Raw genomic sequence first — 57671 nt, forward strand, 5'->3', positions numbered from 1 at the left:
AAAAAATCCGCAGACCCGGAACCATTGGCGTCCTCGATAATTTCGACCCGACGGGGGGTGTTCTAAAACGACTTCTGAAGGCGCCCGGTGTCGCACAATGATGTCCGCGGAGAGTCGCCAGTGGCGGAAAAAAATAACGAAGAATGCGCCCAGCTGCGTGCCAGCCTGATCGAAGCACTGACGAGCCTTCGCGATGGTGATTTTTCCGTTCGGCTCAAGCTCAAGTCGAGACATCCCGAAGATCGCGAGATCGCCGAACTCTTCAACGAGGTCGTGGGGCTCAGCGACAGCATCACGGGTGAGTTCGAGAACCTGTCTCGGATCGTCGGCAAGGAGGGCAAGATCGCCCACCGGGCCGGGGTCAAGGGCGCGCGGGGCGGCTGGCAGGCCAAGCTCGACGCGGTCAACGGTCTGGTCGACGACATGGTCCAGCCGACTACCGAGGTCGCGCGCGTGATCGGCGCGGTCGCCAAGGGCGACCTGTCGCAGCAGATGGCGACCGAGATCGACGGGCGCGAGCTCAAGGGCGAATTCCTGCGCATCGGCAAGGTCGTGAACACCATGGTCGACCAGCTCGGCTCGTTCGCCTCCGAAGTGACGCGCGTGGCGCGCGAGGTCGGCACCGAGGGCAAGCTCGGCGGGCAGGCGCGGGTGAAGGGCGTAGCCGGTACGTGGAAGGACCTGACCGACAACGTGAACCTGATGGCCGACAACCTCACCGGCCAAGTCCGCAACATCGCCGAGGTCACCACCGCGGTGGCGCGCGGCGACCTGTCGAAGAAGATCACCGTCGACGTGAAGGGCGAGATCCTCGAGCTCAAGGACACCATCAACACGATGGTCGACCAGCTCAACGGCTTCGCCTCCGAAGTGACGCGCGTGGCGCGCGAGGTCGGCACCGAGGGCAAGCTCGGCGGCCAGGCGGAAGTGCCCGGCGTCGCCGGCACTTGGGCCGATTTGACCGACAACGTGAACCTGATGGCCGACAATCTCACCGGCCAGGTCCGCAACATCGCCGAGGTCACCACCGCGGTGGCGCGCGGCGACCTGTCGAAGAAGATCACCGTCGAGGTCCGGGGCGAAATCCTCGAGCTCAAGAATACGATCAACGTCATGGTCGACCAGCTCTCCAGCTTCGCCTCCGAAGTGTCGCGCGTGGCGCGCGAGGTCGGCACCGAGGGGCGCCTCGGCGGGCAGGCCAAGGTCGAAGGCGTCGCCGGCATCTGGAAGGACCTCACCGACAACGTGAACGAACTCGCGGCGAACCTCACCGGCCAGGTCCGCAACATCGCCGAGGTGACGACCGCGGTGGCCTCGGGCGACCTGTCGAAGAAGATCACCGTCGACGTGAAGGGCGAGATCGCCGAGCTCAAGAACACCATCAACACGATGGTCGACCAGCTCGGTTCGTTCGCCTCCGAAGTGACGCGCGTGGCGCGCGAAGTGGGCACCGAGGGCAAGCTCGGCGGTCAGGCCAAGGTCGAAGGCGTCGCCGGGACCTGGGCCGACCTCACCGACAACGTGAACGAACTCGCGGCGAACCTCACCGGCCAGGTGCGTAACATCGCCGAGGTGACGACCGCGGTGGCCTCGGGCGACCTGTCGAAGAAGATCACCGTCGACGTGAAGGGCGAGATCGCCGAGCTCAAGAACACGATCAATACGATGGTCGACCAGCTCAACGGCTTCGCCTCCGAAGTGACGCGCGTGGCGCGCGAGGTCGGCACCGAGGGCAAGCTCGGCGGCCAGGCGCGCGTCCCCGGGGTCGCCGGGACGTGGCAGGACCTGACCGAAAACGTGAACCTGATGGCCGACAACCTCACCGGCCAGGTCCGCAACATCGCCGAGGTCACCACCGCGGTGGCGCGCGGTGACCTCTCGAAGAAGATCACCGTCGACGTGAAGGGCGAGATCGCCGAGCTCAAGAACACCGTCAACACGATGGTCGACCAGCTCAACGGCTTCGCCTCCGAAGTGACGCGCGTGGCGCGCGAGGTCGGCACCGAGGGCAAGCTCGGCGGCCAGGCCATGGTGCCCGGCGTCGGCGGGACCTGGGCCGACCTCACCGACAACGTGAACCTGATGGCGACCAATCTCACCAACCAGGTGCGCGGCATCGCCGACGTTGTGACCGCCGTGGCGCAGGGCAATCTCAACCGCAAACTGACGCTCGATGCCAAGGGCGAGATCGCGACGCTGGCCGAGACCATCAACGGCATGATCGAGACGCTGTCGACCTTCGGCGACCAGGTTACCAACATGGCGCGCGAAGTGGGGGTCGAGGGCAAGCTGGGCGGACAAGCGCGCGTGCCCGGTGCTGCGGGCCTGTGGCGCGACCTCACCGACAACGTGAACCAGCTGGCGGAGAACCTCACCAATCAGGTGCGTTCGATCGCCGACGTGGCGACCGCGGTGACCAAGGGTGACCTTACCCGCTCGATTTCGGTCGAAGCCTCGGGCGAGATGGCCTCGCTGAAGGACAACATCAACGAGATGATCCGCAACCTGAAGGATCAGACGCTCAAGAATGCCGAGCAGGACTGGCTCAAGACAAACCTCGCGCGCTTCAGCCGGATGCTGCAGGGCGAACGCGACCTGACCACCATTTCCAACCTGATCATGAGCGAACTCGCCCCGCTGGTAAACGCGCAATACGGCGTGTTCTACGTTGCCCAGGAAGGCGAAGACAAGGACCCCACGCTCGATCTCGTCGCCAGCTACGGTGCAGGCAATCCGGATGAGATGAAGCCCCGTTTCGTCCTGCGCGAAGGACTGATCGGGCAGGCCGCAGCGGACAAGGCGCCGATCCGGCTCGATAAGGTTCCCGACGGCTATTTGCGCGTCAGCTCGGGGCTCGGCGATGCCAAGCCGGCGCACCTCTTCATCCTCCCGGCCCTGTTCGAAGACGAGGTCAAGGCGGTGCTCGAACTGGGCAGCTTCGAAGGCTTCAGCGATACGCATAACGGCTTCCTGATCCAGCTGATGGAAACCATCGGGATCGTGCTCAACACGATCGCCGCGACCATGCGGACCGAGGAACTGCTCAAGGAATCGCAGTCGCTGACGCAGGAATTGCAGGCGCGGCAGACCGAGCTCACGACCAAGCAGGAGGAACTCGCCCAGACCAACGAGGAACTGCAGGAAAAGGCGCAGCTGCTCGAATACGAGAAGAAACAGGTCGAGGAGAAGAACTTCGAGATCGACATGGCGCGCCGCGCGATCGAGGAAAAGGCCGAACAGCTGGCGCTGACCTCGAAGTACAAGAGCGAATTCCTCGCCAATATGAGCCACGAATTGCGCACCCCGCTCAATTCGCTGCTGATCCTCTCCAAGGTCCTCAACGACAACGAGGAAGGCAATCTCAGCCAGAAGCAGACCGAGTTCGCCAAGACGATTCATTCGGCCGGGTCGGACCTGCTCAACCTGATCAACGATATTCTCGACCTGTCGAAGATCGAATCCGGGACGGTATCGATCGAGCTCGACGACATGCGGCTGTCCTCGTTGCGCAAGCATGTCGAACGCACCTTCCGCCCGCTTGCCGCGCAAAAGGGGCTCGGGTTCGAGGTCGAGTTCGCCGAGGACCTTCCCAAGACGCTGCGGACCGACGAACAGCGGCTCCAGCAGATCCTCCTCAACCTCCTTTCCAACGCCTTCAAGTTCACCGGAGAAGGCAAAGTCGCACTGGACGTCCGGATGGCCACGTCGGGCTGGAACCGCGAGCATCCCGAGCTGGCCGGGGTGGACCAGGCGATTGCCATCGCGGTCACCGATACCGGCATTGGTATTCCCGAGGACAAGCAGAAGCTCATTTTCGAGGCTTTCCAGCAAGCGGACGGGACCACCAGCCGCAAATATGGCGGCACCGGTCTCGGACTCTCGATCAGCCGTGAAATCGCCGGGTTGCTCGGTGGCGAACTACAGGTTTCTTCCAAGCCCGGAGAGGGCTCGACCTTCACCCTCTTCCTGCCACTGACCCCGCCGCAGGTGGACGACTCCGCGGGTTCCTCGGCTCAGCGCGAGGAACCGCGCGAGCCGCGCCTCGTTCACCTCGACGAAGAAGGCGAGCGCGCTTCGCTTTCCGACAATCCCTTCGTCCTGCTGGTGACCGGCGATTCGGCGATCGGCGACCGGCTGGTAGAGGACGCCGGGAAGCACGGCCTGGCCGCCAATATGTCCACCAGCGGTGCCGCGGCGATCACGACCGTGCGGCGGACCCCACCGGCCGCGGTGATCCTCGATCTCGACCTGCCCGACATGGATGCGGTCGTCCTGCTCGACCTGCTCGTCCATAATCCGGGCACGTCCGGGTGCCCGGTCATGGTGCTCGGCAAGGGCACGGCAACGCCCGCCGTCGAGAAGCGTATCGCCGAGGGCTCGACCGTCTTCGATCGCTCGGCGAAGGACTTCTCCGAGCTCTTCTCGGCGCTCAAGGCGCAGATCGAGATTGACGCAAACGAAGAACGGCAGGACGACGAACAGCCGGCGCCCTCCGACGACACGCTCTCCAACAGACACATCCTCATCGTCGACGACGACATCCGCAACATCTTTTCGCTCGCCAGCGTGCTCGAAACGCGCGGCGCATCGGTGGTCTACGCCGAACGCGGCGCCGACGGGATCGAGATGCTGCGCGCAAAATCCAACATCGACGCGGCGCTGATCGATATCATGATGCCCGAGATGGACGGTTACGAGACGATGCAGCGGATCCGCGAGGATGACGGCCTGGCCGGGATCCCGCTGATCGCGGTGACCGCCAAGGCGATGCGCGGCGACCGGAACAAATGCCTCGAGGCGGGCGCCGACGATTACATCTCCAAGCCGGTCGACATCGACCTGCTGCTGGCGGTGCTCAGGGTCGCATTCGACCGAGTTTCCGAACCGCGTGCCGAGACGCAAGAGGTGGAAGCAGCCAAATGAGCGATCTTGCGGACAACAAGACCGATACGGGCGCAAGGATCCTGATCGTCGACGACGACGAGCGCAACCTGCTCGCGCTTTCGGAAACGTTGCGCCCGCTCGCCGAGGTCACCTGCGTCGCCTCGGGCAAGGATGCCTTGCGCGAATTGCTGCAGCACGAGTTCGCGGTCATCCTGCTCGACGTCTACATGCCCGAGATGGACGGCTACGAGACCGCCGCCCTCATCCGCGAGCGTAGCCAGACCGCGCAGGTCCCGATCATCTTCCTGTCGGCGGTCAACAAGGAAACCTCGCACCTGATGCGCGGTTACGAGATGGGCGCGGTCGATTACGTCTTCAAACCGGTCGATCCGATCATCCTCAAGACCAAGGTCGGGGTGTTCGTCGATCTTTACGAGACGCGCCAGCAGGTAGCGGAACAGGCCCAGCTCGAGAGCAGCCTGCGCGAGGCTCACCTGCGCGAACAGCTCGACCGGATCGCGGTCGAACGCAAGCTCCAGGAAAGCGAGCGGCGCCAGGCCTCGGTGCTCGGCACGCTGCCGATGGCGGTCTACGAATGCCCCTGCGATGCGACCAAGCTCACCCGCACCTTCGTCGGCGGCGACCTGCACTATTTCGTCGGCGATACGGCGAGCGAGATCTTCGATGGCGTGCGCCGGTTCGACGAATGGGTCCACCCCGACGATCTCACCGCGTACGAAGCGGGCAGCGAGGATAACGGCGATGCGGTGACGAGCGAATACCGCTTCGTGGGCCCCGACGGACGCAAGCGCCACCTGCTGGACCAGCGGATCAAGGTCGCAGGACCCGGGGGGCAACCGCAATGGGTCGGCACCATCCTAGACCTCACCGATCGCCGCGAGCTCGAGGAGAAGCTCGTCCATGCCGGCAAGCTCGACGCGCTGGGCCAGCTGACCGGCGGCGTCGCTCACGATTTCAACAACCTGCTCGCGGCGATCCTCGGCGGGATCAACATTCTCGACCGCAGGCTCGAACTGGGCGAAGCGGAAAAGCGCGTAATCGAGCAGATGCGCCACGCGGCGCATCAGGGGACCGACCTGGTCAAGCGGATGATGGCTTTCGCGCGGCGGCAGGACCTGACCCCGACGAGCGTCAAGCCGAGCGACCTGTGCGACGCTGTCGCCGGGCTGGTCGAGCACGCGCTGGGCGACAACGTCTCGGCGTCGTGGAATTGCGGCGAATCCGATCTCAGCATCTACGCCGATCGCAGCCAGCTGGAGCTGGCATTGATGAACCTTGTCATCAATGCGAGGGACGCGATGCCCGACGGTGGCACGGTCGAGGTTTCGATCGAGGAGGTCGGCGAGGCCGATGCGCCCGCACTCGCGATCCGCGTCTGCGACAGCGGTATCGGGATGAGCAAGAAGGTGCTGAAGAAGGTCACCGAACCCTTTTTCACGACCAAGGGTGCGGGGAAGGGGACCGGGCTGGGCCTGTCTATGGTCGCCGGCTTCGTCGATCAGTCGGGTGGCGAACTGGAAATCCAGAGCACCCTTGGCAAAGGCACCGAAATTGCGATCAAGCTTCCGGCGACCGAGAGCGTGTCCGGTGAGGACGCGGCCGAGCAGGCTCGGGAGCTGTCATGGTTCGAGGACCGGAGGCTGGCGCTGGTCGATGACGATGACGGAGTCCGCATCGTCCTGTCCGAGCAGCTCCGGGACGCCGGAGCCAAGGTCGAGGAATATGCCTCGGGCGCGGAGCTGATCGCGGCGATCGGCGAGCGCAAGCGCGACTACGACGTGGTGATTTCCGACTTCGCGATGCCCGGGCTCGACGGTCTCGAAACGCTGCAACGGATCCGCAATGCTGCACCGCATATCGGCCGCGTGCTGATGACGGGCAATATCGCCGACGAAAACCTCGCCAACCTCGAGGACCTTCCGCTGGTCCACAAGCCCGTCGATCTCAAATCGCTGGCATCGGCCTGCGTCAGGGCGCTGCAGGCCGAGCCGGTCTGAGGCCGCGCCCGAACCGAACTTCCGGGTGCGAGACGAAAGCCCCCGCGGTCATCGGCGAACCGTCGGATGCAGAGTGAATGCGATAGGAAAAAATGGTGGACGCACTAGGGCTCGAACCTAGGACCCGCTGATTAAGAGTCAGCTGCTCTACCAACTGAGCTATGCGTCCACACCGGCCTCGGGCCGCGTCCGATGAGTACCTGTACTCGAATCGGGAGGCGCCCATATAGCGGGTGATTCCGCGCTGCCAAGTGGCTGCGTGCGGAAAAGTCGATTTAGTAGCGCCTGCGGCTCTGGGTCTTGCCCCAGTGATCGACCGCCATCAGCGAGCCGATGCAGATCATCACCGTCATCATCGACGAACCGCCATGGCTCATGAAGGGCAGCGGGATACCCACCACGGGGGCGAAGCCCATCACCATCAGCATGTTCACCGCGGCGTAGAAGAAGATCGTGAAGCCCATCCCGACCGCCATCAGGCGACCGAAGCGGTGCGGCGCGCGCCCCGCGACGCGGAGCGCCCAGCGCAGGATCAGCGCGTAGCACATCAGCACGAACACACCGCCCATCACGCCCCATTCCTCGGCCATGGTGGCGAAGATGAAGTCGGTATGCGCCTCGGGGAGGTAGGCGAGGTGGCTTTGCGAGCCTTCGCCGAAGCCCTTGCCGGTCAATCCGCCCGATCCGATCGCGATCTTCGACTGGGTGATCTGGTAGCCCTTGCCCAGCGGGTCGCTCGCCGGGTCGAGGAAGGTCGTGACGCGGCGTTGCTGGTAGGGCGAGAGCGCGAACTGGTAGGCGAAGGGCAGGGCGGCCAGCGCCACGCCGCCGGTCACGAGAAACCATTTGAGCGGCGCGCCCGCCATGAACACGATCACCGCCCCGCTGGCGACGATCGCGAGCGTGGTGCCGAGATCGGGCTGCATCAGCACCAGCGAGCAGGGCACGCCGAGCAGGATCGCCACCGGCGCGATTCCGCGCAGCGTTCCCACCATGCCCGGCGGCAGGGTGGCGAAGAAACGCGCCAGCACGATTACGATCGCAGGCTTCATCAGTTCGGACGGCTGCAATTGCATGAAGCCGAGGTCGATCCACCGCTGGCTGCCGCCGCCGGTAAATCCGATCGCCTCGACCACCACCAGCAGGAACACCAGCACGACATAGGCCGGGTAGGCCATGAAGCGGTACACGGTGTCGTTGAAGCGCGACATCACCAGCGCCATCACGAGGAAAACCCCGAACCGCATGAGGTGCTTGGCAGCATAGGGCTCCCAACTGCCGCCGGCCGCCGAATGGAGCACGGCCGCGCCGAAGCCGGTCAACGCCAGCAGGACGAGGCTGACCTTCCACGGCCAACGCAGCAGGCCCTCGGGGACGATGGCGGTGGCGGCCATCAGTCGGTGGTCCCGGCCGTCGGCGCGGCAGTCGGAGATGACGTCGGGGACGGGGCCGGTGTCGGGGCGGGCGTCGCCGTCGACGAGGTCGCACCGCCGCGCGGGTTCGCGCCCCCGGTGGTCGATCCGTCGTCCTGGGCCGAAGCATTGAAATAGGAATCGCTGGCGCGGGTTTCGGCCGAGCCTTGGATCGGCTCGCCGCGCCTGGCGGCGGCTACCGTCCCCGGTGCGCTCCCGCCGCCCGGCGGCAGCGTCTCGCCCGCGGCGGCAGCGGCGGCGCGATATTGGGCGGAAAGGCGCTGCTGCGCGGTACCGCCCCACTGGCGCTCGAAGGCGTGGAGCATTTCGAGTGCCTTGTCGGGATCGTAGAGGAAGGTCAGCACGTCGCGCGCCACCGGGTATGCCGCGCCCGATCCGCCGCCGTGCTGGATCGTCACCGCGCAGGCATAGCGTGGGTTGTCGAACGGGGCGAAGCACATGAAGTGGCCGTGGTCGCGATATTTCCAAGTCCCGGACTTGCCGTCGGAATAGTTGAGCCCGACGACCTGCGCGGTGCCGGTCTTGCCCGCCAGCAGCACGTCATCGATCGGCAATCTCGCGCGCCCGGCGGTGCCGGGGCCATTGACCACGTCGCTCATCGCCTGGCGGACGTAATCGATGTTTTCCTGCGGGAAGCCGAGGCTCTGGAAGTCCGGGACGTCGTCCGACTGAACGATGCGCGGCATCACTTCCCGGCCCATCGCGATCCGCGCAGCCATCACGCATTGCTGCAACGGGCTGATCAGCATGTAGCCCTGACCGATGGTCGAGTTGACCGTGTCGTAGGCCTGCCATTCGCGCCCGTATTTCTCCTTCAGCCATTCGGGGCCAGGGACGGTGCCGTAGAATTGGTCGATGAAGGGCAGCGGGTATTCCTGCCCCATGCCCAGGCGCTTGAGCATGGCGGTGATCGGTTCCATCCCCGATCGCTGCGCGAAGTAATAGAAATAGGTGTCGCAGGACTGGTAGATGCCCTTGGCCATGTCGACCTGGCCGTGCCCGCCGCGCTTCCAGCAGCGGAAATAGCGATTGCCGACCTGCAGGCCGCCGCCGCAATAGACGCTCTCGTCCGGGTCGATCCCGGCCTTCATCAGCGCCATCGCGACGCCCGGCTTCACCGTTGAGCCGGGCGGGTAGAGCGAGCGCAGGGTCTTGTCGAGCAGCGGCTTGCGCTCGTTCTCGTTAAGCATCGAATACTCGACCCGGCCGATCCCGTCGGAAAAGCTGTTGGGATCGAAGGACGGCATCGATGCCATCGCGAGCAGGTCGCCGGTGACCGTGTCCATCACGACTACCGCGCCGCTCTCCGGGCCGAGCCGACGCGCGGCGTAATCCTGCAGGGCCGCATCGATCGTGAGCCGCAATGGGGCCCCCGGCGTGTCCTCGCGCGTGTCGAGTTCGCGTACGATCCGTCCGCTGGCGGTCACTTCGGTGCGCCGCGCGCCGGGCTCGCCGCGCAGGCGCTGTTCGAACTGCTGCTCGAGCCCGTCCTTCCCGATCTTGAAACCGGGCGTAACAAGTAGCGGGTCCTTGCCCTCGGCCTCGTATTCCTCGCGATCGGCGGTGCCGACATAGCCGAGCAGGTGGCCGACCGCGGGGCCGGTGGGATAGTTGCGGGTGTAGCCGCGCTGCGCGACCACGCCCGGCATGTCGGGCAGGCGCACGCTGATCGCGGCGAAGCGATCGTAATCGAGGTTGGAGGCGACCTCGACCGTCTGGAACCCGGTCGATTGCTCGATCCGGTCGCGCAGGTCGGTCATCTCGGTGTCCGAGAGCTTCAGCACCTTCGCCAGCATGTCGAGCGAGCGCTCGCGCGCATCGCCCATGCGCTCGGGGATGAGGTCGACGCGGAAATCGGCGCGATTGGCCGCGAGCGGCGTGCCGTAGCGATCGACGATCGCCCCCCGGCGCGGAGGGATCAGCGCGAGGTTGACCCGGTTGCTTTCGGACAGCACCTCCCAGCGCTCGTTCTCCGCAACGCCGAGATAGGCCATCCGGCCGACAAGCAGCAGCCCTACGCCCGCCTGCATCGAGCCGAGGATCACCGCGCGGCGATCGAAGGCGTTCTGCAGCGAGACCCCGGTGGGCGGCGGCGACGAGGCCCTGGGCTTGCGGCGGCGAAACATCAGCGGATCCGGCTCAACCTGACCAGCCGCAACCGATCGAGGATGCCGACGATGCGGTTCACGAACGGGAAGGGGAGGAGCGAGAGCAGGATCTGGGGTCCGAGAATGGTGAGGGCGCCGAAATCGCCGGGATTTGCGAACACCGCGCCGAGCACGAGGTAGACGACCACGATCAGCGAGGCGAACAGCCATTCCTGCAGGAATCCGCGCCAAGGCAGCTGCCGTTCGACGGCCTCGAGCGCGATCATGGTCAGCGAGAACAGCAATATACCAGAGCCCAATGGCTGTCCGCTGAACAGATCGTCCCAAAAACCCAGCGGGAGCCCCGCCCAGACCGGCAGCAGGCCCGGGCGCAGCTGGCGCCAGGCGATCAGCATCATCAGCGCGAGTGGCGGAACCAGCGGTGCCGAGGTGATGATCGGCAGCATCGGCGTGAGCGAAGCCAGCATGATGCTCGCCCACGGCAGGCCGTAGACCATCAGCGGGGAAGGCGCATAGCCGATCCGCCCGACGCCGCGTCGCTTCTTGACCTTGCTCCGGACCGCGATCGCCATCACTCGATCTCGCTGGCGGCGTCCGGGTCGAAGACGGGATCGACGGTCACGAATTCGGTCGCTGCGGGGTTGCTGAGCACCTGCGCGACCGCACCGTCGGACAGCAATTCGGTGACCACCGCGACGGGGATGTTGGGAAGGTAGAACCCGCCCGACCCGCTGGTCACGAAGATGTCGCCGGGCTTCAAAGGGTTGATGGTGAGGTCGACGAGGCGAATGCGGACGGTGCCGTCGCTCTCGCCCTCGGCGAAGGCGGTCAGCCCGTCTTCGGCGCGGCGCACCGGCACCGTGCTCTGGCGGTCGGTGACGAGCAGCACGCGCGAAGTGTTGCGCCCGGTTTCGAGCACGCGTCCGATCAACCCGCGTTCGGAGCGCACCGGCATGCCGCGCGCCACGCCCTGGTTGGTCCCGGCCGACATCGTTGCGAAACGACGGGTGCTGGTCGAGGTCGAGCCGATCAGCCGCGCGCTCACGATCGGTTCGCGTTCGTCTTCGAACAGGTTGAGAAGTTCCTTGAGGCGCCGGTTCTCGGTCTCGACCGCCTGCAGTTCGGCGAGGCGCACGCGCGCGGTGGCGAGGTCCTTCTCGAGCCGCCGGTTTTTCGACCCGGCGCGGAAATAGGCGCCGATTTCCTCGAACATGCTTTGCGAGGTCGAACGCCCGCCGGCCCCGGCGACCGCGACCGGGCGCGTCACGTCGCTCGCCGCGCCGCGCGCATCCTCGAACCGGTCGCTGCGGGTCCAGGAGAGCACAAGCAGGGTGATACCGATCACCGCGCCAAGGACGGCGACGACCCAGGCGGCGAAATTCGTATATTGTTCCCTGCGCGAGAAGCCGAGGCTTCTCTTCACGGACGATGCCATCGCTTTCGGCTGCTCCTGTTGCGGCCCGCACCCGGCCGAGACGGGGTGCGGGCAATCATGGTTTCGACGCTACCCGGTTACTGGGTCATCAGCACGCCGTGGAAGATCGGTTCCTCCATCGCGCGGCCGGTGCCGATCGCGACGCAGGTCAGCGGATCTTCCGCGACGGTGACGGGCAGGCCCGTCTCTTCGCGCAGGTATTCGTCGAGCCCGCGGATCAGCGCGCCGCCGCCGGTCAGGACGATGCCCTGGTCGACGATGTCGGCCGCCAGTTCGGGGGCGGTGTTCTCGAGCGCGATGCGCACGCCTTCGACGATCGCGCCGATCGGTTCGGCCAGCGCCTCGGCGATGTTGGCCTGGTTGATCGTGATTTCCTTGGGCACGCCGTTGACGAGGTCGCGGCCCTTGAGGGTGAACTGTTCGCCCACGCCGTCATCGGGCACCACCGCGCAGCCGTAATCCTGCTTGATCCGCTCGGCAGTGGCGTCGCCGATCAGGAGGTTGTGGTGGCGACGGACGTAGGAGATGATCGCTTCGTCCATCTTGTCGCCGCCGACGCGCACCGAGGTGGTGTAGGCGAGGCCGCGCAGCGAGAGCACGGCGACTTCGGTCGTGCCGCCGCCGATATCGACCACCATCGAGCCGACCGGCTCGGTCACCGGCATGTGCGCACCGATCGCGGCGGCCATCGGTTCGAGGATCAGGTAGACCTGGCTCGCGCCGGCATTCGAAGCGGCGTCGCGGATCGCGCGGCGTTCGACCGAGGTGGAGCCCGACGGCACGCAGATCGTGATCTCGGGATAGCGGAACATCGAACGCGAACCGTTCACCTTGCGGATGAAGTGCTTGATCATCTCTTCGGCGACTTCGATGTCGGCGATCACGCCGTCGCGCAGCGGGCGGATCGCCTCGATCGAATCGGGCGTCTTGCCCATCATCATCTTGGCGTCTTCGCCGACGGCCTTCACCACCGGGGTGCCGTTGCGCATTTCCATCGCCACGACCGACGGTTCGTTGAGGACGATTCCCTGGTCCTGGACGTAGACCAGCGTATTGGCGGTGCCGAGATCAATGGCGATGTTGGGGGCGCCGAATTTGAAGAGATTGCCGAACAAGCCCATGTGAGTGTCGTATCCAATTGTAATTGCGCGCCAATCCAGCGGATCAGGACAGGCGATGCAATGGGGTTCCCGTAAGAACATGCGCTCTAGCGCAAGATTGTTCCGAATTCCAAGAAATTGGCCGATTTTGCGGGTGATTAAGCGACGGAGCGGACTGACTTCGCGGCGAGGTGCGGATATGCTCGCCCGCCCATGCCAGAAATCCGCCGCCTGCCCGAAGATCTCGTCAACCGTATCGCCGCCGGCGAGGTGGTCGAGCGACCGGCCTCGGCGCTCAAGGAACTGGTCGAAAACGCAATCGATGCGGGTGCGAAAAATATCGCGGTTCGGCTCGAGGGCGGGGGGCGCGACGCGTTCGAAGTGACCGATGACGGCTGCGGCATGGATCCCGACGAGATGGCGCTCGCGCTCGAACGCCACGCGACCTCGAAACTGCCCGAAGAACTGCTCGGCGAGGGGACCGCGCTCGAACAGGTCCGTACGCTCGGCTTCCGCGGCGAGGCGCTGCCCTCGATCGCCAGCGTCGCGCGCTTCACGCTCGAAAGCCGGGTTCGGGGCGAAGAGGGTTGGCGCATCGTCGTCGATCACGGTGCCGAGGTCGAAAGCGGCCCTGCAGCGCTGCCGCCCGGAACGCGCGTGCGGGTGGAGAACGTGTTCGCCAAGGTACCCGCGCGGCGCAAGTTCCTCCGCACCGAGCGCAGCGAATACGGGGCCTGCATGGACGTGATGCGCCGCCTCGCGATGGCGCGGCCCGAGATCGGCTTCACGGTCGAACATGCCGGACGGCGATCGCTCGCGCTGCAGCCGGGGCAGGGGCAGGCTGAGCGGGTCGCCCAGATCGTCGCCAAGGAGCTCGCGCAGGACGGCGTGCGACTCGATTTCGAGCGCGGCGAGGCGCGGCTCACCGGCGTCGCGGGCCTGCCGACCTTCAATCGCGGCGTGGCCGATCACCAGTATCTGTTCGTCAACGGGCGCCCGGTGAAGGACCGGCTGCTGTCGGGCGCGGTGCGCGGCGCCTATGCCGACATGCTCGCGCGCGATCGCCACGCGGTGCTCGCGCTGTTCCTCGACCTCCCGCCCGTGGATGTCGACGTCAACGTCCACCCGGCCAAGACCGAGGTCCGCTTCCGCGATGCCGCCGCGATCCGCGGCTTGATCGTCTCGGGCCTGCGCCGCGCGCTCGACATGGGCGACCGCCGCAGCGCGCAGGCTCCCGCTGCCGACGCGATGGGGCGCTGGCAGGTCGAGCCGGGATACGATGCGGAAACCGGTGAAGTGCGCGAACCCGCCATGGCCGATGTCTCGCCAGCGCTCCACTCGCTCTTCACCGGGCGTGATCGCGGCGCAGGGGGCACGAGCTTCCGCGAACCGCGCGTGGAATACGCCGCCGAGCATCGCAGCGCCTTCGCGCTGCCGCAGGGCCGCGCCGAGCAAGCGCAGCCGATCAAAGAGGGCCAGGACTATCCGCTCGGCATCGCGCGCGGGCAGGTCGCCAACACCTATATCGTCGCCGAGGCGAAGGACGGGCTGGTGCTTGTCGACCAGCACGCCGCGCACGAACGCCTGACGCTCGAACGGCTCAAGGCGGCGGGGGCGGAAGCCAAGATGCAGCAGTCGCAGCCGCTGCTGATGCCGGACGTGATCGAAATGGACGAAGCCGATTGCGACCGGCTCGAAACCGCGATCGAGAAGATGGGCGAGCTCGGCCTCGTGATGGAGCGTTTCGGCCCCGAAGCCATGCTCGTCCGCGCGATGCCTGCCGCGCTGAAAAAGGCGAAGCCCGAAGCGCTGCTGCGCGACATCGCCGACGATATCGCCAAGCACGGCGAGGCGCTGCTGCTCGGCGAAAAGCTCGACCTCGTCCTCGCCACCATGGCTTGCCACGGCTCGGTCCGCGCGGGCCGCGTGCTGCGCGTCGACGAGATGAACGCGCTGCTGCGCGAAATGGAAAACACCCCGCGCTCGGGCCAGTGCAACCATGGCCGTCCGACATGGGTGAAGCTATCGATGGACGACGTCGAGAAGCTGTTCGGGCGGCATTAAAGGCGCGATTGCGAACCTTAAGCGGACATTCCGCTAACGACCCGATTGCGGACGATACGATTAATGCTCGGTGGGTTCAGACAGCCTTTCGCCAAGCCAGCTATCAACTATGACTGAAACTCCGAATGGGATCTTCAGTGCATTAAAAATTTGTAGTGCGTCTGGCTCGACAGCGAAGCCAGATGCTCCATTGTTTGACCGATACCCACAGAACACATCTACCTTCGCGTCGAGACCGGTGAGAAACTCGACAGCTGGCTCGACCCTAGTCCATAACCATCGAAGATGCTCAGTTAACTCAGCTTCTTCTGCTAGAGGGGCGGTAAGATGCCAAGCATCATCAGGGTACGGCCGGGCCGCTGGCCGCCGCCTCTTACCCGCTTGGTGTGTGTGCGTAGGCAAGACACCCAGTTTGGAAGAAATTTGATCGAACGGCAGAGATTGTCCGTGGATACGGAGCGTTGCGGTGTAGGCGAAATAGTCCTGTTCGCCCTCTGAAGCTGAAAAATTCATCCCTCTCTTTAGCGCCTACGAATGACCGCTTTCCACCCAAAATGCGACGTAGCAGCAACCTTGCTCGCCGCCCGCAACTGGACGCTTCTCAATCGTCCTTCGCCCCTGGCTCCCGCACCCCGATCATACCGTTCGAGGTCATCTCCATCACCATTACCCCGTCCTGGTTGAAGGTGCGTACGCAGGTCTTGAACAGGCCGAGTTCGGGCTTGGACCTGCTGCGGCGCTTTTCGAGCAGTTCGGTTTCGATCCGCAGCGTGTCGCCGGGATAGACCGGGTGCTTCCAGCGCAACTCGTCAATGCCGGGCGAGCCCATGCCGGCGCGGGGAACTTCGTTCATGCTGTCGACCAGCATCCGCATCGTCATCGCGCAGGTGTGCCACCCGCTCGCCGAGATGCGCCCGAAATGCGTCTTCGCCGCCGCTTCCTGCGACAGGTGGAACGGCTGCGGATCGTACTTGCTCGCGAAGTCGCGGACTTCCTCCGCGGTCACTTCGTAGGCGCCGGAACTGCTCGTCATCCCGACTTCGAGGTCTTCGTAATACATCATGGGGAGCGCTCTATTACGCCAGACCGTAGCGCGCCAGCATCCATAGCCCCATGCCCATCATCGCGAGGTTCTCGCTCAGCGAGACGAAGCCCAGCGGGACATTGCTGCCGCCGCCCACGCAGGCGCACTTGATCTCGCGCTTCTGTACATAGACCGCGTAGAACACGCTCACCGCGCCGATCGTGCCGATGATGAGAGCGATCGGGATCGACAGCCACGGCAGCAGGTGCCCCGCCATCAGCACCGCCGCCGCCGCCTCGAGGAAGGGGTAGGCATAGGCGTAGGGCACCCATCTGCGCCCGAGCAGGTCGTAACCGACGAACATCGAGGAAAACTGCTCGACATCCTGCAGCTTGAGCATGGCGAGCATCGCCATCGAGAAGGCCACGAACCATTCGGCGGTGCGCGCGACCAGCGGGGTGCCGAAGCTCCAGGTCGCGAGGCTGACCGCCAGCGCCAGCGCGACCGCGAACACCGCGATAACGGGCTGGTAGCTGGTCTTGTCGTTGTCCTTCACCTTGCGGTCGAAGTACCTGCGCAGCGCCTCGTAGCCGCCGATGCGCTCGCCCCCGATGAAGGTCTGGGGCGTGGTTTTCACATCGTGCTTCGCCTTGAACGCGTCGGTTTCCTCGCGCGTGGTGAGGTGATGGTCCTCGACCGCGTAGCCTTCGCTTTCGAGGAGCCATTTGGACTTTATGCCGTAGGGGCAGACATGCTTGTCCATCACCATCCGGTGGAGGCGGGCGGTCTTGCGTTCGGCCATATGGCGAGCCTCAGTGGCGACCGGGGACGTCCGGCTTCATCGATCCGCTCGTCAGGTGCGGGATCACCCGGTATCGCGAGGTGATGAAGCTGAACAGTCCGAACATGACGAGGCCGATCGCGACCAGCGTGTAGACTACGCCCATGTCCCTGAGACTGACGATCGCTTCGCCGAGCCCCTTGACCTGGCTCGAGGAGGAGAACCACGCACCCTGCATCAGCGACCAGCCGATGATCGCGAAGACCACCGCGCGCGCGGCGTGTCCCGCACGGCCGATGTGACAGACCCAGTGCGGCGCACGACCGCTGATCCGCTTCATGAAACCGAGATCGTACGCCTTCTTGGCCTGCATCAGCCCCCCCACGAGGAACCCGAGCCCGATCACGCCGAGCACCACGCCGCCGAGGTCATAGGAGAGCACCGTGCTGGCACGTTCCTGCGTGCCGTCGCCGCCCGAACTCTTGGTGCCGGTCGCGAACTGGTAGGCGGCGAAGGCGAGGAAGGTGTGCGCGACGCCGCTCGCCACATCGCCGATCCGCTTGAGCCCACCCTCGATATCGTCGTTGCGGTTGTAGATGTTCGCGAAGCCCGAGAGGTATTTGTAGGCCGCATAGCCCAGCATTCCGATCGCGATCACCCACAAGAGCGGCGTCCCGAGCGGCACCTCCTGCAGCATGTCGAACACGCCGGTCGAGCCTTCGGAGGCTTCCCCGCTGCCCGTCTCCAGCGCGAGGTATCCCAGCAGCATGTAGGTGAGTCCGCGCGCCATGTAGCCAAGGCGCACGAACCAGCTGAATTTTTCCGATTTGTCGACCATGCGTCTCCCCTGTCGGTCGTGGTTTCACGACCAACGGGCGAGGGGAGAAATCGTGCCCTTAAGGGATAATTGTATCGCCAAATCGGAGATTGCGGGTAATTTCTCCGCAAGGGGGAAATTTTCATGATTCGCAATCTCTTGGCGGCACTCGTGCTGCTGCTCGCCGCCGTCTCGCCTGCCACGGCACAGGATGGCGCACCCGAAAACATTCCGCCCGAGGTTCAGGCGTTCATCGACAACCTCGATCCCCAAACCGGCTCGATCTCGATACCCGGGGCGCAGGCACGGCTCGAACTGGGCGACAAATACGTGTTCTACGGCGAGCAGGACGCCAAGGCGATCCTCGTCCAGCTGTGGGGCAACCCACCGGAATCGGTGAGTCAGACCCTCGGCCTGGTCATGCCCGCCGGGACCAGCCCGATCTCGGACAGCTGGGGCGCGGTCATCTCGTTCGAATCGATCGGTTACGTGAGTGACGACGATGCCGCCGACGTCGATTACGACGAGTTGATGGAACTGATGCAGGAAGGTGCGCGCGAGGAGGCCAGCGGCAGGCGCCAGGCGGGCTATCCCGGCATCGAGGTGGTGGGTTGGGCCGAGCGTCCGAACTACGACAAGCGCACACATTCGGTGGTCTGGGCGCAAAACCTGAAATTCGACGATCAGGCCGTGAACACGCTCAATTACGACGTGCGCACGCTCGGCCGCTATGGCGTTCTCAGCCTCAACCTGGTGTCGGTCATGCCCGACCTCAACAGCGTGCGGATCGCGGCGAAAGACTTCGCCGGCCTGGCCTCGTTCGAGGACGGCGCGCGCTATGCCGATTTCAACGCATCAACCGATCGCAAGGCGGAATACGGCATCGGCGGCCTGGTCGCGGCCGGGGCCGGGGTCGCTATGGCGAAGAAGCTCGGTATCTTCGCGATCATCCTGAAGTTTCTCAAGCCGCTGTTGATCGGGCTCGTTGCGCTGTTCTTCGTTTTCAAGAAAAAGATCCTCGGCCTGTTCGGGATCGGTGACGACGAACAGGACGAGGACTGGGTCGAATACGCCTCCGATGAAGACGCCGCCGCAGGCAACGAGCCAGATGGCGAGGACGAACACGGGTGGCGACCGGGCGGCGGCTACGAAAGCCCCTGACCGATCGCCCCGCGGCGGCGTGATCAGACGTTGAACTTGAACAGCATCACGTCGCCGTCCTGGACGAGGTATTCCTTGCCTTCCTGGCGAAGCTTGCCCGCTTCGCGCGCGGCGCTTTCGCCGCCCAGCGCGACGTAATCGTCGTAAGCGATGGTCTCGGCGCGAATGAATCCGCGTTCGAAATCGGTGTGGATCTCGCCCGCCGCCTGCGGGGCCTTGGCGCCCGCAGGGAAGGTCCAGGCGCGCGATTCCTTGGGGCCGGCGGTGAAGAAGGTCTGCAGGCCGAGCAGCTTGTAACCGGCGGCGATGATGCGGTTGAGGCCGCTTTCCTCGAGGCCCAGTTCGGACAGGTATTCGGCGCGTTCCTCGCCTTCCATCGCAACCAGTTCGGCCTCGATCGCGGCCGAGACGATCACCGCCTGCGCGCCCTCGGCTTCGGCCTTGGCGAAGACCTTTTCGGTCAGATCGTTGCCGTTGGAAGCATCTTCCTCGGCGACGTTGCAGACATAGAGCACCGGCTTGGCGGTCAGGAGCTGCGCCTGCTCGAACAGGCAGGCTTCCTCGTCGTCGCCCGGCTCGACGAGGCGCGCGGGCTTGCCGTCCTTGAGCAGTTCGAGCGCCTGGCCGAGCACGCTGGCGAGCGCCTTGGCTTCCTTGTCCCCGCCGGTCGCGCGGCGCCTGGCGTTCTCGGCGCGCTTTTCGACGCTTTCGAGGTCCGACAGCAGCAATTCGGTCTCGACCACCTCGGCATCGGCGAGCGGGTCGACCCGGTTGGAGACGTGCTGGATGTCGTCATCCTCGAAACAGCGCAGCACGTGCACGATCGCGTCGACCTCGCGGATATTGGCGAGGAACTGGTTGCCGAGCCCTTCGCCCTTGCTCGCACCCTTCACCAGGCCGGCAATGTCGACGAAAGCGAGCTGGGTGGGGATGATCTTCGCGCTCTTGGCGATCGCGGCGATCTTCTCGAGCCGTTCGTCGGGCACGGCGACCTGCCCGACATTGGGCTCGATCGTGCAGAACGGATAGTTCGCGGCCTGCGCGGCCTGCGTTTCGGTTAGTGCGTTGAAGAGCGTCGACTTGCCGACATTGGGCAGGCCGACGATGCCGCATTTGAACCCCATGGGAATTTCCTACAATGTGGGCGATAAGGATTTGCGCGCCGCTTAGCCGTGGCGCGGGCAGAATGCCAGATGGGGGAAGAAATGATTGCACGGACGATGATTGTTGCGGGCGCGCTTGCGCTCGCTTCGTGCTCGGGGGACAGCGCCGACCGGTTCGAACGCGCGGAGGCCAGTTTCGAGGCGGGCGAGTACGAAGAGGCGCGGATCGATCTCATCAGCGTGCTCGACGAAGATCGCGATAATGCAGCGGCCCTCCTGCTGCTGGCGCGCACCGAGCTCGCGCAGGGCAATGGCGCAGGCGCGCGCGAACGGCTGCTGCGGTTACAGGAACTGGGCGCGGTGCCCGACGACTACGCCTTTCTCCTCGCCGAGGCGGAAAACATGCGCGGAAACCCCGAAGGCGCGCTCGAAGCGCTGTCGCAGGTCGAGACGGCCGAAGCCTATCGCCTGCGCGCGCAGGCGCTGACCGGCATGAATCGCATCGACGAGGCGCGCGAGACGCTGCGCAAGGGACTCGACATGCCGGGGGACAAGGGCGCGCTCTACGCCGAATACGCGATGTTCCGGCTCGCCGATGGGGAGATCGCCGAAGCGACGCGCTATGTGCGCCTCGCGGAGCAGTCCGCGCCAGAAGCGCTCGAGACCTATCTCGCAGCCGGCCGTCTCGCGCAGGCGCAGGAGCGGATCGACGACGCAATCGCGATTTTCGGCGAAGGCGCGGAGACCTACCCGACCGACCTGCGGCTGTTCGAGGAACTGGCGATGGCCCTGGGACAGGCCGGACGGTTCGAGGAGATCGAACAGCTGGTCGAAAAAGGGCGCGCGCGGTTCGGCGGAACCCCCGAATTCACGATCCTGCGCGCCAAGCTCGCCGCCGAACAGGGCGAGTGGGAGCAGGTCCGGACTTTGATGCAGCCGATCGAGGCGCAGCTGGACAACCGCCCGGTGGCCGAGCTGCTCTATGCGACGGCGCTCTATCGGCTCGGACAGTCGGAGCTCGCGTATCGGAGAGCGCAGCGCCTTAACCGGCGGTTCCCCGGCAATCCGGATGCGCAGTCGCTGCTCGAGGAAATAGAGGCCAGCCTCTAGCGAATAGGGGCCGGCCTCCGGATATCAGAGCTTCAAAGCCGCGCCGGCGAACCGGCGCGGCACCGAAGAAACCTTACTTGCGGTCCTTGCGACGGCGGCGCGAAGTGTGCGCTGCGCCGGCACCGATCGCCGCCATGCCGAACAGGGCCAGCATGCCCGGTTCGGGCACCGAAGTCGGCGGCGGGGGCGGCGGAGGCGGGGGCGGCGGAGGAGGCGGCGGCGGCGGCGGGTTGTGGCCGCAACCGGTGTAATGCGTGTGCGTGCCGCTTCCGCCCCATTTCTTCCACCAGGTCGCATGGGCGGGCGAGGCCGTAACCATCGAGCCCAGCACCACGACCATCGTTGCCGTCGCTGCCTTCTTCATAACCGATATCCCCCTTTGGAATGGTTACCGTCATCCAAAGCAATGCCCGTGCCAATCGCGCTTTTCCGGGGCTTTCGATGGTTAACGGCTTGCTCGCCGATATTGGTGTGTCAAAGTAACCGACAGTGGCTAACGGAATTTTTCGAATTTGCCGGCTAGAGGCGAAGGCATGAGAAGACGACCTATCGTAACGATCTCGGCTGCCGCCGCCCTATGGCTGGTCGGCTGCAGTGCCGATCCCGGTGATCAGTTCGCGCGGGCGCAGGATGCCTTTGCCGCCCATCGCTACGACGAGGCGAGGATCGACCTCGTCTCGGCGCTCCAGCAGGAGCCCGAAAACGTCGCGATGCTCGAACTGCTCGCGCGTACGCAATTGTCGCTCGGCGACGGCGAGGGCGCGCAGGCGACGCTCGACCGGCTTGCCGCCGTCGACGGCCTGCCGGGCGATGCCCCGCTGCTGCGCGGTGAGGCGGCACTGTTGCGCGGACAATTCGACGAGGCGCTGTCCGCGGTCGAGGACGCAAGCGGCGCCGAAGCCTGGCGGATCCGCGCGATCGCGCGCGTCGGGCAGGGGGATCCCGAGGCGGCGGCCGTGGCGTTCGGCGAAGGCGCGGCACTCGAGCGGCCTACGGCGCGCCTGCTCGCCGATTACGCGATCTTCGCACTGGGGAACGGGGCGCTGGCACGGGCCCGCGAACTCGCCGATCGGGCGATCGCGATCGATCGAAACCAGATCGATGCGCTGCTTGCCAATGCGCGCGTCGCTGTGGCTGAGGGCGATCTCGGCACGGCGCTCGACGCCTATGTCGCGGCGCGCGCGGCCTATCCGGAGAACCGCGCCGCGCTGCTCGGCGAGGCGGGGGTGCTCGGCGATCTCGACCGGCTCGACGAGATGGAACAGCTGATCGAGCGCGCAGCCGAGCAGGCACCAGATGATCCGGCGGTGGTCTATTTGCGCGGACGCCTGGCCGGCGAACGGGGGGAGTGGGCCGAAGTCCGTCGCCTGTTCCAGTTGAACGAGCGCCGCCTGGAAGGCCGCGACGATGCCCAGATCCTGTATGCCGAGGCTCTGCTCGAGCTCGACCAGAGCGAATTGGCCCTCGCGCGCTTGCGCCCCGTCTTGCGCCGCGATCCGCGCAATGTCTACGCTCGCCGGCTGTTGACGCGGGCAATGATCGCGACCGGCGACGGTGCCGGTGCACTCTCCGCGATCCGTCCGATTGCAGACCGTGCCGAGGCATCGCAGACCGACCTCGTGCTCGCCGCGCGCGCGGCCAGGCTGGCAGGTTCGGAGCGGGCTTCCGATTACCGCGTCCGCGCGCGCGTGCCGTCACCCGAGAACATCGCCGCCGAGATCGCCAGTGCCGATGCCGCGTTGCGCGCGCGCAACTGGCGCGAGGCGATCGCAGCCTATGAGCGCGTGATCGAGGCGACCGGCGAAAACAATGTGCTGGTGCTCAACAATTTCGCCTATGCGCTCGGTGAGGCCGGAAACCGTCGCCGCGCGCTCGAATATGCGAAGAAGGCGCTGGCGCTGGCCCCCGACAATCCGTCGGTACTCGATACCGCGGGATGGCTGATGGTCCAGACCGACGGCGATCGCGAGGCGGCGATCCGGCTGCTCGAAAAGGCCGCCCGGCTCGCCCCGAAGAACAGGACGATCGCCGAGCACCTGCGCCTGGCGAAAGCCGACTGACGCATCTGGGCCTGCCAATGAAGAAGGGCGCCCTCCCGGTGGGGAGAGCGCCCTTTCTCTTATCTGCGATGTGCGATCAGGCTGCCAGCTTGCGGCGGCGGCGCATCAGGCCGATGCCCACGAGCCCGAGGCCGAACAGGCCGAGCATGCCGGGTTCGGGAACCGGGGTGCCGCCGGTGGTCGACGTCGTGGTCGAGGTAACCTGCGAACCGGTGGCCGAACCGTCGCCGTTGACCGCCTGGTACCGGACGAAGAAATCGGACAGGGTGATCGGGTTGGTCGGGTCGGAGAAATAGAGGCTCATCGTGCCCGAACCGCTTTCGCCGTTGGTGAGTCCGTTGGTGCCCGAACCGGCGCCGCCGCACGAGCCGCTGTCCTTCGCCTTGAAGCAGACATCGACCGTGCCGATCCCGTTGGGATAGTTCTTGTCGAGCTTCGAATAGTCGAAGGTGCCGGTCGAATCGGCCCCGGTGATGTCGGGGTTCACATTGAAGGCGAAGCCGGTCAGCGAACCGGTCGAGGTCGTGCTCGTGTTCGCCGCGTCGTAGGTGAAATTGTAGGTCTTCCCGTCAGGCGAGATGCTTACCAGCGTGAAGGTGATCGAGGAGGTCAGCCCGTCGACCGTGCCGCTTCCGTCCTCGCCGTCGAAATCGATCGTGAAGGTCGAACCCTCGTCGCCCGCGCCGAGCGTGATCGGATCGGCCAGCGCAGGGCTCGCGCCGAGCATGGCGACCGTGGCGAGAACGGCGGTAAACAGTTTGCGAAGCATCGGGTGGGCCCCTCGAAAGAACAGTCTATATCGTTACCGAACCTCTATGCAGGCAACGTGCCAATGGCGGATTTTCGCGCAATAAAATGGTTAACAGGCGTTGGTTAATGCCGTGTTTGTAATGTTTTCCGACAGCTGTCCGCCAATCCCTGCCTAGTCGAGGACTGCCTTGATCCACGGGCCCGCGCTGCTTTCGCCGAGCCAGTCGAGCTGGGTTTGGCGGCTGACTGCGTTGATCGCGGTCTGGGGTATGAAACGGGGATGGACCGGGCGGCGAAGCGGGCGGGTGCCCGGCGGCATCGCGATGATCTCGGCGATCGCGCGCGGCACGTCGTCGATATCGGTATCGCGCCCGTCGCCGGTCTCGGTCCCCATCCGCGCGACGAGCGCCGGGTAGCCCGAGAGATGTTTTTCTTCGGCGCGGGCCTTGAGCGCGTTGTTGTAGCGATTGCGGTTCTGCCAGATCTCGGTCGGATAGCCGCCCGGCTCGATGATCGTGACCTCGATCCCGTGCGGCACCAGTTCGTAGGCGAGCTGTTCGCTCATCGCCTCGACCGCGAACTTGGTGGCGCAGTAATGGCCCGCAGATGGGGCGATCACGCGCCCGAGCTGCGAGGAGACGTTGAAGATCTGGCCCTTGCCCGCTTCGCGCATCGCCGGAAGCACCGCGCGAGCCATGCGGTGATAGCCGAACACATTGGTGTCGAAGGCGAGCCGGGTCGCCTCCATGTCCTGCACCTCGACCGGGCCGGTGATGCCGATCCCGGCATTGTTGACCAGCACGTCGAGCGCCCCGAACACTTCGGACTGGGCCATTTGGACGGCGTAATCGATCGACTCTTGCGAGAGCACGTCGAGTTCCATCACGACGAGGTCGAGTTTCTCGTTCCACCGGATCTCTTCGAGCTCGTCGGCCTCGGGCCGGGGCAGGTTTCGCATGGTGGCGAACACTTTCGCCCCGCGTCGCGCGTAATAGAGCGCCCCGGCGCGCCCGAAACCCGACGAGCATCCGGTGATCAGGATCGACTTGCCAGTAAGGTCGGGTTCGACTTGCGGCAGGTTGGCGATGGCGGGCCTGGCTGCGACCAGCGCGGCCCCGGCGGCGGTTCCGGCAAGCAGCGAACGGCGGGTGATATCGGGCATGGCGGGTCTCCTTCGCGCTCCAGCCTAGCGTCTAATCGGCGCGAAGCGAGTCCATCCAGCGCTCGAGCGCTCGCGGCGAGCGCAGGCGCTCGACCTTGTCCCAGTGTCCTTCGAGCTGCCGATGCAATCGCACCCGCGGCCCGGTGTTCCAGTTGGCGACGTACCACAGGAAAGACAGATCGAACCGCTCCGGGCAGTCTTCGCCCATGTCGGGCCGGGTGCGCCCGCGCCAGGTCCACACGCGCCGAACGATCCGCCACAGGCAGAGCGGGATCGGAAAATCGAGATAGACTACCGTGTCCGCCTGCGGCAGTCGAAGCTGCAGCGAACTGCCGTGCGTGCCGTCGATGATCCACCGCTCTCCGGCCACGATCTCTTCCTGGTGCCGGAGATATTCGGCGCGCTCCATCTCGTGCCAGCCGGGCAGCCAGAGGACCGCATCGAGGTGATGGACCGGAAGGTCCAGTCTCTTCCCTAGCGCAAAGGCGAGGGTCGACTTCCCCGAACCGCAGGGCCCGATGACGAGGACGCGCTGCATGGCCTCAAGCCTGCATCCTCAGCGCGACGTCGTTCATGAAGCGCGCGTCGTCGCCCGCGGCGAGCCATTCGGCCTCGGCCGCGATCGCGCCGAGCATGGCGGCAAGATCGTCCAGCTCCGACTTGGCGTAATTGCCGAGGACGTGACCGGTGACGCGGTCCTTGTGCCCCGGATGGCCGATGCCGATGCGGACGCGGCGAAAATCATTGCCGAGGTGGTTGTCGATCGAACGCAGCCCGTTGTGCCCGGCGGTGCCGCCGCCCTGCTTCACCTTGACCTTGAACGGGGCGAGATCGAGCTCGTCGTGGAACACGGTCAGCGCATCGAGTTCGAGCTTGTAGAAGCGCATCGCCTCGCCCACCGCGCGGCCGCTTTCGTTCATGAAGGTCGCGGGCTTCAGCAGCAGGATCTTCTCGCGCCCGATCCGTCCTTCCTGCGCCCAGCCGGAAAACTTCTTCTGCACCGGGCCGAAACCGTGCATCTCGGCGATCGTGTCGAGCACCATGAAGCCGACATTGTGCCGGTGCATCGCATAGCGCGGTCCGGGATTTCCGAGGCCTGTCCAGATCTGCATCGCGCCCTCCTAGCCAGCGCCCTCGGAAAAGCAAAACGCCGAGTTCCACGAGGGAACCCGGCGCCTTGGTGATTGCTTCGCAGGAAAGAGCGATCAGTCCTCGCTCTTTTCCTCCTGTTCTTCGGCGGCGTCTTCGTCGTCACCCTGTTCGGTGGCGGGGACGTCTTCCGCATCGACTTCTTCGCCGGTCTCTTCTTCGGCCTTCTTGAGCGCCGACGGGGCGACCAGCGTGGCGATGGTGAAGTCGCGATCGGTGATCGCGCTTTCGCTGCCTTCGGGCAGGGTCACTTCGCTGATGTGGATCGAATCGCCGACTTCCTTGCCCTCGACGTCGATCTCGATCTCGCTCGGGATCTTCTCGGCATCGCAGACCAGTTCGAGCTCGTGACGCACGATGTTGAGCACGCCACCCTTCTTGAGGCCCGGCGAAGCCGCTTCGTTGACGAACACGACCGGGACCTGGACTTCGACCTTCGCACCCTTGGCGAGGCGGAAGAAGTCGGCGTGGACCGGACGGTCGGTGACGGGGTGAAGCGAGACGTCCTTGGGCAGGGTCTTCATCTTCTTGCCGCCGACCTCGATCTCGACGATCGAGTTCATGAAGTGGCCGGTGTCCAGCAGACGGACCAGTTCCTTGGCCTCGACGTGGATCGGGGTGGGTTCTTCCTTGCCGCCATAGATCACGGCGGGGACACGGCCTTCGCGACGCAGTGCACGGGAGGCTCCCTTGCCAGCCCGTTCGCGCGTCTCGGCCGGCAGGGTCAGAGCGTCGCTCATATCAATGCCTTTCGAAATGCATATGTGTAAGTCCCGGTCTCGCCACGCCTCCAGGGATGACCATGGCTCCGGGTGGGCGCGCCTATACGCGTATTCGCCGCAAAAGCAAGCATGCGGTGCCACGGCGGATCGGGCGATGCGACATCTGAGCACCGATGCATCGCCCGGATTGACCCCCGGCCACCCCTGCGCCATTGCGCGCGACACGATGAACACGCCGATGCAACAGCCTGCCGGACGCGATCCGAAGAGCAGCTTCCAGGACATGATCCTCGCGCTCCACGATTTCTGGAGCGCGCAGGGCTGCGTCATCCTCCAGCCCTACGACATGCGCATGGGGGCAGGGACCTTCCACACCGCGACGACGCTGCGCGCGCTCGGGCCCGAGCCGTGGAACGCGGCCTTCGTCCAGCCCTGCCGCCGCCCGACCGACGGGCGCTATGGCGAGAACCCGAACCGGTTGCAGCATTATTACCAGTACCAGGTGATCCTGAAGCCGAGCCCGCCCGATATCCAGGAGCTCTATCTGGAATCGCTGCGCGTGATCGGGATCGATCCGCTGAAGCACGATATCCGCTTCGTCGAGGACGACTGGGAATCGCCCACGCTGGGCGCATGGGGCCTTGGCTGGGAAGTCTGGTGCGACGGGATGGAGGTGACCCAGTTCACCTATTTCCAGCAGATGGGCGGGTTCGACTGCAAGCCGGTCGCGGGCGAGCTGACCTACGGGCTCGAGCGCCTCGCGATGTACATCCAGGGCGTCGACAACGTCTACGATCTCTCGTTCAACGGCCAGGGCACGAGCTACGGCGACGTGTTTCTCGAAAACGAGAAGCAGATGTCGAAGTGGAACTTCGAGGTGGCCGAGACCGACGCGCTGTTCGACCTCTTCAACAAGGCCGAGGCCGAGTGCCGCAACGCGCTCGACGGCAGCGTGCCGATCGCGGCCTACGAGCAGGCGGTCGAGGCGAGCCACATCTTCAACCTGCTGCAGGCGCGCGGCGTGATCAGCGTGCAGGAGCGCGCCAGCTACATGGGCCGCGTCCGCGACCTCGCGCGCGGTTCGTGCGAAGCCTATGCCGAGAAGATGGCGCCCGAATGGAAAGCGAAATTCCCGGAGTGGAGCCTGTGAGCGATTTCCTCCTCGAGCTGCGGTCCGAAGAAATCCCCGCGCGGATGCAGGCCGGCGCGCGCAAGGAACTCGAAAAGCTGTTCCGCCGCAAAATGGACACCGCCGGCGTGGCGGTGGGCGAGGTCACCGTCTGGTCGACCCCGCGCCGCCTTGCGCTGATCGCGCGCGACCTGCCGGATGCCACCGAAGCGGTCAGCGAGGAAGCCAAGGGTCCGCCCGAAGGCGCGCCCGACCAGGCGGTCGAAGGCTTCTGCCGCAAGAACGGCGTCACCCGCGACGAACTCGAAGTGCGCGACGTGAAGGGCCGCCCGACCTATTTCGCGGTGAAGAACATTCCCGGCCGCCAGGCCTCGGCGCTGCTTGCCGAGGCGATCCCCGCGATCGTGCGCGATTTCAGCTGGCCCAAGTCGATGCGCTGGGGCGCGGCCTCGCTCAGCACCGAGAGCCTGCGCTGGGTGCGCCCGCTTTCTGGCATTGTCGCCCTGCTCGGCGACGACGTGATCGAGTGCGAGGTGCACGGCGTCACCTCGGGCGCGGTCACGCTCGGCCACCGCTTCCACCATGCGGGCGACATCACGATCGGCAATGCCGACGATTACGCGATGAAACTGCGCGCGGGCCACGTGATCGTCGATCACGTGGAACGGCAGGATTTGATCCGCAAAGGCGCGGCCAGGGTCGCCGAGGAAGCGGGCCTCACGCTGGTCGAGGACGAGGGGCTGGTGATCGAGAATGCCGGCCTCACCGAATGGCCGGTCCCGCTGCTCGGCAGGTTCGAGGAGGATTTCCTCGAGGTCCCGCCCGAGACGATCCAGCTCACCGCGCGCGTGAACCAGAAATATTTCGTCTGCGAGGATGCGAAGGGCGAGCTTGCCAACGCCTTCATCTGCACCGCCAATATCGAGGCCGCCGATGGCGGCACCCGCGTGGTCGAAGGCAACCGCAAGGTCCTCGCCGCGCGCCTCGCCGATGCGCGCTTCTTCTGGGACGTCGATCGCAAGAAGACGCTGGCCGAGCACGCCAAGGGTCTGGAGCGGATCACCTTCCACGAGAAGCTCGGCACCGTCGCCGACAAGGTCGAGCGGGTCACGAGGCTGGCGCTTTGGCTGGTCGACACAGGCGTTGTGAAGCCATCTGACGAAGGCTCAGGGGCAGAGACCCAGCTTTATAACTACGTTCAAGATGCAGCAGCATTATCGAAGGCCGACCTCGTCACAGAGATGGTGGGTGAATTCCCCGAATTGCAGGGCCTGATGGGTGGTTACTACGCCCGCGCCGAAGGCCTGCCTAACGAAGTCGCCGATGCGATCCGCGATCACTACAAGCCGGTCGGTCAGGGCGACGAGGTGCCGACCGCGCCGGTGACCGTGGCGGTGGCGCTGGCGGATAAGCTGGATACTCTGATGGCTTTCTTTGGCATGCGCGAAGAGCCTACGGGATCCAAGGATCCATTCGCACTTCGACGTGCTGCACTGAGTGTTCTTCGAATTCTTCAAGCAAACAATATTCGCCTGAATGTTCGCCATGCCTACCGCATCGCAGGCCTCCTGTTGACAAGACAGATATCTAACCGCGCCCTTGGAAATAAGATTGAGGATGATTTTGAATCAGCGCGAAAGCTCGGTCTATTAGATCCAGCTACAATTGACGAAGAAGGCTATAAGAAGACTCTTCTTGATGAGATCAATGCCTCAGGCGTCGCGAAAAATCTCGAAATTGGCGAAGAAAGACTTCCCAATTTCTTCGCCGACCGCCTCAAGGTCCAGCAGCGCGAGGCGGGGGTCCGCCACGACCTGATCGACGCGGTCTTCGCGCTCGGCGGCGAGGACGATCTCGTCCGGTTGCTCGCGCGCGTGAAGGCGCTCCAGTCCTTCATGGACACCGAAGACGGCGCCAACCTGCTCGCCGGCTACAAGCGTGCGGCGAACATCCTCAAGAAGGAAGAATGGGACGGCGGGAAAGACCTTTCCTACTCGACCGAAGCAGCCGAAAAGGGGCTGATCGACGCGCTCGACAGCGCCGGACCCAAGGCCGAATCCGCCGTGGCGGAGGAGGACTTCGCCGCAGCCATGTCCGCGCTGGCTTCGCTGCGCGCGCCGATCGATCGGTTCTTCGAGGAGGTGACGGTCAATGACGACGACAAGGCCAAGCGCGCCTTCCGGCTCGACCTGCTCGCGCGCTTCCGCGACGCCGTCCACCAGGTGGCGGATTTCTCCAAAATCGAGGGCTGAGTTTTTCCGCCCTGAACAGTGTAACACCCGGTCCATGCCTTCAGCGAGGAACGCGATAAGATGAACAAGACGGTCTATCCCTTCGGCGGAAACGCGGATCACTCGGACCCGCGGCAGAAGGACAAGACCGTCACCGGCGGCAAGGGACGCAACCTCGCCGAGATGGCCAGCATCGGCCTGCCGGTGCCCCCGGGCTTCACGATCACCACCGAGGAATGCCTGCGCTATCTCGAGCAGGGCGGCGATTTCGCACCGACCTTGCACGACGCGGTGGGCGAGGCGCTGGCGCATATCGAGAGCACCGTGGGCAAGAAGCTCGGCGATGCGAGCGATCCGCTGCTCGTCTCGGTCCGCTCGGGCGCGGCGATCTCGATGCCGGGGATGATGGACACCGTCCTCAATCTCGGCCTCAACGACGACACGGTGAAGGGGCTAGCATCCACTTCGGGCGACGAGCGTTTCGCGTGGGACAGCTATCGCCGCTTCATCCAGATGTACTCCGACGTGGTGCTCGGCCTCGACCATGGCCTGTTCGAGGAAGCGCTCGAAATCGCGAAGGAAGACAAGGGCTTCTTCGACGATACCGAGATGCAGTCCGAAGACTGGCAGGCGCTGGTCGACGAGTTCAAGGCGATCGTCGTGCGCGAACACGACGCGCCGTTCCCGCAGGATGCGCACGAGCAGCTCTGGGGCGCGATCCGCGCGGTGTTCGAAAGCTGGGACAGCGAGCGCGCCAAAGTCTATCGCCGCCTCAACGACATCCCGCACGACCTCGGCACGGCGGTGAACGTCCAGGCGATGGTGTTCGGAAACATGGGCGATACCTCGGCCACCGGCGTCGCCTTCACCCGCGACCCCTCGACCGGCGAGCGCGCCTATTACGGCGAGTACCTGATCAACGCGCAGGGCGAGGATGTCGTCGCAGGCATCCGCACGCCGCGCTACCTGACCAGGGCCGCGCGCGAGGCCGCCGGGGCGAAGCCTGCCTCGATGGAAGAGGCGATGCCCGAGCCCTATGCCGAGCTGGCGCGCGTGTTCGACCTGCTCGAGAACCACTATCGCGATATGCAGGACATCGAGTTCACGGTCGAGCGCGGCACGCTGTGGATGCTGCAGACGCGCACCGGCAAGCGCACCGCCAAGGCCGCGCTCAAGATCGCGGTCGAGATGGAGGGCGAGGGGCTGATCAACCGGCAGGAGGCGGTGTCGCGGATCGATCCGATGGCGCTCGACCAGTTGCTCCATCCTTCGCTCGATCCCGATGCGCCGCGCGACGTCGTGGCGAAGGGCCTGCCCGCATCTCCCGGCGCCGCCTCGGGCAGGATCGCGCTCGATGCCGATACCGCCGAGCAATGGGCAAATGGCGGCCATGACGTCATCCTCGTGCGCGTCGAGACGAGCCCCGAGGACATCCACGGGATGCACGCCGCGAAGGGGATCCTGACCGCGCGGGGCGGCATGACGTCGCACGCCGCGGTGGTCGCGCGCGGCATGGGGCGGCCCTGCGTGTCGGGTGCCGCCGAGGTGCGGATCGATATCGCCAAACGCCGGGCGACGATCGGCGGCCGCGACTTCGCCGAGGGCGACGTCGTGACGTTGGACGGAACGACCGGCGAGGTGATGGCGGGCGAGGTCGCCCGGATCGAGCCCGAGCTGGTCGGCGATTTCGCCACGATCATGGACTGGGCCGACGAAGCGCGCCGCATGCGCGTGCGCACCAATGCCGAGACCCCCGAAGACTGCCGCACCGCGCGCGGCTTCGGCGCCGAGGGTATCGGGCTGTGCCGCACCGAGCACATGTTCTTCGATGCCTCGCGGATCGCCGCGGTCCGCGAGATGATCCTCGCCGAGAACGAGGTCGGTCGCCGCGCCGCGCTCGAAAAGCTGCTGCCCGAACAGCGTGCCGACTTCGAAAGCATCTTCGAGGTGATGGCGGGCCTCCCGGTCACCATCCGCCTGCTCGATCCGCCGCTCCACGAATTCCTCCCGCAAAAAGAGGCGGATTACGAAGAGGTTGCGGCGGCAACCGGACACGATGTCGAGCGTCTCAAACGACGCGCAAACGAGCTGCACGAGTTCAACCCGATGCTCGGCCATCGCGGATGCCGGCTCGGGATCACCTTCCCGGAGATCTACGAGATGCAGACGCGCGCGATCTTCGAAGCGGCCTGCGCGGTAAAGCAGCGCAGCGGCGAGGCGCCGCTGCCCGAGGTGATGATCCCGCTCGCCGCGACTCGCCGCGAGGTCACGATCCTGCGCGCGCTGGTCGATCGCGTGGCAAAGGAGGTGTTCGAGGAGCAGGGCTGTGCGCTCGACTACCTCGTCGGCACGATGATCGAATTGCCGCGCGCCGCGCTTGCCGCCGGCGATATCGCCCACGATGCCGAGTTCTTCAGCTTCGGCACCAACGACCTGACCCAGACCGCGCTGGGGGTCTCGCGCGACGATGCGAGCAAGTTCCTCGGTGAATATGTCGAGCGCGGCATCTACGCGCGCGACCCGTTCGTCAGCATCGATATCGATGGGGTCGGCGAGCTGGTCCGGCTCGGAGTCGAACGCGGCCGCGCAACGCGTGAGGGTATCAAGCTCGGGATCTGCGGCGAGCATGGCGGCGACCCCGCAAGCATCGGCTTCTGCGAGGAGGTCGGGCTCGATTACGTCAGCGCTTCACCCTATCGCGTACCCATCGCACGGCTCGCCGCGGCGCAGGCCGCGATCAGAAGCGCGGCTTCGGACGGCGACCGCTCAGCGTGATAATCTCGAAGCTCTCCAATAGCTTGCCTTCGCTATCGGAGAGTTCATCGAACCTGTCGCGAGCGCGCTTTAGCGCTGCCTTGCCGAGCGGCGGCCCGCGATCGACGAGCACGTTCGAAAGCCCCTGCGCGCGCAGGTCGCCGACCAGGCGCGCGAGCGAGGAATACCGCACCGAGAGCGGATGGCTGTCGACCACCGGATCGGCGAAACCGGTGCGCTGGAGCAGTTCGGCGCCGGCGCGGACATCGACCTGCGGGTGGATCCGCGGTGCGGTGCGCTCGCCATCCGCCGCGGCCATGATGTCGCGCAGCTGGCGCAGGCTTCCGCCGCCGACGAAGCTCGCGATCATCAGAGCGCCCGGTTCGAGCGCGTTGCGCAAATGGACCAGCGCGCCCGGCAGGTCGTTGACCGTGTCGAGCGTGCCGAGGCAGGCGATGAAATCGTATGCTCCCTCGGCGAACGGCTGCTCGTCGGCGAAGCCATCGGTCGGGTCCGCCGCCTCCGCGCCGGGGTATGTCGCGGCGAACCGTCCGGTACGATCGCCCACGATCAGCGGCCTGGCGGGTTCGAAGCGGATGAAGCCCAGTCGCTCGACCACATCGTCGACCATGTCGTCGAGGACATACGAAACCTCGCCCGGATCGGCGCGGCGGCGGGCGAGGTGGCGGCGGTGCGGCGAGAAGATCTGCGGGACTTGCGGGGTGGCCATGCCTCTCCCTGTCGCCTCAGCGGCCGCGCCGCAAGGGGGAGGGCGGCGATCGTGATCGAGGCGCTCTCTCCGGTGATCGATGCGGTCTTCCCGCCGCGCTGCCCGCTTTGCGGCGACGCTATCGCGTCGCAGCAGGGGCTGTGCGGCGACTGCTTCGCCGAAATCGAGGTGCCGGGCGAGCCGTGCTGCGCGCTGTGCCAGTGGCCGTTCGAGATCGAGCAAGCCGAAGGCTCGCTCTGCGGTGTGTGCCTGCAGAGCCTGCCGCGGCATGACGGTATCGCCGCGGCGACGCTCTATGGCGAGGGTTCGCGCAAGCTCATCCTCGCGCTCAAGCATGGCGGGCGGATCGCGCTTGCGCCGATGATGGCGCGAATGATCGCGCGCCAGGCAGCCGTGGTTGATGCCGGTTGGCTGGTCGTGCCCGTCCCGCTCCATCGCTGGCGGATCTGGCGCCGCGGCTACAATCAGGCGGCGCTTCTCGCGAGAGCGGTGGCCGAGGTGAGCGACGCCGAATTATGCGTCGATGCGCTGGTGCGCAGGAAGGCGACCCCGATGCTCGGCGGGTTGGGGCGCGCGGCGCGACGCCGCGCCCTGAGCGGTGCGATCGAGGTGTCCCCGCAGCGGCGGGCAGGATTGAAGGGTCGCAACCTCCTGCTGGTCGACGACGTGCTGACTAGCGGGGCGACGAGCGAAGCTTGTGTCTCTGCGCTCAAGCGGGCGGGTGCGGCGCGCGTGATGGTAGGCTGCTTCGCGCGGGTGGTCGATCGCGCCTGACCCCGGAGGATGTGGCGCACAAAAAAGCGCCCGGAGCCGAAGCCCCGGGCGCTCTGTAAAAACGAATCCGGCCCGGACCGAAGTCCCCCGATCGGCGTTCCCCCACGCCTCCCGGAACCGATTTCGTCTCCGGCTCGCCCATCCCTGCGGGGGGCGTTGGCCGGAACTCCCTGAACCGGGCCGAGGCCGCGGAACAGTTTTGCGGTCCCCTCAAACCGCGGGCACGAATGTTCCCCAGTTTGACCGAATCTCAAACACTTCATTCGGGTCTGTCCCGATTTTGGAAAGCGTTGTCACTTCATTGCAACAGATTGCCGCTTTGGCGCAACGTTTCATCGCAGTGAAACTTGACGTTTACGTTAAGGGAAGGCAATGCAGGGCCATGTTTGCGGCGGCTGATACCGACGACCCCGACGAGCGATTCACGATCTCGCAGATGACGCGCGAGTTCGGCGTTACCGCCCGCGCCTTGCGATTCTACGAGGACGAAGGGCTCGTACAGCCCGAACGCGACGGTCTCCAGCGAATCTATTCGCAGCGCGACCGCGCGCGACTCGCATGGATCCTGCGGGCGAAGAATGTCGGATTCAGCCTGTCCGAAATCCGCGAGATGATCGATCTCTACGATCTCGGCGACGGGCGGGTCGAGCAGCGCCGCGTCACGGTCGAGAAATGCCGCGCGCACATCGCCAAGCTCAAACGCCAGCGCGAGGACATCGATTCGTCGATCGCCGAGCTCACCCATTTCGTCGAGGAGATCGAAGCCCTCGAACTGCCGAAGAAGAACCCCAGACAGTAGATCCCAGAAACCCGAACCGGAGTTCCCGATGCCCCGCTATACCGCCCCCGTCCGCGACACCAATTTCGTCATCAACGAGATCCTCGAGCTCGAGAAATACGGTAACCTGCCGGCCTTCGCCAATGCCACGCCCGACATCGTTTCGGCGGTGCTCGAAGAAGGCGGCAAGTTCACTGCCGAGGTGCTTTTCCCGCTCAATCGCGTCGGGGACGAGCAGGGCTGTACGCGCCACGAGGATGGTTCGGTGACCACGCCCGAAGGCTTCAAGGAAGCCTTCGACCAGTTCCGCGAAGCCGGGTGGGGGACGCTGACCGCGCCCGAGGAATTCGGCGGCCAGGCTATGCCGCACGTGATCGGTTTCGCGATGGAGGAGTTCATGTCCTCGGCGAACCAGGCCTTCGGCATGTATCCGGGCCTCACCAATGGTGCGATCGCCGCGATCCTCGCCAAGGGCTCGCAGGAGCAGAAGGAAACCTACGTGCCCAAGATGGTGTCGGGGGAGTGGACCGGCACGATGAACCTGACCGAACCGCATTGCGGCACCGATCTGGGCCTGATCCGGACCAAGGCCGTCCCTCAGAAAGACGGCAGCTACGCGATCACCGGGACGAAGATCTTCATCAGCTCGGGCGAGCACGACATGGCGGACAACATCATCCACCTCGTCCTCGCCAAGACTCCCGACGCACCCGACAGCACCAAGGGCATCTCGCTCTTCATCGTGCCCAAATTCGTGCTCGACGACGACGGCAACCCGGGCGAGCGCAACACGGTGATGTGCGGCTCGATCGAGGAGAAGATGGGAATCCACGGCAACTCGACCTGCGTCATGAACTATGATGGCGCGACCGGTTACCTCGTCGGCGAGGAGAACAAGGGTCTCGCCGCGATGTTCATCATGATGAACGCTGCGCGCCTCGGGGTCGGCATCCAGGGCCTCAGCCAGGCCGAAGTGTCGTACCAGAACGCGGTCGATTATGCCGGCGATCGGCGCCAGGGCCGCGCTCTGACTGGCCCGGCCGAACCCAGCGAGCCCGCCGACACGCTGTTCGTCCATCCCGACGTGCGTCGCATGCTGATGGACGGCAAGGCGTTTACCGAGGGCTTCCGCGCGCTGTGCTTGTGGGGTGCCCTGCAGGTCGACCTGTCGCATGCCGCCGCGAGCGAGGAAGAACGCCAGATGGCCGACGACCTCATCAGCCTACTGACCCCGGTGATCAAGGGCTACGGCACCGACAAGGGTTACGAGATCGCGACCAACATGCAGCAGGTCTATGGCGGCCACGGCTACATCGAGGAATGGGGCATGTCGCAATATGTCCGCGACGCCCGCATCGCCCAGATCTACGAAGGCACCAATGGCGTGCAGGCGATGGACCTGTGCGGCCGCAAGCTCGCCCAGAATGGTGGGCGCGCGGTGCAGGCCTTCTTCAAGGTGGTCGACGACGAATGCGCGGCGGCGAAGGAAATAGACGGCCTCGCCGATCTCGCGGGCCAGGTCGAAAAGGCCAATGGCGAGCTCAAGGCCGCGACGATGTGGTTCATGCAGAACGCGATGGCCAATCCCAACGATCTGGGCGCGGGCGCGCATCACTACATGCACATCATGGGGATCGTCGCCGTCGGCCTGATGTGGCTGAAATCGGCGCGCGTCGCCAAGGCCAAGCTCGAGGCGGGCGAAGGCAGTGCGGCGTTCTACGAAGCCAAGCTCGTCACTGCGCGCTACTTCGGCGACCGCTACACGCCCGATGCCGGCGCGCTGCGTCGCAAGATCGAGACCGGTTCGAAATCGATGATGGAGCTCTCGCCCGAGGCGTTCCAGACCGCGGCCTGATCGCCGACGTCACCATGAAAAAGGGCCGCTCCATCGGGGCGGCCCTTTTTGTTTCCGGAATTGGGGGTCGGTCAGCCTTCCTCGGGGAGGAAATCGGGCACCGAGAGATAACGCTCGCCGGTGTCGTAGTTGAAGCCGAGGATGCGCGTGCCCTTGTCGATTTCGGACGCCTTCTTGGCGATCGCGGCGAGCGTGGCACCGCTCGAAATGCCGACCAGCAGGCCTTCTTCGCGCGCCGAGCGGCGGGCCCATTCCTTGGCCTCGTCGGCCGAGACCTGGATCGCGCCGTCGATCGCGTCGGTGTGGAGGTTGGAGGGGATGAAGCCCGCGCCGATGCCCTGGATCGGATGCGGACCGGGATCGCCACCCGAAATGACGGGCGATGCCTCGGGCTCGACCGCGAAGGCTTTCAGGTCCTTCCAGGTCTTCTTCAATTCCTCGGCTGCGCCGGTGATATGGCCGCCGGTGCCGACCCCGGTGATGAGGTATGCAGGCGGGGAATCGCGGAAATCCTCGAGGATCTCCTGCGCGGTGGTGCGAACGTGGACCTCGACATTGGCCGGGTTGTCGAATTGCTGCGGCATCCAGGCGTTCTCGGTCTTCGCCATCAGCTCCTCGGCCCCGGCGATCGCACCCTTCATGCCCTTTTCCTTGGGCGTGAGGTGGAACTCGGCACCGTAGGCGAGCATCAGCCGGCGGCGTTCCACGCTCATGCTCTCGGGCATGGCGAGGATCAGGCGGTAGCCCTTGACCGCCGCGACCATCGCGAGGCCGACCCCGGTATTGCCGCTGGTCGGCTCGATGATCGTGCCGCCGGGCTTGAGCGAGCCGTCCCTTTCCGCCGCCTCGACCATGGCGAGCGCGATCCTGTCCTTGATCGAGCCGCCGGGGTTGGCGCGTTCGGACTTCACCCACACCTCGTGATCGGGGAACAGGCGCGACAGGCGGATATGCGGCGTGTTGCCGATGGTGGCGAGGACGTTGTCGGCTTTCATGGAGTGTGCTCCTGCAATCGTTCTTCGGGGGTCTCTTCGTCCAATGCTTCGGGCGGGTCGAAGGTCCTCGTCTTACGTAGGACGGGAAAGAGCCCTGTCCAGAGCGCCACCGTGGCGATCGCACCGACGCCGCCACTTACAACTGCGAGCACGGGGCCGAAGAGGAAGGCGAGGCTGCCCGAGAAAAAGTCGCCGAATTCGTTCGAAGCGGAGATCGTCAGCAGGCTGACCGCCGAAACCCGTCCGCGCTTGTCGTCGGGCGTGTGGAGCTGGATCAGCGACTGGCGGATGTAGACCGAGAACATGTCCGCCGCGCCGACGATGAACAGCATGGCGAGGCTGAGCGGCATCGAGGTCGACAGGCCGAACACGATCGTCGCGGCCCCGAACACGGCGACGGCGACCAGCATCTTGGGGCCGACATTGGTCTTGAGCGGGCGGAACGAAAACCACGCTGCGGTCACCGTCGCCCCGATCGCAGGAGCCATGGCGAGCTGCGCGAGGCCGGTCTCGCCGACCTGGAGGATATCGCGCGCATAGACCGGGAACAGCGCGGTCGCCCCGGCGAGGAACACCGCGAACAGGTCGAGGGTGATGGCGCCGAGCACCATCTTGTTGCGCACCACGTAGTGCAAACCGTCGACGATTTGTCCGATCGGATGTTTCGCCCCGGGGATCGGGCTGCGCGGGACCTCGCCGATACGGCTCAGGAAAACGATCGCACAGGCGAACAAGCCCGCCGCCACTGCGTAGGGAAGGAACGGCATGATGGCGTAGAGATAGCCGCCGATCGCCGGGCCGACGATCATCCCGCTCTGCCACGCGATAGAGGACAGCGCGATCGCGTTGGGCAGGATCGCCTTGGGCACGAGGTTGGGGGCGAGGGCCGACAGCGCCGGGCCGTTGAAGGCGCGGACCACGCCGAGCACCACGGCGATGCCGAACAGCCAGAACAGGCTGACCGAATCCTGCCAGGTCACGAAGGCGAGCGCCCCGGCACAGGCGAGCTGGAGCAGGACCGTCAGCCGCGCGAGGTTGCGGCGATCGAGCCGGTCTGCCGCCAGCCCCGAAAACGGCGTGAGGACGAAGAGCGGAAGAAACTGGAGCAGGCCGATCAGCGCCAGTTGGCCCGACGCCTCGCCCACGCTCATCCCGCCATCCCGCGCCAGCGTATAGGTCTGCCAGCCGATGATCAGCATCATCGCATACTGGCCCAGCGTCATGGTCAGGCGCGCGAGCCAATAATTGCGGAAATTGGCGATCCTCAGCGGTGACCCGCCTTCGGTCGCCGTGCTCGATCCGGCAGGGGAGGCGGGTTCGCTCATTACCGCGCCATGGCAGGCCGTTCGGGGCTTGCCAAGGGCGCGGCGTGAGCGGAGGCGCTAGAAGCGCAGCTTGGCGGTCAGACGGATGTCGCGGCCCGCGATCGGCAGGAAGTCGCGGGTGAAGCTGGTCGCGCGTCGACCGACTTCGTCGAAAAGGTTGTTTCCGACCAGCGAGAGCGTCAGCGCCTCGTTGTCGGCCAGCGGCTGCCAGGTGATCGCGGCATTGACCAGCGTGTAGGCTGCGACCGGAGCAGCGCCGGGTTCGACCCGGTCCTGTTCGAAATTGTGTTCGACATCCGCGCTCACGCGAAATGCGCCCGCTTCGGCGCGCAGTCCGCCGCTCAGCTGGAATGGCGGGATGCGCGGCACCGGGAGATTGCCTTCGCGCTCGGCATGGACGAATTCCGCCGCCGCCTCTGCGGTCAGCGAGAACGCTTCGGAACGGATGAGCGGGACCGCGCCATCGAGCTCGAAGCCGGTGAACCTGGCGGGCACCTGCCGGTATTCGAAGATCGGGAAGCCCTCGTCCTCCGCACCGCTGTCGAAGGCGGTGATGAAGCCGTCGAAATCGATGTGGAAGCCGGTCGCGCTCAATCTGAAACCGTTCGCCTCGTAGCGGGCATAGGCCTCGAACTGGTTGCTCGTCTCCTGGCCGAAGTCGAGATTGCCGACCTCGATGGCCTGGGTCGCGACATGCAAGCCGTTAGACAGGAGTTCGGAATTGGAAGGCGCACGTGCGCCCCGGATATATTGGGCCCCGACGATAAGGTCGTCGTCGAGGAACCGGTAGGCGACGCCCAGGGCACCCGAAAAGAGGTCGAACTCGCGCGAGACGCCGAGCTGGCGATTCTCGATCGAATCCTTCTGGTAGCGGGCCGCCGCATCGAGGGTCAGCGCGCCGATGTCGACGGCCTGAAGCGTAAACAGCGCGAAATTGCGATCGCGGCTGCCCGGGAAGAAGGCTTCCTCGCCGACGATCTCGAGGTCGCTCGAGGTGTAGCTCGCGCCGACATGGCCGTGCCAGCCATTGCGGTCGCGCTGGACGAGGTCGATCCGGCCCTCGAAAGCCTCGCGATCGAAAGTCGTCCCGACCTCGTCGCCCTCGAACTCGATATGATCGTATTCGGCGTAACCGAAGCGCAGCAGCGCGCTTTCGAAGAACCCGTCGAATTCGAGCGTGCCGCGGAAATCGTAGCGGGTCTGCTGGAGGTCGATCGAGACCGGGGCCTCTTCTTCTTCGCCGCCTTCCTCTTCTTCATGCGCATGTCCGCCCCCGGGGCGGCCCGGCACGCCGTAGCGCGTATCGTAATGACGCGCCGAGAATCCGAAGGTGCCACGATCGCCGATATAGGCGAAGCCGCCACCGAACGAGGTTGCCTCGGTGAAGGTGTTGGGTACGCGGTCGGTAGCGTTGGCGGCCTCTTCGAGCTCTGCGGCTTCGTCGGGATGGCCTTCCTCGCGCTCTTCTGCCGCATCGGCGAGCAGTTCGGCGCGGAACGCGTCGCTGACCAATCGGCCCCCGACCCTGAGGTCGTCGCTTTCGCTGAAGGAGCCATCGACGTGGAACACGAAGCCGCTCCCGATCGCGGCTTCGGCCGATCCCGACAGTGCGCGGAAGTCGGCGGCGCTGCCATAGGAGGCCAGCGCATCGATACGAAAACCGCCCTCGGGCAATTCTCGCGGAATGCGGCGATCGATCACGTTGACCGCGCCGCCGATGGCCTCGCCACCGAAGAGCAGCACCGCAGGACCCTGGACGACGTCGATGTGGTCGACGATCAGCGGATCGATAGTGACCCCGTGGTCGACCGAGATGTCCGCGGCGTCGATCGAGCCGATCGAATCGATCAGGAGCTTGACGCGCTCGCCGTCGAACCCGCGGATGACGGGGCGCGACGCGCCCGGCGCGAACCCGCTCGTCGACACGCCGGGAAGGGTGTCGAGTACCTCGCCGATCTGGGTATCGAGTTCCGTGACGATCGCGTTCTCGTCGAGCGTGCGGACGTTTTCGAGCAGCGTACTGTCGGGCAGGGCGCCGGTGATGACGATCTCCACCGGTTCGCTGCCGTGCTTGTGATCGTCGCTACGCTGGTCCGTTTCTCCCACATCCTGTGCGAAGGCGGCGGGGGCGAGGGCGGTCGAGGCGAGAAGGGCGATGCCCAGTCTGATCGTGGTTTCCATGCACCCCGATTAGCGTGATGATATATTATCTCAAGGGCCCGACGGGCGTTCGTCGAATGCTTATCGCCGTTCGTCGCAATTTCGCGAAATTCAGACCGCCCGCGGCGAGCGCAGGCGCGGATTCGGCTGGACCTCGTCGATCAGCCGGTTGAAATCGTCGACCCGGATGATCCGTTCGAACTGGAAGCCGGCGCGATCGTCGGTCTGCCAGATGAGATGGGCCTCGATCTGGCCGACGACCGGAAGGCGGATCGTCACGCGTTCGCCGCGCCCGAGCTCGGTCTGGCCGTCGATCATGAATCCCTGGGCCGAAAGGTTGACGATATGCATGTGCACGTCGCCCGCGGCACGGTGCTCCCCGATCACCTTGTGGCTCACCGGGTGGCGTGCCGCCCGGCGTTTATCGGTAACAGAAAGCTGTGCACCAGCACCCATCGCGACCGCTCCTTGTTCAAAATATCGCGCGACTCGTTCTGGTCTAAATTCGCCAACAAACGGTAAAGACGGCCCTATTGAGGAACGAGGATCCCGTGCCGCTTCTTGCCCACGCTTAGGCGATGGGTGCCGCCGGGAGCGACGCGCAGGAGGCGCTGGGGATCGTCGATCCGTTCGTCGTCGAGCTTGACCGCGCCTTCCTTGACCTTGCGTTTCGCCTCGCCGTTGGAAGCGGTCAGGCCGAGCGCGGTGCAGGCCATCACCACGGTGATTCCCTCGTCGGCGACCGGTAGCGTCGGGAGGTCCTCGCCCATTCCGCCCTCGTCGAAGGTCGACTGCGCTGTCTCGCGGGCCGAGCGCGCGGCGGCTTCGCCCCGCACCAGCTTGGTGACTTCGTCGGCGAGGACGATCTTGGCTTCGTTGATGTCGCGTCCCTCGAGCGCCTCGAGCCGGGCGATCTCGTCGAGCGGGAGGTCGGTGAACAGCTTGAGGAAACGCCCGACGTCGCGGTCGTCGACATTGCGCCAGTACTGCCAGAAATCGTAGGCCGGGAGCTGGTCCTCGTTGAGCCACACAGCGCCAGCCGCGGTCTTGCCCATCTTGGCGCCGTCGGCGGTGGTCAGCAGCGGGGTGGTGAGCCCGAACAGTTCGCGCCCGTCCATCCGGCGGGCGAGCTCCATTCCGTTGACGATATTGCCCCACTGGTCGCTGCCGCCCATCTGCAGGCGGCAATCGTAGCGCTGCGCCAGCTCGCGGAAATCGTAGGCCTGGAGGATCATGTAGTTGAATTCGAGGAAGGTCAGCGGCTGCTCGCGCTCCAGCCGGAGCTGGACCGAATCGAAGGTCAGCATGCGGTTGACGGTGAAGTGCGGGCCGACATCGCGCAGCAATTCGATATAGCCGAGCTGGCTCAGCCACTCGTCATTGTTGACGAGGATCGCGTCGGTCGGTCCGTCGCCGAACGTGAGCAGGCGCTCGAAGACCTTGCGGATCCCGGCGATATTGGCGTTGATTGCCGCTTCGTCGAGAAGCTTGCGGCTTTCGTCCTTGCCCGAGGGATCGCCGACCTTGGTCGTCCCGCCACCCATCACGACGATCGGCTTGTGCCCGGCCTGCTGGAGCCGGCGCAGCATCATGATCTGCACCAGGCTACCGATGTGGAGGCTGGGCGCGGTTGCGTCGAAACCGATATATCCCGGGACGACCTGAGTGGCGGCGAGGGCGTCGAGGCCTTCCGCGTCGGTCGTCTGGTGGATATAGCCGCGGGTCTGCAGCACGCGCATCAGGTCGGATTTGTAGTCGGTCATGATGCGAAGCGCGCTACCACGAGGCGGGATCGATGCAAACGCAAACGCATGAATTGGTGCCGCACCCGGCGCATCCCCCGGCGCAGGTCCGCGGCGTCAGCGCCAAGGTGATCGGCCATGACGCCAACTGGTTGCGCCTGCGCTGGCGGATCGAGGGCAGTGGTGCGCTGGTCGTGCCGGCCTTTGCGGGCAAGGGCCGCGCCGACGGGCTATGGCGTACGACCTGCTTCGAAGCATTTCTCCAGCCCGACGGCGAGAGCGGCTATGTCGAGCTCAACTTCTCGCCTTCGGAACGCTGGGCCGCCTACGATTTCAACGCCCCGCGCGAGGGCATGGCCGAGCGACCGATGCCGCGCGAGCCCGATAGCACGATGCGGCAGGGCAGCACCTTCGCGATCTTCGATGCGGCGGTCCCCGCGCAAGGCCTGCCGACGATCGCTTGCGCCATGGGATTCACCGCGGTGATCGAGGAGGAGGGCGGAATCCTGAGCTACTGGGCCCTGCAGCACGGCGGCGAGGCCCCCGATTTCCACGACCCGGCTTGCTTCACCGCGCGGCTTGCGGCACCGCCTCCTGCATGAAGAACGGTATCGACCGGCTGCTCGCCGATCCCGCCCTCCGCGCCCCGCTCGACGGGCGCCGCGTCGCGTTGCTCGCCCATCCGGCCTCGGTCACCGAAGACCTCACGCACAGCCTCGATGCGCTGATCGCTGCCGGCGTCAAGGTGACCAGCGCCTTCGGCCCGCAGCACGGGCTCAAGGGCGACAAGCAGGACAATATGGTCGAGACCGCGGACGAGACCGATCCGGTGCACGGGATTCCGGTTTTCAGCCTCTACGGCGAAGTCCGACGCCCCACTGGCCAGATGATGTCGACCGCCGACGTATTCCTGTTCGACCTGCAGGACCTCGGCTGCCGGATCTACACCTTCGTCACCACGCTGCTCTATCTGCTCGAGGAAGCTGCCAAGCACGGCAAGAGCGTGTGGGTGCTCGACCGGCCCAACCCCGCGGGCCGGCCGGTCGAAGGGACGCTGTTGCTCCCGGGGCAGGAGAGCTTCGTCGGCGCTGCGCCGATGCCGATGCGGCACGGACTGACCATGGGCGAGATGGGCAGCTGGTTCGTCGAGCATTTCAATCTCGACGTCGACTACCGAGTGATCGGGATGGAAGGCTGGGATCCGGACGGGCCTGGCCATGGCTGGCCGACGGACCGCGTCTGGATCAACCCGAGCCCCAACGCCGCCAACGTCAACATGGCGCGCGCCTATGCCGGGACGGTGATGATCGAGGGCGCGACGCTGAGCGAGGGCAGGGGCACCACCCGCCCGCTCGAAGTGCTGTTCGGCGCGCCCGATCTCGACGCCGCCGCGGTGCGCGCCGAGATGGAGCGCCTCGCCCCCGACTGGCTCGAGGGGTGCGCGCTGCGCGAAACCTGGTTCGAGCCGACCTTCCACAAGCACCAGGGCAAGCTCTGCTCGGCGCTGATGATCCATGCCGAGGGGCCGTTCTACGATCACGCCACGTTCCGGCCTTGGCGGTTGCAGGCGCTCGCCTTCAAGGCGATCCGCAACCTCCACCCCGAATACGAACTTTGGCGCGATTTTCCCTACGAGTACGAGTTCGACCGGCTCGCCATCGACGTGATCAATGGCGGACCCGCCTTGCGTGAATGGGTCGACGATCCGGGGAGTGAACCGGGTGACCTCGAAGCACTCGCGAGCGCAGACGAAGCCGCGTGGCAGGAGCTGACAGCAGCAAGGATCCTGTATCAATGAGCGCGCCGACCTTCGCCGAGTTCTTGGCGCCGATGTCCGGCAATGAGTTTGATGAAGGTTACTATGGACGCGCACCGCACCACATTGTCGGCGGCGCAGATGCACCTCGTGCGGCCATGATGCGGTGGAAGGAAGTATCCGACCTGGTCGGGTTGCTCCCGCAATGGCGTGAAACAGGGCTCAAACTCGTCCTGAATCGGCAGCGCGTGGCGCAGGAGCATTATGTGACGTCCCGCGAGACGGCAGCCGGCAGGACGAGGCAGCCCGATCCGGGGCTGGTCGAAGTGATGATGGATCTCGGCGCCAGCCTGGTGCTCGATGGCATCGAAGACATTCGTCCCGACATCCGCAGCGTGTGCGCAATGCTGTCCCGAGAATTTGCCGCCAAGGTTGGCGTAAATCTATACGCTTCCAAACGGGGCATTCAGGGCTTTGCGAGCCATTGCGACCCGCACGAAGTGTTTGTGGTGCAGTGCGAGGGCGAAAAGGACTGGACCATCTACGATCGCCGCGCCGAGGTACCTACGACCGCGACGGTGCTGCAAGACCAGGATGCTATCGAACGGAGCAAGGGAGCGCCGTTCAAGCAAGTGCGCATGCGCCCGGGTGATCTGTTATATATCCCTCGCGGTTTTTATCACGACGCGATTGCCGTGTCCGACCGATCCCTTCACCTGACGTTTGCGGTTCAACCTCTATACGGGACCGTGCTGCTCGATCTGGCGCGTGACCTCGCGCTCGACGACCCGGCCTTTCGTGAATATCTGCCGTCGGGGGAAGCCGCGCCCGAGGCATTGCAGGCGCATCTCGCGATGCTCGCCGAACGGCTTGGTTCGATATTGACCTCGAAGGGTTTTGCCGAGGACGTTGTCGTGCGGCAACGTGGGCTGCACGCTCCGGAACAGATTGCCGATAATTCCGCGCGACCCGCCCAGGCTTGGCGCCGAACGCAGGTGCCCCTCGAGATCCGTCAGCCGCTCTCCGGCTCGGTCGCGATTGCGGGGGACGCTACCTATCCGTTGGGTTATCTCGCGGAAGTGGCCCATTGGCTGGCAGGAGCATCGATGTTCCAGGATCGACAACTCCGGGCTAGGTTTTCGCATCATCCGGCTGGCGAAATCGACGCGCTCCTCGAATGGTTCGCGCAGCAAAGACTGGTCGAACCGATCTGAGTGTAGAGAGACCGGGCCGACGGCCAAATTTGAGGGATTGATCGAAAGCCCTACTGCGACTGATCCCGCTCCCTTGCCGGCTGCACCAGTTCGACCAACACGAAGCTGATCAGCATCAGCAGGAACCAGCTGCCGAGCTTGGCAAGCGAGACCATCTCCCAGCCGTCCTCCTGCCCGGGGTAGCTCCAGGCCTGGGCGAAGGTGCCGATATTCTCGGCGAACCAGATGAAGACCGCGACGAGCAGCTGGCCGAGCAGTAGCGGCATCCAGCGGTGTTCGCGCCAGTTGAGAAACCAGATCCGGGTGCGCCAGAACAGCAGCACCGCGCCGGCGAACAGCGGGTAACGAATGTCGACCGTCCAGTGATGCGCGAAGAAGTTGACGTAGACCGCGATTGCCAGCAGCCAAGGTCGCCCAGCGTGGCGGATAGTGGCTGAAGCGGAAGTCGAAGATGCGCCAGACCCGCGCGATATAGCTGCCGACCGCGGCGTACATGAACCCCGAGAACAGCGGGACGGCGCCGATATGAAGCACGCTCGCCTCGGGATAGACCCACGATCCGGCGGCGGTCTTGAACAGTTCCATCACCGTGCCGACGACATGGAAGATCAGGATCACCAGCGCCTCGCGCGGGGTCTCCAGCTTGAAGCCGAGCATCGCCAGCTGGAGCGCGATCGCGGCGAGTGTCAGGAAGTCGTAGCGATGCAGCGCGGCGTCGTCGGGATAGAGGAAATGCGTCGCCAGCAGGAGCGCGAGGAGCAGGCCCCCGAACAGGCACGCCCAGGCCTGCTTGAAGCCGAACAGGAGGAATTCGTAGAGCCAGCTCGGCCAGCCTGCCGGCGGCGTATACTCTTCCAGCCGCCGCCGGATGGCGACGAAACGGCTATGGCGCGTTGGAATGGCCCCTATCCGTCAGTCAGTCGTCGACCGGAATGCGTCGGAAGAGCGGGCCGTCGCTCGGCTCGGGAAAGGGGTGAATATCGTCGGGGTTGCCGTGCCGGACGAGAACCGGGCAGCCGTCGATCCGCCGGTCGACCGCCGACCATAGCGCGGCGTCGCCCGGTTCGGCGGGCTCGCGGCGCAGTTCGGGCAGGTCGCGATCGCGGCGGACCTGACGGATGTAATCGTTGCACCGCTCCTTATCGATCCGGCCACGATCGGGGATGGTGAACTGCTCGGGTGCGCTCTCGCGAAGGACGGGGGCGGCGGGGAGCGCATCATTCGTCCCATCCGCCTCGGCGGCGTCCTCATCGGTCGCGCCGGTCAATAACAGGGGCAGCAGGGCGAGGGCGGCTCTCATGTTTTCTCTCCTGATTGCCGTAGCTTATACACTATCCCTGCTTGCGGCTCAATTCGCGCATCGCGTCGTCGAGCCCGTCGATCGTCAGCGGGTACATCCGGTCCTTCATCAGTTCGCGGATCATCCTGGTGCTTTGCGAATAGCCCCACTGCTTCTCGGGCACCGGGTTGATCCACACCGCGGCCGGATAGGTATCGGTCACACGCTTCATCCACGCGGTGCCCGCTTCCTCGTTGAAGTGCTCGACCGAGCCGCCCGGATGGGTGATCTCGTAAGGGCTCATCGCGGCATCGCCGACGAACACGATCTTGTAGTCGTGGCCGAACTTGTGAAGGATGTCCCAGGTCTTGGTACGCTCGCTCCAGCGGCGGCGATTGTCCTTCCACACACCTTCGTAGAGGCAGTTGTGGAAGTAGAAGAATTCGAGGTTCTTGAACTCGCTCGTCGCGGCACTGAACAGCTCCTCGACCAGCTTGATGAAAGGATCCATCGACCCGCCGACATCGAGGAACAGCAGCAATTTCACCGCATTGTGCCGCTCGGGCCGCATGTGGATGTCGAGCCAGCCCTGCTTGGCCGTGCCTTCGATGGTCGCGTCGAGATCGAGTTCGTCCGCCGCGCCCTCCCGCGCGAAGCGGCGCAGCCGGCGCAGGGCCATCTTGATGTTGCGGGTGCCGAGCTCGCGGGTGTTGTCGAGGTTCTTGAACTCGCGCTTTTCCCACACTTTCACCGCACGCTTGTGCTTGCTCTGGCCGCCGATGCGGACGCCTTCGGGATTGTAGCCCGAATGGCCGAAAGGAGAGGTTCCGCCGGTGCCGATCCACTTGTTGCCGCCCTCGTGGCGTTCCTGCTGCTCCTCGAGCCGCTTCTTGAGCGTCTCCATGATCTCGTCCCAGTCGCCGAGCGCCTCGATCTCGGCCATTTCCTCGGGCGTGAGGAATTTTTCGGCGACCGCTTTCAGCCATTCCTCAGGGATGTCGACCGGATCCTGGCCGTAATCGGTCAGCAATCCTTTGAAGACCTTGTCGAACACCTGGTCGAACCGGTCGAGCAAGCCCTCGTCCTTCACGAAGGTCGCACGGCTCAGGTAATAGAAGGCTTCGGGGGTCTGCTCGATCACATCGCGATCGAGCGCCTCGATCAGCGTAAGGTGTTCCTTGAAGCTCGCGGGAATGCCCGCCTCGCGCAGCTCATCGACGAAATTGAAAAACATGACCGCTCCAGTGCAAGGCTTAACCCGACGATAACCAACCTGGCTTACGCATGGCGCGCGATAACAAACAGAGAGCCAGATGCCGATGGAACTTAGCAAAATCGAGAGCGCAAGCCAGAGTGCGATCAATCGTATTCCGGAGAGCTGCGGCGAAGTGACCGTCGGTTGCACCGATGTGGCGGGGATCGTCAAAGGCGTGATCCGCTCTTCCGAGCGCCTGCGCGAGGAACAGGCCGCGCTGCAGGGCACGGTTGCCGCTCTCGAAGAGGATCAGCGCCAGGTCGCGACCTCGAGCGCCGAAGCGCGGGCCCTGTCCGAACGCGCCCGCGCCCGGCTCGACGAGGGCACCGTCCTCATCAAGGGCTCGCTCAACCAGATCACCGACCTGTTGTCGCTGGTCGATTCGCTGACCCGGCACGTCACCGATTTCACCGCCGCGATGGAGCAGGTGCGCGCCTGCTCGCAGAAGATCGATACGATCGCCGAAACCACCAATATCCTCGCGCTCAATGCCACGATCGAGGCGATGCGCGCGGGCGAGGCCGGTCGGACCTTCGCGGTCGTGGCCGACGAGGTGAAGAGCCTCGCGCGCGACACCCGCGGCGCGACAGAGGAAATCAACCACACGATCGATGCGCTCGGTGGCCAGGCCGAACGCGTGATCCAGCAGATCGAGGACGGCGCGCAGGCCAGCAGCCAGACCAAGTCCTCGGTCGCCCAGATCGAACAGACGCTGCTCGGCGTCAACGAGCTGGTCGGCGAGGTCGACCGCCAGAACGAACAGATCACCGGCGCGACCGGCACGATCAGCGACCACGTCGCACGCGTGCAGGAAGTGATGAACCAGTTCGCCAGCGCGACCGTTCGCAACGAATCGCAACTCGAAGACGCCAATCGGCGCGTCGGCGAGCTCGAGATGACGGCCAATTCGATGTTCGACCACATCGTCCATGCGGGCCTCTCACCCGAAGACAGCGAGATGGTCGAGCAGGCGAAGATTGCCGCGAACGAGGCCGCTCAGCTGATGGAATCGGCCATCGCCAGTGGCGAGATCAGTGAGGCCGACGTGTTCGACGACGATTACCAGCCGATCGCGGGCAGCAACCCGCCGCGCTACCGCACCCGCCTGATGGCCTGGGCGCATGACAACATCCGCCCGCTGCTCGATCGCTACACGGCGTCGAACCCGCGGATCGTCGCCACTGCCTGTACCGACCGCAACGGCTATCTCCCGGCGCATACCAGCGAGATGTCGAAAGCACCGACCGGCGATCTCACCCACGACACCAAATATTGCCGCAACGGCCGGATGATCCTCGACCCGATCGACCAGAAGGCCAAGGAAAGCACCGCGCCCTACATGATGGCCGTCTATCGCCAGGAAGGCGACGGGCAGACCTACCACGTCGTGCGCAACGTCTATGTGCCGATCTATATCGACGGCAAGCGCTGGGGCGACTTCGAGATCGCCTACAAGTTCAGCTAAGTTTTCCGGAGGGGAGACGAGGGGGCAAGGGCGGTTCCTGCGGGAGCCGCCCTTTTGCGTCTCAGCTCTGGCGACGCGCCATGAAGGCGAGGCGTTCGAACAGCATCACGTCCTGCTCGTTCTTGAGCAGCGCGCCGTGCAGCGGCGGGACAGCGCTGTTCGGGTTGGAGTCCTGCAGCACGTCGAGCGGCATGTCCTCGTTGAGCAGCAGCTTGAGCCAGTCGAGCAGTTCCGACGTGCTCGGCTTCTTCTTGAGGCCGGGCACTTCGCGTAGCTCGTAGAAGATCTCCATCGCCTTGGTGACGAGCGCCTTCTGGATGCCGGGGAAGTGGACGTCGATGATCGCCTGCATCGTCTCGCGATCGGGGAACTTGATGTAGTGGAAGAAGCAGCGGCGCAGGAAGGCGTCGGGCAGTTCCTTCTCGTTGTTCGAGGTGATGACGACGATCGGGCGCTCCTTCGCCTCGATCCGCTCATGCGTCTCGTAGACGTCGAAGCTCATCCGATCGAGTTCCTGCAACAGGTCGTTGGGGAACTCGATGTCGGCCTTGTCGATCTCGTCGATCAGCAGCACGGGCAGTTCGGGCGAAGTGAACGCCTCCCACAATTTGCCCTTCTTGATGTAGTTCGAAATGTCGTGGACGCGCTCATCGCCGAGCTGGCCGTCGCGCAGGCGCGCGACCGCGTCGTATTCGTAGAGGCCCTGCTGCGCCTTGGTTGTCGACTTGACGTTCCACTCGATCAGCGGTGCGTCGATCGCCTTGGCGATTTCGTGCGCGAGGACGGTCTTGCCGGTGCCCGGCTCGCCCTTGACGAGCAGTGGGCGGCGGAGCGTGACGGCGGCATCGACGGCGACCTTGAGATCCTCGGTCGCGATGTAGGATTGCGTGCCTTCGAAGCGCTTGTCGGTCATGGATATCCTGTCGGTTTAATCGTTCGGTTAAGCCGATAGTGCTGTAACCGGGGCCGTGCAACAGCGCATGCTGATGCTACCGAACTTGGTCTTGGTATATCCACTTGATGATTCCGTAGTCTGCCACGAACGCGACGATGCCCGAGAACGCGAAAAGCATACTTGTTCGTCTGATTTCAAAGGGCTCCATCGTCATCAACAGGACCAAGGTGAGTAAGGTCACAACACCCAAGTATGTCAGCCAGAAACCGAGGTTATAGAACTCTCCTCGTATTTGGCCGTGAGCGAAGCCAGCCCCTGCCAGAATCCCCAGGAAGATTGTCGATCTATGATCGTTATCGACTGGCCAGAGAAATATGACGAGGCAAATGACCGGGATGAAAACACCATAAAACCCGCAGCCAGAAAACTTGACGTCAGAATTCGGGTCAGTCGAGACATCTTGATCCATTTCGGATTCTAAGCGTCGATCATCTCACGATCGAACTCCCCGGCATTGTTCTGGATGAAGTCGAAGCGGTGTTCGGGGTTTCGGCCCATCAATCGGTCGACGAGGTCTTTCACCACCGCCCGGTCTTCGAATTCGTGGGGCAGGGTGATGCGGATCAGGCTGCGCTTGTCGGGGTCCATCGTCGTTTCGCGGAGCTGCTGCGGGTTCATCTCGCCGAGACCCTTGAAGCGCCCGACCTCGACCTTCTTGCCCTTGAAGACGGTTTCCTCGAGTTCCTTGCGGTGTGCCTCGTCGCGCGCGTAGCGGCTGACCTTGCCCGCGGTCAGGCGATAGAGCGGGGGCTGGGCGAGGAACAGGTGCCCCTTGCGCACCAGTTCGGGCATCTCCTGGAAGAAATAGGTCATCAGCAGCGTCGCGATATGCGCGCCGTCGACATCGGCGTCGGTCATGATGACGATCTTGTCGTAGCGCAGCTTTTCCGGGTCGCAATCCTTGCGGATGCCGCAGCCGAGAGCGAGGGTGAGGTCGGCGATTTCGGTGTTGGCGCGGATCTTGTCGGCGCTGGCCGAGGCGACATTGAGAATCTTGCCGCGGATCGGGAGAATCGCCTGAGTCTTGCGGTTGCGCGCCTGCTTGGCGCTGCCGCCGGCGGAATCGCCTTCGACGATGAACAGTTCGGTCTCGCCATCGCCTTCGCCCGAGCAATCGGTGAGCTTCCCGGGCAGGCGGACCTTCTTGGCGTTGGTCGCGGTCTTGCGCTTGATCTCGCGTTCCTGCTTGCGCCGGAGTCGCTCGTCCATCCGCTCCATCACCTGGCCGAGCAATGCCTTGCCGCGGTCCATGTTGTCCGAGAGGAAATGGTCGAAATGATCGCGCACCGCGTTCTCGACCAGGCGCGCAGCCTCCGGCGAGGTCAGCCGGTCCTTGGTCTGCGACTGGAATTGCGGATCGCGGATGAAGACCGAGAGCATGATCTCGGCACCGTTCATCACGTCGTCGGCGGAGATGTCCTTGGCTTTCTTTACGCCGGTGAGCTCGCCGAAGGCGCGCAGTCCCTTCGTCAGGGCGGCGCGCAGCCCCTGCTCGTGCGTGCCGCCGTCGGGGGTCGGCACGGTGTTGCAGTACCAGCTGGTCGAACCTTCCGAATAGAGCGGCCAGGCGATCGCCCATTCGACGCGGCCCTGTTCCTCGGGGAAATCCTGCTTGCCGGTGAAGGGCTGCGCGGTCACGCATTCGCGCCCACCAACCTGTTCGGCGAGGTGATCGGCCAGGCCGCCGGGGAACTTGAACACCGCCTCTTCGGGCACGTCCTCGCCCGCGAGGGAGGGCGCGCATTTCCAGCGGATCTCGACGCCGGCGTAGAGATAGGCCTTCGAGCGGGCGAGCTTGAACAACCGCTTGGGCTTGAACTGGCGGTCGCCGAAGATCTCGGTGTCGGGGGTGAAGGAGACGGTCGTACCGCGGCGATTGGGCGCGGCGCCGATCTCCTCGATCTTGCCGAGTGCATGGCCCCTGGCGAATTCCTGCGCGTAGAGTTTCTTGTCGCGCGCGACCTCGACCCGGGTGTGCGAGGACAGCGCGTTGACCACGCTGACGCCGACCCCGTGCAGGCCGCCGCTGGTGGCGTAGGCTTTCCCTGAGAACTTGCCGCCCGAATGGAGCGTCGTGAGGATCACCTCGAGCGTCGACTGGCCCGGATATTTGGGATGCTCGTCGACCGGGATGCCGCGACCATTGTCCGCGATCGTGAGGCGATTGTCTTCCTCGAGCGTGACTTCGATCCGCGAGGCGTGGCCCGCGACCGCCTCGTCCATTGCGTTGTCGAGCACTTCGGCGGCGAGGTGGTGGAGCGCGCGATCGTCGGTCCCGCCGATATACATGCCGGGGCGCCGCCGGACGGGCTCGAGCCCTTCCAGCACCTCGATCGAGGAGGAATCATAGCTTTCGCGCGGGGTATCGGCCGCGCCGTCGTCGAACAGTCCGTCTGCCATGGTCCCGAACTACACCTTCGCGATGCCTGCGAACAAGCGCGGCGGTGCGGTTTTGCTCAGTCGACGAAGCGGGTGGGCGCGGGTTCGATAACTTCGGTAGTGTTGGCGCGGACTTCGCGCAGTTCGAACGCCCGCTCGCCGATCCCGTTCGAACCGAAGCGAATGATCCCGTCGGTCCCGAGGAACCCTCCGCGGCCGTAGAGCCGGGTGGTGGGAAATTCATCGCCCACGTCCCAGTCGTTGGCGATGTTCAGCGTGATCAGCACCGCATCGAAGCCGAGGGTGGCGATCCGGAAGGGCCGCGTGCCGAAGCGCTGGGCATAACTTTGCGCGAATTGCGCCCAGCGTTCGTCGGTGACCGCCGAAAACCATGCCCCGCGCAGCGCGCGCGCATCGTAGATCGCGTCATCGCCGCTCCACAATTCTGTTCCGAGGATCTGGACGTTGCTGCCGCTCGGCTTGAGTACCGGGGCGGCGATCGTCGCGAGCCGTCCACCATCGGCGATCAGTACGGCATCGTAGCCGCCCCGCTCGCGCAGCCGCATCGCGGCGCTGCGGATCGAGGTGTTGCCGCGATCATAGCGCTCCATCCCGGCGAACGTCGCGCCGTAAGCGCGGGTGGCGGAGACCAGTCCTTCGGCCGCACGGTCGCCATAGGCCCCGGTCGGCACCAGTGCGGCGATCCGGCGGAGGCCGCGCGAGGAAGCATATCGTACCGTGTTCTCGATCGACTGCGCGGGCTGCGTTCCCATCAGGAAAACGCCTCGCTGACCCTGCGTCGCATCGTTGGAGAACGAGATTACCGGGACGTCGTACTGTCCCGCGACGCCGGCGACCGCATCGATGTTCTCGCCCATCAGCGGGCCAAGGATCAGGCGGTTTCCGTCCGCCATCGCCTCGCGCGCGGCGGCGGCCGCACCCGGCGTGGTGTCGTAGGTGGTGACCCGGATATTCTGCGCGCCGGTGTCGATCACCGCGGTCGTCGCCGCATTGGCGATCGAAGATCCGGCGCGTTCGTTCTCGCCCGACAGCGGCACGAGCAGAGCGATCCGATGGTAGCCTTCCTCGTCGGGCAGGTTGCTCGTGGTCGCGGCCGGTTCGACGCGGACAGGCGGAGGCGCTTCGGCCGGTGCGCCCTTGGGGATGATCGAGCAGCCGCCGAGCAGCGCCAGCGCGAGCCCGGCGAGGAAGCCGCGGCGGCCCAATGGCTTGTGGCGCGCAAATCCGGTCATGACTCGATGCTCCCGATAGTCCATGAGCGGTTCCATGGGCGATCCGCTCCAACCCGGCCTCTATATTGTCGCGACGCCTATTGGCAATCTCGGCGACATCACGCTGCGCGCGCTCGACGTGCTGCGGCGGTGCGACGGCGTGGCGTGCGAGGACACGCGGGTCACCGGCAAGCTGCTCAAGCACCACGGTATCTCGCAGCCGCTGTGGCGCTACGACGATCACAGCGGCGAGAAGGATCGTGCGCGCCTGGTCGATTCGATGCGGAGCAAGGCGGTGGCGCTGGTCAGCGATGCCGGGACTCCGCTGGTGTCGGACCCCGGATATCGCCTGGTCTCCGATGCGCGCGAGGCAGGCGTGCCGATCACGACGCTGCCCGGGGCCTGCGCCGCCATCGCCGGGCTGACGCTGTCGGGGCTCCCCAACGATCGTTTCCTGTTCGCGGGATTCCTCCCGGCCAAGGAGAAGGCGCGGCGCGAAGCGCTTGACGAATTGGCGGGACTGGATGCGACGCTGGTCTTCTACGAAACCGGACCGCGGTTGACCAAGAGCCTCGCGGCGATCGCCGATTGGGACCCGCAGCGCTCGGTCTGCGTCGCGCGGGAGCTGACCAAGCTTTATGAAGAAGCACGGCGGGGATCGGCCGATGAACTGTTCGAACACTACACCGACCACCCGGCGAAAGGCGAAATCGTGTTGCTGATCGGTCCGCCCGAGGAGAGGACGGCCAGCGAGGCCGATATCGACGACCTCCTGCGCGAATTGCTCGCCGCGATGTCGCCCTCCAAGGCGGCGGCGGAGGCGGCGCGGCGGACCGGGCGGCGCAAGGCCGAACTCTATCCGCGCGCGATGGAATTGAAGGCCTGATGCCCGAATTCGCGCGCCAGCGGGCCGAGCGGCGCGGACGGCGCGGCGAGGGGCTTGCGAGCTGGTACCTGCGGCTCAAGGGCTGGCGCATCCTCGACACACGCGTGCGCAATCCGCGTGGCGAGGTCGACCTGGTGGCGAAACGCGGCAGAGTGGTCGCCTTCGTCGAAGTGAAATGGCGGCGGCACGTTTCGGATCTCGACCAGGCGATCGATGAATTCCGCCTGCGACGGGTCGCCGCGGCAGCAGGAGCCGCGGCGCACAATTACGCAAAAAACGGTGAGGACGTGCGGATCGACGTGATCCTGGTTGCACCCTGGCGCTGGCCGCGCCACATCGCCAATGCCTGGCAGCCCTGGAGTTAGCATGACACTGCGCGTCGCCGTCCAGATGGACCCGATCCAAAATATCAATATCGCGGGCGATTCGAGTTTCGCCCTGATGCTCGCCGCCCAGTCGCGCGGGTACGAAGTGTACCATTACGATGTCCGCAGCCTCGCCTGGGATCGTGGGGCGATCACCGCGCATGCCTCGCCGGTGACCGTTCAGCGCGTAGAGGGCGATCATTTCGAGAAGGGCGAGGCGCGGCGGATCGACCTCGCGAAGGATATCGATATCGTCCTGATGCGGCAGGATCCGCCCTTCGATCTCGGCTATATCAGCGCCGCCCTGCTGCTCGACCGGCTCAAGGGCGAGACGCTGGTCGTCAACGATCCGCGCGAGGTGATCAACGCGCCCGAAAAGATGTTCGTGCTCGATTATGCGCGCTTCATGCCTCCGACGCTGATCGCGCGTACGCTCGACGACGTGAAGGCGTTCCAGCGCGACATCGCCGACGAGTTTCCCGGGGGGCTGGTGGTCAAGCCGCTCCATGGCAATGGCGGCAAGGCGATCTTCCATATCGGTCCCGACGGCAAGAACCTGTCGGCGCTGTTCGAGGTATTCAACCAGACCTGGCCAGAACCTCACATGGTCCAGCCCTTCCTTCCCGAGGTGGCGGAAGGCGACAAGCGGATCGTGCTGGTCGATGGCGAAGTGGCGGGGGCGATCAATCGTTTCCCGGGCGAGGGCGAGTTCCGCTCCAACCTCGCGCAGGGTGGCCATGCCGAGAGCGCGACGCTGACCGCGCGCGAGGAGGAAATCTGCGCCGCGATGGGACCCGAGCTCAGGCGCCGCGGGCTCGTCTTCGTCGGCATCGACGTAATCGGCGGGAAGTGGCTGACCGAGATCAACGTCACTTCGCCTACCGGCATCGTCGCGATCGACAAGTTCAATGGAACGGATACTGCAGGCATGATCTGGGACGCGATCGAGCGTCGCCACGCGGCCATTGGATCAACCTGAAGCAGGCTTCAGCTTTGCCAAATCATCCAATTTTGAACCGCGTGGCGGCTCGCGCGTTGCCGCGGCATGGATGATTTCATCGTCAGCGTGGTCGAGGCGCTCGGCTATCTCGGCATCGCCCTGCTGATGGTGCTCGAGAACGTCTTCCCGCCGTTCCCGTCCGAAGCAATCATGGGTGCGGGTGCACTGGCGATCGAACGCGGCTCGATGGAGTTCTGGCCGCTGCTCGCTGCCGGAACGATCGGCACCGTGATCGGCAATTACGCCTGGTACATGGTCGGCGACCGCCTCGGCTATCGCCGCTTGGGGCCGTTCGTCGATCGCTGGGGCCACTGGCTGACGCTCGAATGGGAGGACGTCGAAGCGGCGACCGACTTCTTTCGCAGGCACGGCCACTGGGTGGTCTTCTTCCTTCGCGCGACGCCTTTCATGCGGACGATGATCTCGCTTCCCGCAGGCCTCGCCCATATGGGCAGGATCAAGTTCCTCGTCTTCACCGCGGCGGGGTCGGCAATGTGGAATGCGATGCTGATCTTTGGCACGCAATGGCTC

At 65.1% G+C, this 57671-nt stretch carries 47 protein-coding genes, 1 tRNA gene and 1 pseudogene (1 of these 49 running past the window's edge); 20 read left to right on the forward strand and 29 right to left on the reverse strand.

Annotated features, from left to right (window positions below; genetic code table 11):
- Positions 1-120 precede the first annotated feature (120 nt).
- Both IEW49_RS05100 and IEW49_RS05105 read left to right on the forward strand, forming a co-directional pair.
- A complete protein-coding gene (locus tag IEW49_RS05100) occupies positions 121-4923 on the forward strand; it encodes a HAMP domain-containing protein (RefSeq protein WP_188641667.1) in 4803 nt (1600 codons plus the stop codon).
- Positions 4920-6902: a response regulator gene (locus IEW49_RS05105; protein ID WP_188641668.1), complete on the forward strand. Its 1983-nt coding sequence runs from the start codon at positions 4920-4922 to the stop codon at positions 6900-6902. The genes IEW49_RS05100 and IEW49_RS05105 overlap by 4 nt, the downstream gene beginning before the upstream one ends.
- 93 nt (positions 6903-6995) lie before the next feature.
- On the opposite strand, the gene IEW49_RS05110 is transcribed toward IEW49_RS05105, so the two are convergent.
- From IEW49_RS05110 to IEW49_RS05135, 6 genes are all read right to left on the reverse strand, one after another.
- A tRNA-Lys gene (locus IEW49_RS05110) sits at positions 6996-7071 on the reverse strand.
- Between the two features lie 106 nt (positions 7072-7177).
- Positions 7178-8296, reverse strand: a complete 1119-nt coding sequence (rodA, locus tag IEW49_RS05115) for a rod shape-determining protein RodA (protein WP_188641669.1) — start codon at positions 8294-8296, stop codon at positions 7178-7180.
- Positions 8296-10461 carry a penicillin-binding protein 2 gene (gene mrdA / locus IEW49_RS05120; protein WP_188641670.1) on the reverse strand — a complete coding sequence of 722 codons (2166 nt, stop codon included), beginning with the start codon at positions 10459-10461 and terminating at the stop codon, positions 8296-8298. Before mrdA ends, rodA begins: the two co-directional genes overlap by 1 nt.
- Positions 10461-11015 (reverse strand): rod shape-determining protein MreD, encoded by a 555-nt coding sequence (mreD, locus tag IEW49_RS05125; RefSeq protein WP_229658090.1) that lies wholly within the window; start codon positions 11013-11015, stop codon positions 10461-10463. Before mreD ends, mrdA begins: the two co-directional genes overlap by 1 nt.
- Entirely contained in the window at positions 11015-11878 is an 864-nt protein-coding gene (mreC, locus tag IEW49_RS05130) for a rod shape-determining protein MreC (RefSeq protein ID WP_188641671.1), read from the reverse strand. The genes mreD and mreC overlap by 1 nt, the downstream gene beginning before the upstream one ends.
- Before the next feature lie 77 nt (positions 11879-11955).
- The gene (locus IEW49_RS05135; RefSeq protein ID WP_188641672.1) at positions 11956-12999 is read right to left on the reverse strand and encodes a rod shape-determining protein; all 1044 of its coding nucleotides are present in this window, start codon (positions 12997-12999) and stop codon (positions 11956-11958) included.
- A gap of 192 nt (positions 13000-13191) precedes the next feature.
- Here IEW49_RS05135 and mutL point away from each other — a divergent pair, with 192 nt between their 5' ends.
- Complete coding sequence (gene mutL / locus IEW49_RS05140) at positions 13192-15042, forward strand: DNA mismatch repair endonuclease MutL (RefSeq protein ID WP_188641673.1); 1851 nt, start codon at positions 13192-13194, stop codon at positions 15040-15042.
- 60 nt (positions 15043-15102) lie between these two features.
- On the opposite strand, the gene IEW49_RS13240 is transcribed toward mutL, so the two are convergent.
- The 4 genes from IEW49_RS13240 to IEW49_RS05160 form a co-directional block, all read right to left on the reverse strand.
- Complete coding sequence (locus tag IEW49_RS13240) at positions 15103-15555, reverse strand: DUF4279 domain-containing protein (protein ID WP_188641674.1); 453 nt, start codon at positions 15553-15555, stop codon at positions 15103-15105.
- A gap of 88 nt (positions 15556-15643) precedes the next feature.
- On the reverse strand, positions 15644-16105 hold the full coding sequence (locus tag IEW49_RS05150) for a MaoC family dehydratase (RefSeq protein WP_188641675.1): 462 nt from the start codon (positions 16103-16105) through the stop codon (positions 15644-15646).
- A gap of 13 nt (positions 16106-16118) precedes the next feature.
- Positions 16119-16868, reverse strand: a complete 750-nt coding sequence (locus tag IEW49_RS05155) for a glutaredoxin family protein (protein WP_188641676.1) — start codon at positions 16866-16868, stop codon at positions 16119-16121.
- 10 nt (positions 16869-16878) lie between these two features.
- Positions 16879-17685, reverse strand: coding sequence for a DUF1206 domain-containing protein (locus IEW49_RS05160; protein WP_188641677.1), 807 nt, complete (start codon positions 17683-17685; stop codon positions 16879-16881).
- 123 nt (positions 17686-17808) lie between these two features.
- Between IEW49_RS05160 and IEW49_RS05165 the strand changes: the two genes are divergently transcribed.
- Positions 17809-18825, forward strand: a complete 1017-nt coding sequence (locus IEW49_RS05165; RefSeq protein ID WP_188641678.1) for a DUF2167 domain-containing protein — start codon at positions 17809-17811, stop codon at positions 18823-18825.
- Positions 18826-18848: 23 nt separating this feature from the next.
- On the opposite strand, the gene ychF is transcribed toward IEW49_RS05165, so the two are convergent.
- Entirely contained in the window at positions 18849-19949 is a 1101-nt protein-coding gene (gene ychF / locus IEW49_RS05170; protein ID WP_188641679.1) for a redox-regulated ATPase YchF, read from the reverse strand.
- Between the two features lie 81 nt (positions 19950-20030).
- On the opposite strand from ychF, the gene IEW49_RS05175 reads away from it, so the two are divergent.
- On the forward strand, positions 20031-21038 hold the full coding sequence (locus IEW49_RS05175) for a tetratricopeptide repeat protein (protein ID WP_188641680.1): 1008 nt from the start codon (positions 20031-20033) through the stop codon (positions 21036-21038).
- A 73-nt stretch (positions 21039-21111) separates the two neighbouring features.
- Here the strand turns inward: IEW49_RS05175 and IEW49_RS05180 are convergent, their stop codons facing one another.
- Positions 21112-21402, reverse strand: a complete 291-nt coding sequence (locus tag IEW49_RS05180) for a PEP-CTERM sorting domain-containing protein (RefSeq protein WP_188641681.1) — start codon at positions 21400-21402, stop codon at positions 21112-21114.
- 169 nt (positions 21403-21571) lie between these two features.
- On the opposite strand from IEW49_RS05180, the gene IEW49_RS05185 reads away from it, so the two are divergent.
- A complete protein-coding gene (locus tag IEW49_RS05185) occupies positions 21572-23098 on the forward strand; it encodes a tetratricopeptide repeat protein (protein WP_188641682.1) in 1527 nt (508 codons plus the stop codon).
- Positions 23099-23174: 76 nt separating this feature from the next.
- Here IEW49_RS05185 and IEW49_RS05190 read toward each other — a convergent pair whose 3' ends face one another.
- From IEW49_RS05190 to IEW49_RS05210, 5 genes are all read right to left on the reverse strand, one after another.
- Complete coding sequence (locus tag IEW49_RS05190; protein ID WP_188641683.1) at positions 23175-23867, reverse strand: cistern family PEP-CTERM protein; 693 nt, start codon at positions 23865-23867, stop codon at positions 23175-23177.
- Positions 23868-24020: 153 nt separating this feature from the next.
- Entirely contained in the window at positions 24021-25010 is a 990-nt protein-coding gene (locus tag IEW49_RS05195; RefSeq protein WP_188641684.1) for an SDR family oxidoreductase, read from the reverse strand.
- Between the two features lie 31 nt (positions 25011-25041).
- Positions 25042-25548, reverse strand: coding sequence for a P-loop NTPase family protein (locus IEW49_RS05200; RefSeq protein ID WP_188641685.1), 507 nt, complete (start codon positions 25546-25548; stop codon positions 25042-25044).
- A gap of 4 nt (positions 25549-25552) precedes the next feature.
- A complete protein-coding gene (pth, locus tag IEW49_RS05205) occupies positions 25553-26122 on the reverse strand; it encodes an aminoacyl-tRNA hydrolase (RefSeq protein WP_188641686.1) in 570 nt (189 codons plus the stop codon).
- A gap of 93 nt (positions 26123-26215) precedes the next feature.
- Positions 26216-26899, reverse strand: coding sequence for a 50S ribosomal protein L25/general stress protein Ctc (locus IEW49_RS05210; protein WP_188641687.1), 684 nt, complete (start codon positions 26897-26899; stop codon positions 26216-26218).
- A 265-nt stretch (positions 26900-27164) separates the two neighbouring features.
- Here IEW49_RS05210 and IEW49_RS05215 point away from each other — a divergent pair, with 265 nt between their 5' ends.
- Genes IEW49_RS05215 through ppdK form a run of 3 tightly spaced genes read left to right on the forward strand, consistent with a single transcriptional unit; the run spans position 27165 to position 33016 of the window.
- Entirely contained in the window at positions 27165-28031 is an 867-nt protein-coding gene (locus IEW49_RS05215) for a glycine--tRNA ligase subunit alpha (RefSeq protein ID WP_229658210.1), read from the forward strand.
- Positions 28028-30262 carry a glycine--tRNA ligase subunit beta gene (glyS, locus tag IEW49_RS05220; RefSeq protein WP_188641688.1) on the forward strand — a complete coding sequence of 745 codons (2235 nt, stop codon included), beginning with the start codon at positions 28028-28030 and terminating at the stop codon, positions 30260-30262. The genes IEW49_RS05215 and glyS overlap by 4 nt, the downstream gene beginning before the upstream one ends.
- A gap of 60 nt (positions 30263-30322) precedes the next feature.
- Positions 30323-33016 (forward strand): pyruvate, phosphate dikinase, encoded by a 2694-nt coding sequence (gene ppdK / locus IEW49_RS05225; RefSeq protein ID WP_188641689.1) that lies wholly within the window; start codon positions 30323-30325, stop codon positions 33014-33016.
- Here ppdK and IEW49_RS05230 read toward each other — a convergent pair.
- The gene (locus IEW49_RS05230) at positions 32979-33725 is read right to left on the reverse strand and encodes a methyltransferase domain-containing protein (protein ID WP_188641690.1); all 747 of its coding nucleotides are present in this window, start codon (positions 33723-33725) and stop codon (positions 32979-32981) included. The genes ppdK and IEW49_RS05230 overlap by 38 nt on opposite strands.
- A gap of 51 nt (positions 33726-33776) precedes the next feature.
- Between IEW49_RS05230 and IEW49_RS05235 the strand changes: the two genes are divergently transcribed.
- From IEW49_RS05235 to IEW49_RS05245, 3 genes are all read left to right on the forward strand, one after another.
- Positions 33777-34499 (forward strand): ComF family protein, encoded by a 723-nt coding sequence (locus tag IEW49_RS05235; protein WP_229658091.1) that lies wholly within the window; start codon positions 33777-33779, stop codon positions 34497-34499.
- A gap of 382 nt (positions 34500-34881) precedes the next feature.
- Positions 34882-35298 carry a MerR family transcriptional regulator gene (locus IEW49_RS05240; RefSeq protein ID WP_188641691.1) on the forward strand — a complete coding sequence of 139 codons (417 nt, stop codon included), beginning with the start codon at positions 34882-34884 and terminating at the stop codon, positions 35296-35298.
- A gap of 28 nt (positions 35299-35326) precedes the next feature.
- Entirely contained in the window at positions 35327-37132 is a 1806-nt protein-coding gene (locus IEW49_RS05245; RefSeq protein WP_188641692.1) for an acyl-CoA dehydrogenase C-terminal domain-containing protein, read from the forward strand.
- Positions 37133-37203: 71 nt separating this feature from the next.
- On the opposite strand, the gene cysK is transcribed toward IEW49_RS05245, so the two are convergent.
- The 5 genes from cysK to tyrS form a co-directional block, all read right to left on the reverse strand.
- Positions 37204-38127, reverse strand: coding sequence for a cysteine synthase A (gene cysK / locus IEW49_RS05250; RefSeq protein ID WP_188641693.1), 924 nt, complete (start codon positions 38125-38127; stop codon positions 37204-37206).
- Positions 38124-39452, reverse strand: coding sequence for an MFS transporter (locus IEW49_RS05255; RefSeq protein WP_188641694.1), 1329 nt, complete (start codon positions 39450-39452; stop codon positions 38124-38126). Before IEW49_RS05255 ends, cysK begins: the two co-directional genes overlap by 4 nt.
- 57 nt (positions 39453-39509) lie before the next feature.
- Positions 39510-41633, reverse strand: coding sequence for a TonB-dependent receptor (locus tag IEW49_RS05260; RefSeq protein ID WP_188641695.1), 2124 nt, complete (start codon positions 41631-41633; stop codon positions 39510-39512).
- A gap of 90 nt (positions 41634-41723) precedes the next feature.
- The gene (locus IEW49_RS05265; protein ID WP_188641696.1) at positions 41724-42068 is read right to left on the reverse strand and encodes a PilZ domain-containing protein; all 345 of its coding nucleotides are present in this window, start codon (positions 42066-42068) and stop codon (positions 41724-41726) included.
- Between the two features lie 74 nt (positions 42069-42142).
- Positions 42143-43375: a tyrosine--tRNA ligase gene (gene tyrS, locus IEW49_RS05270; protein ID WP_188641697.1), complete on the reverse strand. Its 1233-nt coding sequence runs from the start codon at positions 43373-43375 to the stop codon at positions 42143-42145.
- Between the two features lie 32 nt (positions 43376-43407).
- On the opposite strand from tyrS, the gene IEW49_RS05275 reads away from it, so the two are divergent.
- The 3 genes from IEW49_RS05275 to IEW49_RS05285 are packed head-to-tail and all read left to right on the forward strand — an operon-like array spanning position 43408 to position 46324.
- A complete protein-coding gene (locus IEW49_RS05275; RefSeq protein ID WP_188641698.1) occupies positions 43408-43956 on the forward strand; it encodes a DOMON-like domain-containing protein in 549 nt (182 codons plus the stop codon).
- Positions 43953-45152 carry an exo-beta-N-acetylmuramidase NamZ family protein gene (locus IEW49_RS05280; RefSeq protein ID WP_188641699.1) on the forward strand — a complete coding sequence of 400 codons (1200 nt, stop codon included), beginning with the start codon at positions 43953-43955 and terminating at the stop codon, positions 45150-45152. The genes IEW49_RS05275 and IEW49_RS05280 overlap by 4 nt, the downstream gene beginning before the upstream one ends.
- Positions 45149-46324 (forward strand): JmjC domain-containing protein, encoded by a 1176-nt coding sequence (locus IEW49_RS05285; protein WP_188641700.1) that lies wholly within the window; start codon positions 45149-45151, stop codon positions 46322-46324. The genes IEW49_RS05280 and IEW49_RS05285 overlap by 4 nt, the downstream gene beginning before the upstream one ends.
- Positions 46325-46374: 50 nt before the next feature.
- On the opposite strand, the pseudogene IEW49_RS05290 reads toward IEW49_RS05285, so the two are convergent.
- From IEW49_RS05290 to IEW49_RS05300, 3 genes and pseudogenes are all read right to left on the reverse strand, one after another.
- Positions 46375-47233: pseudogene (locus IEW49_RS05290) on the reverse strand (DUF817 domain-containing protein).
- 7 nt (positions 47234-47240) lie between these two features.
- The gene (locus tag IEW49_RS05295) at positions 47241-47624 is read right to left on the reverse strand and encodes a hypothetical protein (RefSeq protein WP_188641701.1); all 384 of its coding nucleotides are present in this window, start codon (positions 47622-47624) and stop codon (positions 47241-47243) included.
- A 31-nt stretch (positions 47625-47655) separates the two neighbouring features.
- Entirely contained in the window at positions 47656-48837 is a 1182-nt protein-coding gene (locus IEW49_RS05300; protein ID WP_188641702.1) for a vWA domain-containing protein, read from the reverse strand.
- Positions 48838-48922: 85 nt separating this feature from the next.
- Here IEW49_RS05300 and IEW49_RS05305 point away from each other — a divergent pair, with 85 nt between their 5' ends.
- Positions 48923-50323, forward strand: a complete 1401-nt coding sequence (locus IEW49_RS05305) for a methyl-accepting chemotaxis protein (protein WP_188641703.1) — start codon at positions 48923-48925, stop codon at positions 50321-50323.
- A gap of 61 nt (positions 50324-50384) precedes the next feature.
- Here IEW49_RS05305 and IEW49_RS05310 read toward each other — a convergent pair whose 3' ends face one another.
- The 3 genes from IEW49_RS05310 to IEW49_RS05320 form a co-directional block, all read right to left on the reverse strand.
- Positions 50385-51236 (reverse strand): AAA family ATPase, encoded by an 852-nt coding sequence (locus IEW49_RS05310; protein ID WP_188641704.1) that lies wholly within the window; start codon positions 51234-51236, stop codon positions 50385-50387.
- A 459-nt stretch (positions 51237-51695) separates the two neighbouring features.
- Positions 51696-53678, reverse strand: coding sequence for a DNA topoisomerase IV subunit B (parE, locus tag IEW49_RS05315; protein WP_188641705.1), 1983 nt, complete (start codon positions 53676-53678; stop codon positions 51696-51698).
- Positions 53679-53734: 56 nt separating this feature from the next.
- Positions 53735-54910: a penicillin-binding protein activator gene (locus IEW49_RS05320; protein WP_188641706.1), complete on the reverse strand. Its 1176-nt coding sequence runs from the start codon at positions 54908-54910 to the stop codon at positions 53735-53737.
- Positions 54911-54932: 22 nt separating this feature from the next.
- Here IEW49_RS05320 and rsmI point away from each other — a divergent pair, with 22 nt between their 5' ends.
- The 4 genes from rsmI to IEW49_RS05340 all read left to right on the forward strand — a co-directional run.
- Positions 54933-55775, forward strand: coding sequence for a 16S rRNA (cytidine(1402)-2'-O)-methyltransferase (gene rsmI, locus IEW49_RS05325; RefSeq protein ID WP_229658092.1), 843 nt, complete (start codon positions 54933-54935; stop codon positions 55773-55775).
- Positions 55775-56140: a YraN family protein gene (locus tag IEW49_RS05330; RefSeq protein WP_188641707.1), complete on the forward strand. Its 366-nt coding sequence runs from the start codon at positions 55775-55777 to the stop codon at positions 56138-56140. Before rsmI ends, IEW49_RS05330 begins: the two co-directional genes overlap by 1 nt.
- A gap of 1 nt (position 56141) precedes the next feature.
- The gene (gene gshB / locus IEW49_RS05335; RefSeq protein ID WP_188641708.1) at positions 56142-57119 is read left to right on the forward strand and encodes a glutathione synthase; all 978 of its coding nucleotides are present in this window, start codon (positions 56142-56144) and stop codon (positions 57117-57119) included.
- A 66-nt stretch (positions 57120-57185) separates the two neighbouring features.
- A protein-coding gene (locus IEW49_RS05340; RefSeq protein WP_188641709.1) for a DedA family protein crosses the window boundary here: on the forward strand, positions 57186-57671 show its 5' portion. 135 nt of this gene lie beyond the right edge of the window; 486 of the gene's 621 nt are visible here — the first part of the coding sequence; the start codon lies at positions 57186-57188; the stop codon falls past the right edge of the window.

Origin of the sequence: Pseudoblastomonas marina (assembly GCF_014641655.1) — a bacterium.
In the GTDB taxonomy this organism is placed as follows: domain Bacteria; phylum Pseudomonadota; class Alphaproteobacteria; order Sphingomonadales; family Sphingomonadaceae; genus Alteriqipengyuania_A; species Alteriqipengyuania_A marina.

What these genes read in the sequence shown, in the direction of transcription:
- IEW49_RS05105 (WP_188641668.1), top strand. Translation starts at nt 4,920, where the DNA reads ATGAGCGATCTTGCGGACAACAAGACCGATACGGGCGCAAGGATCCTG.
- rodA (WP_188641669.1), bottom strand. Translation starts at nt 8,296, where the DNA reads ATGGCCGCCACCGCCATCGTCCCCGAGGGCCTGCTGCGTTGGCCGTGG.
- mrdA (WP_188641670.1), bottom strand. Translation starts at nt 10,461, where the DNA reads ATGTTTCGCCGCCGCAAGCCCAGGGCCTCGTCGCCGCCGCCCACCGGG.
- mreD (WP_229658090.1), bottom strand. Translation starts at nt 11,015, where the DNA reads ATGGCGATCGCGGTCCGGAGCAAGGTCAAGAAGCGACGCGGCGTCGGG.
- mreC (WP_188641671.1), bottom strand. Translation starts at nt 11,878, where the DNA reads ATGGCATCGTCCGTGAAGAGAAGCCTCGGCTTCTCGCGCAGGGAACAA.
- IEW49_RS05135 (WP_188641672.1), bottom strand. Translation starts at nt 12,999, where the DNA reads ATGGGCTTGTTCGGCAATCTCTTCAAATTCGGCGCCCCCAACATCGCC.
- mutL (WP_188641673.1), top strand. Translation starts at nt 13,192, where the DNA reads ATGCCAGAAATCCGCCGCCTGCCCGAAGATCTCGTCAACCGTATCGCC.
- IEW49_RS13240 (WP_188641674.1), bottom strand. Translation starts at nt 15,555, where the DNA reads ATGAATTTTTCAGCTTCAGAGGGCGAACAGGACTATTTCGCCTACACC.
- IEW49_RS05150 (WP_188641675.1), bottom strand. Translation starts at nt 16,105, where the DNA reads ATGATGTATTACGAAGACCTCGAAGTCGGGATGACGAGCAGTTCCGGC.
- IEW49_RS05155 (WP_188641676.1), bottom strand. Translation starts at nt 16,868, where the DNA reads ATGGCCGAACGCAAGACCGCCCGCCTCCACCGGATGGTGATGGACAAG.
- IEW49_RS05160 (WP_188641677.1), bottom strand. Translation starts at nt 17,685, where the DNA reads ATGGTCGACAAATCGGAAAAATTCAGCTGGTTCGTGCGCCTTGGCTAC.
- IEW49_RS05165 (WP_188641678.1), top strand. Translation starts at nt 17,809, where the DNA reads ATGATTCGCAATCTCTTGGCGGCACTCGTGCTGCTGCTCGCCGCCGTC.
- ychF (WP_188641679.1), bottom strand. Translation starts at nt 19,949, where the DNA reads ATGGGGTTCAAATGCGGCATCGTCGGCCTGCCCAATGTCGGCAAGTCG.
- IEW49_RS05175 (WP_188641680.1), top strand. Translation starts at nt 20,031, where the DNA reads ATGATTGCACGGACGATGATTGTTGCGGGCGCGCTTGCGCTCGCTTCG.
- IEW49_RS05180 (WP_188641681.1), bottom strand. Translation starts at nt 21,402, where the DNA reads ATGAAGAAGGCAGCGACGGCAACGATGGTCGTGGTGCTGGGCTCGATG.
- IEW49_RS05185 (WP_188641682.1), top strand. Translation starts at nt 21,572, where the DNA reads ATGAGAAGACGACCTATCGTAACGATCTCGGCTGCCGCCGCCCTATGG.
- IEW49_RS05190 (WP_188641683.1), bottom strand. Translation starts at nt 23,867, where the DNA reads ATGCTTCGCAAACTGTTTACCGCCGTTCTCGCCACGGTCGCCATGCTC.
- IEW49_RS05195 (WP_188641684.1), bottom strand. Translation starts at nt 25,010, where the DNA reads ATGCCCGATATCACCCGCCGTTCGCTGCTTGCCGGAACCGCCGCCGGG.
- IEW49_RS05200 (WP_188641685.1), bottom strand. Translation starts at nt 25,548, where the DNA reads ATGCAGCGCGTCCTCGTCATCGGGCCCTGCGGTTCGGGGAAGTCGACC.
- pth (WP_188641686.1), bottom strand. Translation starts at nt 26,122, where the DNA reads ATGCAGATCTGGACAGGCCTCGGAAATCCCGGACCGCGCTATGCGATG.
- IEW49_RS05210 (WP_188641687.1), bottom strand. Translation starts at nt 26,899, where the DNA reads ATGAGCGACGCTCTGACCCTGCCGGCCGAGACGCGCGAACGGGCTGGC.
- IEW49_RS05215 (WP_229658210.1), top strand. Translation starts at nt 27,165, where the DNA reads ATGATCCTCGCGCTCCACGATTTCTGGAGCGCGCAGGGCTGCGTCATC.
- ppdK (WP_188641689.1), top strand. Translation starts at nt 30,323, where the DNA reads ATGAACAAGACGGTCTATCCCTTCGGCGGAAACGCGGATCACTCGGAC.
- IEW49_RS05230 (WP_188641690.1), bottom strand. Translation starts at nt 33,725, where the DNA reads ATGGCCACCCCGCAAGTCCCGCAGATCTTCTCGCCGCACCGCCGCCAC.
- IEW49_RS05240 (WP_188641691.1), top strand. Translation starts at nt 34,882, where the DNA reads ATGTTTGCGGCGGCTGATACCGACGACCCCGACGAGCGATTCACGATC.
- IEW49_RS05245 (WP_188641692.1), top strand. Translation starts at nt 35,327, where the DNA reads ATGCCCCGCTATACCGCCCCCGTCCGCGACACCAATTTCGTCATCAAC.
- cysK (WP_188641693.1), bottom strand. Translation starts at nt 38,127, where the DNA reads ATGAAAGCCGACAACGTCCTCGCCACCATCGGCAACACGCCGCATATC.
- IEW49_RS05255 (WP_188641694.1), bottom strand. Translation starts at nt 39,452, where the DNA reads ATGAGCGAACCCGCCTCCCCTGCCGGATCGAGCACGGCGACCGAAGGC.
- IEW49_RS05260 (WP_188641695.1), bottom strand. Translation starts at nt 41,633, where the DNA reads ATGGAAACCACGATCAGACTGGGCATCGCCCTTCTCGCCTCGACCGCC.
- IEW49_RS05265 (WP_188641696.1), bottom strand. Translation starts at nt 42,068, where the DNA reads ATGGGTGCTGGTGCACAGCTTTCTGTTACCGATAAACGCCGGGCGGCA.
- tyrS (WP_188641697.1), bottom strand. Translation starts at nt 43,375, where the DNA reads ATGACCGACTACAAATCCGACCTGATGCGCGTGCTGCAGACCCGCGGC.
- IEW49_RS05275 (WP_188641698.1), top strand. Translation starts at nt 43,408, where the DNA reads ATGCAAACGCAAACGCATGAATTGGTGCCGCACCCGGCGCATCCCCCG.
- IEW49_RS05280 (WP_188641699.1), top strand. Translation starts at nt 43,953, where the DNA reads ATGAAGAACGGTATCGACCGGCTGCTCGCCGATCCCGCCCTCCGCGCC.
- IEW49_RS05285 (WP_188641700.1), top strand. Translation starts at nt 45,149, where the DNA reads ATGAGCGCGCCGACCTTCGCCGAGTTCTTGGCGCCGATGTCCGGCAAT.
- IEW49_RS05295 (WP_188641701.1), bottom strand. Translation starts at nt 47,624, where the DNA reads ATGAGAGCCGCCCTCGCCCTGCTGCCCCTGTTATTGACCGGCGCGACC.
- IEW49_RS05300 (WP_188641702.1), bottom strand. Translation starts at nt 48,837, where the DNA reads ATGTTTTTCAATTTCGTCGATGAGCTGCGCGAGGCGGGCATTCCCGCG.
- IEW49_RS05305 (WP_188641703.1), top strand. Translation starts at nt 48,923, where the DNA reads ATGGAACTTAGCAAAATCGAGAGCGCAAGCCAGAGTGCGATCAATCGT.
- IEW49_RS05310 (WP_188641704.1), bottom strand. Translation starts at nt 51,236, where the DNA reads ATGACCGACAAGCGCTTCGAAGGCACGCAATCCTACATCGCGACCGAG.
- parE (WP_188641705.1), bottom strand. Translation starts at nt 53,678, where the DNA reads ATGGCAGACGGACTGTTCGACGACGGCGCGGCCGATACCCCGCGCGAA.
- IEW49_RS05320 (WP_188641706.1), bottom strand. Translation starts at nt 54,910, where the DNA reads ATGACCGGATTTGCGCGCCACAAGCCATTGGGCCGCCGCGGCTTCCTC.
- rsmI (WP_229658092.1), top strand. Translation starts at nt 54,933, where the DNA reads ATGAGCGGTTCCATGGGCGATCCGCTCCAACCCGGCCTCTATATTGTC.
- IEW49_RS05330 (WP_188641707.1), top strand. Translation starts at nt 55,775, where the DNA reads ATGCCCGAATTCGCGCGCCAGCGGGCCGAGCGGCGCGGACGGCGCGGC.
- gshB (WP_188641708.1), top strand. Translation starts at nt 56,142, where the DNA reads ATGACACTGCGCGTCGCCGTCCAGATGGACCCGATCCAAAATATCAAT.